The 57,671-nt window shown below is 40.7% G+C and carries 59 protein-coding genes, 1 other RNA gene and 1 other annotated feature (2 of these 61 only partly in view); of the genes, 43 read left to right on the forward strand and 17 right to left on the reverse strand.

The features are described 5' to 3' along the window. Nucleotides 1-28 carry the end of a DUF2935 domain-containing protein gene (locus tag ACNQGS_RS04980; protein WP_491486387.1) on the forward strand. It extends 410 nt beyond the left edge of the window, so the window shows 28 of its 438 coding nt (coding positions 411-438); the start codon falls outside the window, past its left edge; it ends in the stop codon at nt 26-28. Nucleotides 29-93: 65 nt separating this feature from the next. Here ACNQGS_RS04980 and ACNQGS_RS04985 read toward each other — a convergent pair whose 3' ends face one another. From ACNQGS_RS04985 to ACNQGS_RS04995, 3 genes are all read right to left on the reverse strand, one after another. Continuing rightward, entirely contained in the window at nt 94-1,464 is a 1,371-nt protein-coding gene (locus tag ACNQGS_RS04985) for an amino acid permease (RefSeq protein ID WP_491486388.1), read from the reverse strand. 113 nt (nt 1,465-1,577) lie between these two features. Continuing rightward, on the reverse strand, nt 1,578-2,111 hold the full coding sequence (locus tag ACNQGS_RS04990; RefSeq protein WP_491486389.1) for a hypothetical protein: 534 nt from the start codon (nt 2,109-2,111) through the stop codon (nt 1,578-1,580). Between the two features lie 141 nt (nt 2,112-2,252). Beyond that, nucleotides 2,253-2,474, reverse strand: a complete 222-nt coding sequence (locus ACNQGS_RS04995; RefSeq protein WP_173058944.1) for a DeoR family transcriptional regulator — start codon at nt 2,472-2,474, stop codon at nt 2,253-2,255. 544 nt (nt 2,475-3,018) lie between these two features. Between ACNQGS_RS04995 and dat the strand changes: the two genes are divergently transcribed. Beyond that, nucleotides 3,019-3,873, forward strand: coding sequence for a D-amino-acid transaminase (gene dat / locus ACNQGS_RS05000; RefSeq protein ID WP_491486390.1), 855 nt, complete (start codon nt 3,019-3,021; stop codon nt 3,871-3,873). A gap of 345 nt (nt 3,874-4,218) precedes the next feature. On the opposite strand, the gene cysK is transcribed toward dat, so the two are convergent. Next, nucleotides 4,219-5,148: a cysteine synthase A gene (gene cysK, locus ACNQGS_RS05005; RefSeq protein ID WP_491486391.1), complete on the reverse strand. Its 930-nt coding sequence runs from the start codon at nt 5,146-5,148 to the stop codon at nt 4,219-4,221. 147 nt (nt 5,149-5,295) lie between these two features. Between cysK and thpR the strand changes: the two genes are divergently transcribed. The 4 genes from thpR (at nt 5,296) to ACNQGS_RS05025 (ending at nt 9,950) form a co-directional block, all read left to right on the forward strand. Beyond that, nucleotides 5,296-5,865 (forward strand): RNA 2',3'-cyclic phosphodiesterase, encoded by a 570-nt coding sequence (gene thpR, locus ACNQGS_RS05010; RefSeq protein WP_491486392.1) that lies wholly within the window; start codon nt 5,296-5,298, stop codon nt 5,863-5,865. Nucleotides 5,866-5,879: 14 nt separating this feature from the next. Continuing rightward, nucleotides 5,880-6,863, forward strand: a complete 984-nt coding sequence (locus ACNQGS_RS05015; protein WP_491486393.1) for a diacylglycerol/lipid kinase family protein — start codon at nt 5,880-5,882, stop codon at nt 6,861-6,863. Then, nucleotides 6,850-8,985 (forward strand): type I pullulanase, encoded by a 2,136-nt coding sequence (gene pulA / locus ACNQGS_RS05020; protein WP_491486394.1) that lies wholly within the window; start codon nt 6,850-6,852, stop codon nt 8,983-8,985. The genes ACNQGS_RS05015 and pulA overlap by 14 nt, the downstream gene beginning before the upstream one ends. A gap of 191 nt (nt 8,986-9,176) precedes the next feature. Beyond that, entirely contained in the window at nt 9,177-9,950 is a 774-nt protein-coding gene (locus tag ACNQGS_RS05025; protein ID WP_491486395.1) for a phosphotransferase, read from the forward strand. On the opposite strand, the gene ACNQGS_RS05030 is transcribed toward ACNQGS_RS05025, so the two are convergent. Continuing rightward, on the reverse strand, nt 9,947-10,225 hold the full coding sequence (locus ACNQGS_RS05030) for a YtzH-like family protein (RefSeq protein WP_491486396.1): 279 nt from the start codon (nt 10,223-10,225) through the stop codon (nt 9,947-9,949). The two genes, ACNQGS_RS05025 and ACNQGS_RS05030, sit on opposite strands and share 4 nt — an antisense overlap. Nucleotides 10,226-10,383: 158 nt before the next feature. Here ACNQGS_RS05030 and trmB point away from each other — a divergent pair, with 158 nt between their 5' ends. Further along, nucleotides 10,384-11,043, forward strand: a complete 660-nt coding sequence (trmB, locus tag ACNQGS_RS05035; RefSeq protein WP_491486397.1) for a tRNA (guanosine(46)-N7)-methyltransferase TrmB — start codon at nt 10,384-10,386, stop codon at nt 11,041-11,043. A 182-nt stretch (nt 11,044-11,225) separates the two neighbouring features. Further along, nucleotides 11,226-12,065 carry a YtnP family quorum-quenching lactonase gene (locus tag ACNQGS_RS05040; RefSeq protein ID WP_491486398.1) on the forward strand — a complete coding sequence of 280 codons (840 nt, stop codon included), beginning with the start codon at nt 11,226-11,228 and terminating at the stop codon, nt 12,063-12,065. Nucleotides 12,066-12,111: 46 nt separating this feature from the next. On the opposite strand, the gene ACNQGS_RS05045 is transcribed toward ACNQGS_RS05040, so the two are convergent. Further along, the gene (locus tag ACNQGS_RS05045) at nt 12,112-12,441 is read right to left on the reverse strand and encodes a PepSY domain-containing protein (protein WP_491486399.1); all 330 of its coding nucleotides are present in this window, start codon (nt 12,439-12,441) and stop codon (nt 12,112-12,114) included. A 182-nt stretch (nt 12,442-12,623) separates the two neighbouring features. Here ACNQGS_RS05045 and ACNQGS_RS05050 point away from each other — a divergent pair, with 182 nt between their 5' ends. The 12 genes from ACNQGS_RS05050 to ccpA all read left to right on the forward strand — a co-directional run bounded on the left by ACNQGS_RS05050 (nt 12,624) and on the right by ccpA (nt 24,846). Then, nucleotides 12,624-13,697 (forward strand): M42 family metallopeptidase, encoded by a 1,074-nt coding sequence (locus ACNQGS_RS05050; RefSeq protein WP_491486400.1) that lies wholly within the window; start codon nt 12,624-12,626, stop codon nt 13,695-13,697. 64 nt (nt 13,698-13,761) lie between these two features. Then, entirely contained in the window at nt 13,762-14,283 is a 522-nt protein-coding gene (locus ACNQGS_RS05055) for a DUF84 family protein (RefSeq protein ID WP_491486401.1), read from the forward strand. A 206-nt stretch (nt 14,284-14,489) separates the two neighbouring features. After that, on the forward strand, nt 14,490-14,894 hold the full coding sequence (locus ACNQGS_RS05060; RefSeq protein ID WP_491486402.1) for a hypothetical protein: 405 nt from the start codon (nt 14,490-14,492) through the stop codon (nt 14,892-14,894). A 143-nt stretch (nt 14,895-15,037) separates the two neighbouring features. Continuing rightward, nucleotides 15,038-15,352, forward strand: a complete 315-nt coding sequence (locus ACNQGS_RS05065) for a thioredoxin family protein (protein ID WP_213119873.1) — start codon at nt 15,038-15,040, stop codon at nt 15,350-15,352. A 93-nt stretch (nt 15,353-15,445) separates the two neighbouring features. Beyond that, nucleotides 15,446-16,234 (forward strand): DUF1444 domain-containing protein, encoded by a 789-nt coding sequence (locus ACNQGS_RS05070; RefSeq protein WP_491486469.1) that lies wholly within the window; start codon nt 15,446-15,448, stop codon nt 16,232-16,234. A gap of 279 nt (nt 16,235-16,513) precedes the next feature. Then, nucleotides 16,514-19,039 carry a DNA translocase FtsK gene (locus ACNQGS_RS05075; RefSeq protein WP_491486403.1) on the forward strand — a complete coding sequence of 842 codons (2,526 nt, stop codon included), beginning with the start codon at nt 16,514-16,516 and terminating at the stop codon, nt 19,037-19,039. 386 nt (nt 19,040-19,425) lie between these two features. After that, a complete protein-coding gene (murC, locus tag ACNQGS_RS05080; protein ID WP_213144581.1) occupies nt 19,426-20,727 on the forward strand; it encodes a UDP-N-acetylmuramate--L-alanine ligase in 1,302 nt (433 codons plus the stop codon). A gap of 177 nt (nt 20,728-20,904) precedes the next feature. Continuing rightward, nucleotides 20,905-21,366 carry a DUF948 domain-containing protein gene (locus tag ACNQGS_RS05085; RefSeq protein ID WP_491486404.1) on the forward strand — a complete coding sequence of 154 codons (462 nt, stop codon included), beginning with the start codon at nt 20,905-20,907 and terminating at the stop codon, nt 21,364-21,366. Nucleotides 21,367-21,386: 20 nt separating this feature from the next. Then, nucleotides 21,387-21,851: a YtxH domain-containing protein gene (locus tag ACNQGS_RS05090; RefSeq protein WP_491486405.1), complete on the forward strand. Its 465-nt coding sequence runs from the start codon at nt 21,387-21,389 to the stop codon at nt 21,849-21,851. An 86-nt stretch (nt 21,852-21,937) separates the two neighbouring features. Next, the gene (gene ytxJ, locus ACNQGS_RS05095) at nt 21,938-22,270 is read left to right on the forward strand and encodes a bacillithiol system redox-active protein YtxJ (protein ID WP_213144583.1); all 333 of its coding nucleotides are present in this window, start codon (nt 21,938-21,940) and stop codon (nt 22,268-22,270) included. A gap of 286 nt (nt 22,271-22,556) precedes the next feature. Further along, a complete protein-coding gene (locus tag ACNQGS_RS05100; protein ID WP_213144584.1) occupies nt 22,557-23,633 on the forward strand; it encodes a bifunctional 3-deoxy-7-phosphoheptulonate synthase/chorismate mutase in 1,077 nt (358 codons plus the stop codon). A 208-nt stretch (nt 23,634-23,841) separates the two neighbouring features. Then, nucleotides 23,842-24,846, forward strand: a complete 1,005-nt coding sequence (gene ccpA / locus ACNQGS_RS05105; protein ID WP_213144585.1) for a catabolite control protein A — start codon at nt 23,842-23,844, stop codon at nt 24,844-24,846. Between the two features lie 649 nt (nt 24,847-25,495). Here the strand turns inward: ccpA and ACNQGS_RS05110 are convergent. Genes ACNQGS_RS05110 through ACNQGS_RS05120 form a run of 3 tightly spaced genes read right to left on the reverse strand, consistent with a single transcriptional unit; the run spans nt 25,496 to nt 27,980 of the window. Further along, nucleotides 25,496-26,668 carry an acetoin utilization protein AcuC gene (locus ACNQGS_RS05110; RefSeq protein WP_491486406.1) on the reverse strand — a complete coding sequence of 391 codons (1,173 nt, stop codon included), beginning with the start codon at nt 26,666-26,668 and terminating at the stop codon, nt 25,496-25,498. Then, nucleotides 26,665-27,312 carry an acetoin utilization AcuB family protein gene (locus ACNQGS_RS05115; RefSeq protein WP_213119882.1) on the reverse strand — a complete coding sequence of 216 codons (648 nt, stop codon included), beginning with the start codon at nt 27,310-27,312 and terminating at the stop codon, nt 26,665-26,667. The genes ACNQGS_RS05110 and ACNQGS_RS05115 overlap by 4 nt, the downstream gene beginning before the upstream one ends. A 35-nt stretch (nt 27,313-27,347) precedes the next feature. After that, the gene (locus ACNQGS_RS05120) at nt 27,348-27,980 is read right to left on the reverse strand and encodes a GNAT family N-acetyltransferase (protein ID WP_423799322.1); all 633 of its coding nucleotides are present in this window, start codon (nt 27,978-27,980) and stop codon (nt 27,348-27,350) included. A 190-nt stretch (nt 27,981-28,170) separates the two neighbouring features. Between ACNQGS_RS05120 and acsA the strand changes: the two genes are divergently transcribed. After that, the gene (gene acsA, locus ACNQGS_RS05125) at nt 28,171-29,889 is read left to right on the forward strand and encodes an acetate--CoA ligase (protein WP_491486407.1); all 1,719 of its coding nucleotides are present in this window, start codon (nt 28,171-28,173) and stop codon (nt 29,887-29,889) included. A 182-nt stretch (nt 29,890-30,071) separates the two neighbouring features. Here the strand turns inward: acsA and ACNQGS_RS05130 are convergent, their stop codons facing one another. Continuing rightward, a complete protein-coding gene (locus ACNQGS_RS05130) occupies nt 30,072-30,266 on the reverse strand; it encodes a DUF6954 family protein (RefSeq protein ID WP_491486408.1) in 195 nt (64 codons plus the stop codon). 105 nt (nt 30,267-30,371) lie between these two features. Beyond that, nucleotides 30,372-31,631 (reverse strand): tyrosine--tRNA ligase, encoded by a 1,260-nt coding sequence (tyrS, locus tag ACNQGS_RS05135; RefSeq protein WP_491486409.1) that lies wholly within the window; start codon nt 31,629-31,631, stop codon nt 30,372-30,374. 43 nt (nt 31,632-31,674) lie between these two features. Further along, nucleotides 31,675-31,888 (reverse strand) — a binding site (T-box leader). A 146-nt stretch (nt 31,889-32,034) separates the two neighbouring features. Between tyrS and ACNQGS_RS05140 the strand changes: the two genes are divergently transcribed. Continuing rightward, complete coding sequence (locus ACNQGS_RS05140; protein ID WP_491486410.1) at nt 32,035-34,782, forward strand: transglycosylase domain-containing protein; 2,748 nt, start codon at nt 32,035-32,037, stop codon at nt 34,780-34,782. A gap of 124 nt (nt 34,783-34,906) precedes the next feature. On the opposite strand, the gene rpsD is transcribed toward ACNQGS_RS05140, so the two are convergent. Continuing rightward, nucleotides 34,907-35,509, reverse strand: coding sequence for a 30S ribosomal protein S4 (gene rpsD, locus ACNQGS_RS05145; protein WP_423802675.1), 603 nt, complete (start codon nt 35,507-35,509; stop codon nt 34,907-34,909). A 350-nt stretch (nt 35,510-35,859) separates the two neighbouring features. On the opposite strand from rpsD, the gene megL reads away from it, so the two are divergent. Beyond that, complete coding sequence (megL, locus tag ACNQGS_RS05150) at nt 35,860-37,038, forward strand: methionine gamma-lyase (RefSeq protein WP_491486470.1); 1,179 nt, start codon at nt 35,860-35,862, stop codon at nt 37,036-37,038. A 24-nt stretch (nt 37,039-37,062) separates the two neighbouring features. On the opposite strand, the gene ACNQGS_RS05155 is transcribed toward megL, so the two are convergent. Continuing rightward, nucleotides 37,063-37,542, reverse strand: a complete 480-nt coding sequence (locus tag ACNQGS_RS05155) for a GAF domain-containing protein (RefSeq protein WP_491486411.1) — start codon at nt 37,540-37,542, stop codon at nt 37,063-37,065. A 153-nt stretch (nt 37,543-37,695) separates the two neighbouring features. Between ACNQGS_RS05155 and refZ the strand changes: the two genes are divergently transcribed. The 7 genes from refZ to rarD all read left to right on the forward strand — a co-directional run bounded on the left by refZ (nt 37,696) and on the right by rarD (nt 45,897). Beyond that, on the forward strand, nt 37,696-38,328 hold the full coding sequence (gene refZ, locus ACNQGS_RS05160) for a forespore capture DNA-binding protein RefZ (protein ID WP_491486412.1): 633 nt from the start codon (nt 37,696-37,698) through the stop codon (nt 38,326-38,328). A 248-nt stretch (nt 38,329-38,576) separates the two neighbouring features. Then, complete coding sequence (gene ezrA / locus ACNQGS_RS05165) at nt 38,577-40,265, forward strand: septation ring formation regulator EzrA (RefSeq protein ID WP_491486413.1); 1,689 nt, start codon at nt 38,577-38,579, stop codon at nt 40,263-40,265. Nucleotides 40,266-40,445: 180 nt separating this feature from the next. Beyond that, on the forward strand, nt 40,446-41,591 hold the full coding sequence (locus ACNQGS_RS05170) for a cysteine desulfurase family protein (protein ID WP_491486414.1): 1,146 nt from the start codon (nt 40,446-40,448) through the stop codon (nt 41,589-41,591). Further along, complete coding sequence (gene thiI / locus ACNQGS_RS05175) at nt 41,588-42,796, forward strand: tRNA uracil 4-sulfurtransferase ThiI (RefSeq protein WP_491486415.1); 1,209 nt, start codon at nt 41,588-41,590, stop codon at nt 42,794-42,796. The genes ACNQGS_RS05170 and thiI overlap by 4 nt, the downstream gene beginning before the upstream one ends. Before the next feature lie 97 nt (nt 42,797-42,893). Then, nucleotides 42,894-43,097: an alpha/beta-type small acid-soluble spore protein gene (locus ACNQGS_RS05180; RefSeq protein WP_491486416.1), complete on the forward strand. Its 204-nt coding sequence runs from the start codon at nt 42,894-42,896 to the stop codon at nt 43,095-43,097. Nucleotides 43,098-43,234: 137 nt separating this feature from the next. Further along, a complete protein-coding gene (gene mbcS, locus ACNQGS_RS05185) occupies nt 43,235-44,821 on the forward strand; it encodes an acyl-CoA synthetase MbcS (protein WP_491486417.1) in 1,587 nt (528 codons plus the stop codon). Nucleotides 44,822-44,967: 146 nt separating this feature from the next. Next, on the forward strand, nt 44,968-45,897 hold the full coding sequence (gene rarD, locus ACNQGS_RS05190; RefSeq protein WP_491486418.1) for an EamA family transporter RarD: 930 nt from the start codon (nt 44,968-44,970) through the stop codon (nt 45,895-45,897). A gap of 192 nt (nt 45,898-46,089) precedes the next feature. Here rarD and ACNQGS_RS05195 read toward each other — a convergent pair whose 3' ends face one another. Then, the gene (locus ACNQGS_RS05195) at nt 46,090-46,890 is read right to left on the reverse strand and encodes an NAD kinase (RefSeq protein WP_491486419.1); all 801 of its coding nucleotides are present in this window, start codon (nt 46,888-46,890) and stop codon (nt 46,090-46,092) included. Nucleotides 46,891-47,046: 156 nt separating this feature from the next. Between ACNQGS_RS05195 and sppA the strand changes: the two genes are divergently transcribed. The 9 genes from sppA (at nt 47,047) to ACNQGS_RS05240 (ending at nt 54,466) form a co-directional block, all read left to right on the forward strand. Next, nucleotides 47,047-48,057, forward strand: coding sequence for a signal peptide peptidase SppA (gene sppA / locus ACNQGS_RS05200; RefSeq protein ID WP_491486420.1), 1,011 nt, complete (start codon nt 47,047-47,049; stop codon nt 48,055-48,057). Between the two features lie 11 nt (nt 48,058-48,068). Next, a complete protein-coding gene (locus ACNQGS_RS05205) occupies nt 48,069-48,506 on the forward strand; it encodes an RDD family protein (protein ID WP_378584307.1) in 438 nt (145 codons plus the stop codon). Nucleotides 48,507-48,576: 70 nt separating this feature from the next. Beyond that, a complete protein-coding gene (locus ACNQGS_RS05210) occupies nt 48,577-49,272 on the forward strand; it encodes a DUF2953 domain-containing protein (RefSeq protein WP_491486421.1) in 696 nt (231 codons plus the stop codon). A gap of 17 nt (nt 49,273-49,289) precedes the next feature. Beyond that, a complete protein-coding gene (gene ytfJ, locus ACNQGS_RS05215) occupies nt 49,290-49,769 on the forward strand; it encodes a GerW family sporulation protein (RefSeq protein WP_213144604.1) in 480 nt (159 codons plus the stop codon). 194 nt (nt 49,770-49,963) lie between these two features. Beyond that, nucleotides 49,964-50,464: a thiol peroxidase gene (gene tpx, locus ACNQGS_RS05220; protein ID WP_213119901.1), complete on the forward strand. Its 501-nt coding sequence runs from the start codon at nt 49,964-49,966 to the stop codon at nt 50,462-50,464. A gap of 163 nt (nt 50,465-50,627) precedes the next feature. Further along, the gene (locus ACNQGS_RS05225) at nt 50,628-51,611 is read left to right on the forward strand and encodes a class I SAM-dependent methyltransferase (protein WP_491486422.1); all 984 of its coding nucleotides are present in this window, start codon (nt 50,628-50,630) and stop codon (nt 51,609-51,611) included. 203 nt (nt 51,612-51,814) lie between these two features. Further along, nucleotides 51,815-53,008 (forward strand): acetate kinase, encoded by a 1,194-nt coding sequence (locus ACNQGS_RS05230; protein WP_491486423.1) that lies wholly within the window; start codon nt 51,815-51,817, stop codon nt 53,006-53,008. Between the two features lie 106 nt (nt 53,009-53,114). Then, entirely contained in the window at nt 53,115-53,957 is an 843-nt protein-coding gene (locus tag ACNQGS_RS05235) for an EcsC family protein (RefSeq protein ID WP_491486424.1), read from the forward strand. After that, a complete protein-coding gene (locus ACNQGS_RS05240; protein WP_491486425.1) occupies nt 53,954-54,466 on the forward strand; it encodes a MogA/MoaB family molybdenum cofactor biosynthesis protein in 513 nt (170 codons plus the stop codon). Before ACNQGS_RS05235 ends, ACNQGS_RS05240 begins: the two co-directional genes overlap by 4 nt. 69 nt (nt 54,467-54,535) lie before the next feature. On the opposite strand, the gene ACNQGS_RS05245 is transcribed toward ACNQGS_RS05240, so the two are convergent. Continuing rightward, nucleotides 54,536-54,850 carry a hypothetical protein gene (locus ACNQGS_RS05245; RefSeq protein WP_491486426.1) on the reverse strand — a complete coding sequence of 105 codons (315 nt, stop codon included), beginning with the start codon at nt 54,848-54,850 and terminating at the stop codon, nt 54,536-54,538. 117 nt (nt 54,851-54,967) lie between these two features. Further along, the gene (locus tag ACNQGS_RS05250) at nt 54,968-55,420 is read right to left on the reverse strand and encodes a universal stress protein (protein ID WP_491486427.1); all 453 of its coding nucleotides are present in this window, start codon (nt 55,418-55,420) and stop codon (nt 54,968-54,970) included. 103 nt (nt 55,421-55,523) lie between these two features. Between ACNQGS_RS05250 and ACNQGS_RS05255 the strand changes: the two genes are divergently transcribed. The 4 genes from ACNQGS_RS05255 to ald all read left to right on the forward strand — a co-directional run bounded on the left by ACNQGS_RS05255 (nt 55,524) and on the right by ald (nt 57,507). After that, the gene (locus ACNQGS_RS05255; RefSeq protein ID WP_491486428.1) at nt 55,524-55,682 is read left to right on the forward strand and encodes a hypothetical protein; all 159 of its coding nucleotides are present in this window, start codon (nt 55,524-55,526) and stop codon (nt 55,680-55,682) included. A 145-nt stretch (nt 55,683-55,827) separates the two neighbouring features. After that, nucleotides 55,828-56,025 (forward strand): hypothetical protein, encoded by a 198-nt coding sequence (locus ACNQGS_RS05260; RefSeq protein WP_491486429.1) that lies wholly within the window; start codon nt 55,828-55,830, stop codon nt 56,023-56,025. A gap of 54 nt (nt 56,026-56,079) precedes the next feature. Continuing rightward, nucleotides 56,080-56,325, forward strand: a complete 246-nt coding sequence (gene ymaG / locus ACNQGS_RS05265) for an inner spore coat protein YmaG (protein WP_491486471.1) — start codon at nt 56,080-56,082, stop codon at nt 56,323-56,325. A gap of 63 nt (nt 56,326-56,388) precedes the next feature. Beyond that, a complete protein-coding gene (ald, locus tag ACNQGS_RS05270) occupies nt 56,389-57,507 on the forward strand; it encodes an alanine dehydrogenase (protein WP_491486430.1) in 1,119 nt (372 codons plus the stop codon). A gap of 98 nt (nt 57,508-57,605) precedes the next feature. Here the strand turns inward: ald and ssrS are convergent. Further along, nucleotides 57,606-57,671, reverse strand: a non-coding RNA gene (gene ssrS, locus ACNQGS_RS05275) — 6S RNA (it continues 131 nt past the right edge of the window).

Genomic DNA, 57,671 nt, shown 5'->3' on the forward strand with positions numbered 1-57,671 from the left:
GCTCTATAATACACAAACCACAACTTAATAATTATATAAAGAAAAAGGCAGCCCCAATTGAGTCGTTATTCATCGACCTTTTGGGGCTGCCTTTTAAAATGGACTTGATGGATTTATGTTTAGTTTTGTCCCTCTGTTTTGTGTAAAAAATGAAAGGATAACCAATACTCCAACAGTAATTACGCAAACACTTGAGCCAATTAAATTATTTGGGTTAAGCAAAAACATAATAAAGATGGTGCTTAAGGAAATAACAGCAAAAATGGTAGTGTACGGGAACCATTTTACTAGAAATCTCGGTTTGTCGTTATAATATGGGCGGAGCTTTAATTGCGCAAGACAAATACTAATCCAAATTAACATGATTGTAAATCCGGGTATGGTCATTAGATAACTGATGACCTGGCTGGGTGTTAAATAGGCAAGATAAACCCCCGCTGCAATAAAAACACTTGTAATGGAGATCCCTGCAATAGGAATTCCGTTTGCAGATGTCTTGGCTAGCCCTTTCGGTGCTACACCACTTTGGGCCATTGAAAACAGTGTCCTTGAAGTTGCATAAATGCCAGAATTGGCAGCAGACAAAACAGCTGTTAACAATACAAAATTCATGATGTGGGCCGCACCCGGGAGTCCGGCGCTGCTGAATACCTGAACGAAGGGGCTATCCTCGCCAGTTACCTTATTCCAAGGCATAATTCCGCAAATAATAAGGATTGGAAAAATGTAAAAAATGATTACACGGAAAATGGCACCTTTAATAATTTGCGGCAGAACACGTTCACTGTCTTTCGTTTCTGTAACGGCAACTCCAATTAGCTCTGCGCCTCCATATGAAAACATAACAACCAAAAAGGCACTCATGATCCCGCCAATACCATTAGGGAAAAATCCACCGTTTCCTGTATAATTTGATACCGGGTCATGTACGGTGCTTGGAATAAATCCAAATATCAGTAACGCTCCTAATATAATAAAAGCAACTAAGGCAAGGATTTTGATTCCGGCAAACCAAAATTCAAGTTCACCATAATATTTTACTTGAAAAAGATTGATCCCGACTATTACCGCTGCGCATATAAAACTTAGCAGCCATAGCGGGGCAGTCGGAAACCAAAATTGCAAGAAGCTTCCTGCGGCCAGGAGTTCTACGATAGTGACGAGAATCCAGTTAATCCAATAAAGCCAACCGACGATAAAGGAAAAGCGGAATCCAAAGGCTTTATGGACAAGATGTTGGACATTGTAATTGGGGTTTGCTAGCGCCATCTCTCCCAATGCCGCCATAACGATAAACAATAACAGTCCGCCGATTAAATAGGTGATAATGACACTCGGACCGGCAATATGCAACGTATCAGAGCTTCCTTTAAAAATACCCGTTCCAATCATTCCTGCTAATGCCATAAACTGTACATGTCTCGGCAATAGCCCTTTTTTTAAATCCTGTTGACTTTTTTTCACCATAATCCGACCTACTTTTCCTCTTTTGCTTAAACGCTTTTAAGCACTAAAGTATTTTATACTAATATACCATTTTTTCTCCGTTTGTCAAAGAAAATATTATACTAGTAATATTAATGTGTAACGATTCTAAGCCGATTATGTTCATTTACTCTAATATCCCAAGAGGAATGTGGGAGATGAAATTTTTCATTAATAGACTTCCGGCTTTTTCTCATCCACCTGACGGCAAATTGGTTTGCGTCTTTTTCAACCCATTGCTGGCTGTAGGATCTTGAATTTATTGAATATGAGTGAAACTGCTGTTTGTTTAGGGATAACTGATGATGGTGACGGATTTCATGAAATAAACAATAGGCGCCATGGAGTTTGACTAAATGCTTATCTTTATAAGGTAAATTAAAAAGGTAAATGAATATTATATTATGTTTAAAGTTAAAAGTTGAAAAAACACCTTTTTGAATAATAGATTTTAATAGACTGTAGCGTTCAAAAAGGCTGGCGTGAGCACATATTAATGAGGCTACAGATTGGCAATCTTCAAAAAGATAAATATCAGGAAGAGGTTCTAAATTATTTGGCAATAGATTAAGAAGGAATTTCACATCTCCTTCAGAAAGAATTGAGGAATAGCTGTAAATTGTCATGTAAAACCCGTCCTTTGGATTTTTTTCCTATTAATAATATTCTGTCAAAACACGAGATTCCCCTTTCTGAAAGCAACAAAACAGCACGGGTAATATTTCCCAGTGCTGTTTCTATGTTTAAATGAAATTTTAGTTGATAATTTAAGATGACATCTTCACTTTCTTTTCTGTTGTTGTCCATTTTCCGCGGCTTGGGCTGATTACCAAGTCATTGTAGGCTAAGACATTTAAATCTCGTTGTATGGTGCGAGGAGTGATACCAAATTCCTCTACAAGTTCCTGCGTTGTGACAGTGCCGTTATTGCGGATAAACATGTAGATACATTTGATGCGGTTTAACATCCGGTTAGTTGAAGGTTTCAAAGAACCACTCCCTATCCTTTTTTCAAACCTATGGCTAAATCCCTCTACCGACAGCCTCTTTGAAGAAGATTCTTCAACATATGTAGTTTTCTTTTCCGCGCAGACATCTCCTTTTTTGGAATCAATGAAGTGGTACTTAGATGTCATACATCTAACCATATTGTACCCATAATTTCAGAAAATTTCTACCACAATAGTAAAGTTTACGTAAAAATGCATACAAGGTTTCAAATTTTTGAGATTTTCTGCCTCCTTTTTTAGCTAATAGGAAAGCATAAATTTTTCAAATTAATACTTTCCTAACGCATAAATTCAACTACGCCTCTGACTTCGTCCTATCGGACTCGTCAATCGACGAGTTTTCATTTATTTTTATACTATAAGGTATGGGGATACATGTTTGGATTATGATATTTTTTTGAATTTTTAGTAAAAATTACTCTGTTTAAACTTTGAATAAAGGTAAACAGGATGTCCGTGACTACGTTTTTTACGAAAATATTGGTAAAATAGTATAAAAAGCCGACAAAAAGGAGTATTGAATATGAATTTTGTCATTTTAAACGGTACACTGATAGACCGATCAGAAGCCAAGGTCGACATTGAAGACCGCGGCTATCAATTTGGTGATGGAGTGTATGAGGTCATTCGCATCTATAACGGAAAAATGTTTACCATTAAGGAGCATTTGGATCGCTTTGTAAAAAGTTCAGAAAGTATTGGCATAACGCTCCCATACTCTACAGAACAATTATCAGAAATGCTGGAGGAATTGGTTGGTAAGAATAAGCTTTATACCGGCATCGTTTATATGCAGGTTACTAGGGGTGTTGCGCCTCGTAATCATTCTTTTCCGGCAAAAGAAGTGGTACCGGCCCTGACGGCCTATACGAAGGAGCTTCCAAGGCCGGCTGAGAATTTGAAAAATGGTGTGAAAACGATACTTACAGAGGATATCCGCTGGCTTCGCTGTGACATAAAAAGCTTAAATTTGCTTGGCAGTATCCTTGCCAAACAACAGGCCGCTGAGAAGGGCTGCTTTGAAGCAATCCTGCATCGCGGACAGGATGTGACTGAAGGAAGCTCTACTAATATTTTTATTGTGAAAAATGGCGTGGTCATCACGCATCAATCGAATAACTTGATTTTAAAAGGGATTACCAAGGACGTTGTTTTGCAGGTCTGTGCTGCCAACAATATCCTTGTTGAGGAGCGGACCTTTACGCTGGATGAATTGGCTGCTGCTGATGAAGTGTTCTTATCAAGTACAACAGGTGAGGTTATGCCAATCATTGAAGTTGCGGGCAAAAAGGTTGGAAACGGGGTTCCCGGCCCGTTAACAAGCAGATTACAGGATTTATTCACTCAAGAGATTGAAAAACAATGCGGTGAATTATAAGGAAAAAGACGTGGATTAGGGTCCACGTCTTTTTAAAGTTAGAGAAAAATGGGCTTTCGAGAGTAAATTTGATTTATCCGAGAGTAAACCAGCCTTATGCGAGAGTAAAATCGGCTTATCCGAGAGTAAACCAGACTTATCCGAGAGTAAAATCGGCTTTCGAGAGTAAACCAGCCTTATGCGAGAGTAAAATTGGCTTATCCGAGAGTAAACCAGCCTTATGCGAGAGTAAAATCGGCTTTCGAGAGTAAACCAGACTTATGCGAGAGTAAAATCGGCTTATCCGAGAGTAAACCTGTCATATCCGAGAATAAACCAGGTTGTCCAATCATGAGGCCCTATGGATTAAAACTGAAACAAATCACTCGATAAATACCGTTCTCCTGTATCACAGGCGATGCAGATAACGATTTCATCAGGAGATAAACGCTTGGCAACCTGTAGAGCGGCAAAGCAGGCTCCGCCTGATGACGGGCCGACGAGTATTCCTTCCTCCGTCGCTAATCTCCGCGCAGTATCGTAGGCATCTTCATCGCTAATTTGATGAATTTCATCATAAACATCTTGATTCAGAATCTCCGGAATAAATCCCGGACTTGTTCCGACAAGCTTGTGCTTTCCGGGTTTGCCCCCTGATAAAACAGGCGATCCCTTTGGTTCGACAACGTGGACGGTTATATTCGCAAAATGCTCCTTTAACACTTCACCAGTCCCGGTAATCGTACCACCTGTTCCCGCTGTTGCAACAAACGCTCCAAGCGGCTTGCCAATTTCTTTAACAGCCTCGACAATCTCCAAAGCCGTGGAAGTCCGATGGGCATTGGGATTTGCTTCATTTTCAAACTGCATTGGAATAAAACTGTTTGGTATTTCAGCGGCAAGTTCCTGCGCCTTCCTAATGGCACCTGGCATTTTTTCATCTCCTGGGGTAAGCACAACCTCAGCCCCGTAAGCTTTTAAGATATTAATGCGTTCCTGGGTCATTGTATCAGGCATGATAATAATAGCTTTATATCCGCGTGCCGCTGCATTCATAGCCAGCCCGATTCCTGTGTTGCCGCTGGTCGGTTCAATGATTGTTGCACCCGGAGTTAACTTTCCTGCCTTTTCTGCTTCTACAATCATATTGAAAGCAGCTCGGTCCTTTACACTTTTACTTGGATTAAAATACTCCAGCTTCAAATAAACTGAGGCCCCGTCTTTAGGAACAATCTGATTGAGTTTGACTAAAGGTGTTTCTCCAATTAAATCTGCAATATTACTGACAACTTTCACTATAGGGAACATCCTTTCCTTTACTTCTAATTTCTATAATAAATAAAAATAATTTCAATGTAAAAAATATCGGATAATCTTTGTTGCAAAATAAAGATAATGAGAAGAAAAAATACTAAAATGAAAGTAAAGGAATGAAAAAAGCCGGTGGAACATCAAACTCATTTTTTCTATGCTATAAGAATTCCTGAAGAAACGAAAGGAATTATGAAAAATCATATCGAACAATTAAGGACAGCGCTTCCTTTCCAGCGCTGGGTGCACCATCTGGACCTGCACATCACATTGGCGTTCCTTGGGTCTGCTCCAGCCGAAAAGCTTGAAGCTTCCGTAAACAATGTCAAATCAGCGATAAAATCTGAACAAGCATTTACACTTAAAATTAATAACCTGGGGATATTCGGTGCGAAAGATTCCCCGCGAGTGTTTTGGGCGGACACAGAAGAAAGCCCCGAGCTGCAAGCCCTTCGAAAAAAGATATTCCAAGCATGTGAGGGAGCAGGATTTGCGCTCGAAAAGAGGCCGTTTCGCCCACATATTACAATGGCAAGAAAATGGCGTGGGGACGTTCCCTTCCAAAAGGAGCAGCTTACAATTTGGAAAGAGCTTCAGCCCGAACCGCTCCCTTTTCTAGCTGGGGAAGTGGTGTTATATCAAACACATCTTAACCAAACACCGAAATATGAAGCCATTAAACTTTTTCCTTTACAAACATAAAAAAGGTTGGTTATATGAAAGAATTATACTTTGTGATAAATCCTAAAGCCGGCAATGGCCATTGTTATAAAATTTGGAGAAAAATTGAGCTGAAGTTGAAGTCAGAGGAAATTTCTTATTTGGCTTTTTTTACGGAGTATTCTGGACATGCTAGAAAACTGGCTGCGCAAATTGCGGTCCAGAATAACCATTCTAAAATCGTCGTTGCCGTTGGAGGTGACGGGACACTTCATGAAGTGGTGAATGGAATCATTAACCATCCGACTATTACGTTAGGATTTATACCGGGTGGTTCGGGAAATGATTTTTCTAGAGGATTTCAAATTCCAGCGGACCCAGCTGCCGCCCTAAAAGTGATGCTCCGTCTGATGAAAAGTGATGCTCCATCGATGGATGCTGGGAAAATTACGATGCAGGACAAGTCCGAACAATATTTTATTAATAATATGGGTGCCGGATTCGACGCATTGATTGCATATCAGGTCAATCATTCGCGGGTAAAAGCCCTGTTAAACAAATTCTCTTTGGGCCGTCTGGTTTATATTTACTTTCTTCTGAAAGAACTATTTTGTTATAAAACTTCTACAATTGATTTATCAATTGACGGTAAAGAGCATAAATTTAAACAAACATGGTTTGTGACTGTCTCCAACCAGCCCTACTATGGGGGCGGAATGAAAATTGCACCTGCAGCTGAACCGCAGGATGGTTTACTTGATATTACAGTGGTTCATGAGTTATCAAGATTGAAGCTTTTAATTGTTTTTATCAGTGTTTTTTGGGGGAAGCATATTTATTTCAAAGAGGTAAAATCATTTCAAGGAAGAGCAATAACAATTCGTTCAGATGTTAAGCTCTATGTTCATGGAGACGGGGAGCATGTTGGACATATTCCATTAAAGGCAGAGATTATTCCAAAAGCATTACAAGTGTTAACGCGAATGCGCTATAAGGACGAAGTTGATTTGAAAGAGAGGGACTCGAATGGAATCAACTAAAAGGATCTTTCAGGCCTATTTGGATGAAATGACCATTATTACGATACTTCTTCCCCTTTCCTACCACAATGGCCAGTCGTCTTCATTTTCTTTAATCTGCGGTGCGGAAAAGAGTCCTTTGAACATCATCGATAAAATCCCTATTGAAAATTATCTGAAATATACTTGCCGGTTAGCTGATGAGATATGCTTTGGCAAAGAATATGTGATTGCTGATGACCATGGCGGCAGGACGGACCTTCAAATAGGGGCAGTTATTCGGACAGAAGCATTTGATAATAAGTTTTTTTATGAAGGAAATGACTTGGGGGTAACGTATCAACGTGATAGGTCCCAAATTAAATTATGGGCTCCGACTGCCACGCAAGTGAAATTTAAATTGCGCCACCCTGCCACCCAGTATGCGGAAATCATAAAAATGAAGCTTGGGGATCGAGGCGTTTGGTGTTTAGATATTAATCGCGACTTGGAATTGTATCAATATAGCTTCCTGGTACAGGTTAACAAAACATGGCGGGAAGCAGTGGATCCGTATGCCAAGGCGGTATCAGCCAATGGGGAGCATGGAGTTATTGTTAGTTTAGAGAAAACAGCACGGCCAAAGGTAGAACTGCCGCCGATGACCAGTCCAGTAGAGGCAATCATTTATGAAGCTCATGTCCGCGACTTTACGATTCATCCTGAAAGCGGTGTGAAAAATAAAGGACTATATCTTGGTGCTGGTGAACTAAATACCAAAGGGGTGGATGGAGAACCCACAGGCCTATCCTATGTAAAGGAATTGGGCATTACCCATCTTGAACTCCTTCCTTTCCACGATTTTGCAGGAGTCGATGAATGGAATCCAGACAAAGAGTATAACTGGGGTTATAACCCGCTCCATTTTAATGCTCCGGAAGGCAGCTATTCCACCAATCCCTCTGACCCGTATTCCCGGATATCCGAATTAAAAGATCTAATTGACCAAATTCACCGAGTCGGCCTCAGGGTCATTATGGATGTTGTTTATAATCATGTCTATATCCGTGAAGAATCCTCTTTTGAAAAAATTGTTCCCGGTTACTACTTCCGGCATAACGAAATAGGCCTTCCTGCCAATGGAACAGGCGTGGGAAATGACATTGCCTCAGAGAGGAAAATGGTCCGAAAATTTATTGTTGACTCCATCCGCTACTGGCTGGAGGAATATCATGTTGACGGTTTTCGCTTTGATTTAATGGGAATCCTGGATATTGAAACAATGAACGCGGTCAGAAAGGTATGTGATAGACAGGAAAAGGGTATTATCATCCTCGGTGAGGGCTGGAACTTAAATACACCGCTTCCTTTTCAGAAAAAGGCAATTATCGCCAATCAGGCAAAGCTGCCCGATATTGCCCAGTTTAATGACCAGTTTCGCGATACCATCAAAGGGAGTACCTTTAATATATTGGATAAAGGATATGCTTTAGGGAATAAACAATATCTCGAGGCGGCCTTTGAAATGATTACTGGAAGTATTGGGTTTAGGGCCAAAGGGGCAGGAATCTTTAATGAACCAGTCCAATCCATCAATTATGTGGAATGCCATGATAATCATACCCTATGGGATAAGCTGCAATCTTGTCTGCCGGATGTAGATGATGCTGTAAGAATGAGGTATCATCGTCTTGCAACAGGGATTGTTCTTCTCGCGCAGGGAATTCCTTTCCTTCACAGCGGGCAGGAATTTTTCCGAACAAAACAAGGTGAAGGTAACAGCTACCGATCTCCAGATTCCATAAACCAACTGGATTGGAATCGCAAAAGTCAATTTATAGAAAATGTAGATTATATAAAAGGGCTTATTCAAATCAGAAAAGAATACCATTGTTTCCGGTTAAGAACCGCAGCAGAAATTCGCAATCAAGTAAGCAGGTTGCCACTTCCATCGCCAATTTTGGGATGCTCTTTTCAACAGGGAGATTCTGTTGTTATTCTAATCACTAATCCTTCGTTAACTTCTCATAAGGTTAGTATTCCAAACGGGGAATGGAGCGTTTTAGCCGACAGAGATTCTGCCTGTATTATTGAAAAAAAAGTTTTTAAAGGAACAGAAATTCAGGTAGAACCTATATCGTTAAATGTTTTAGTAAAAAAATAGTTTCCCAGGATTACTTGACGAAAAATAGCAATAGGAGATAAAATTTATTAAGATGGCTATTGTATGCTATTATTCAATAGCTTTTTTTTATTAATAAAACAATTCGTAAAACCTTCGCACGTCTTGGTTTTACTTCTGATTTAGATGAGGGCCCCATCCTCAAGAACGGCATAAGTTGAAGGTGAACAGTTTTGGAACATATATTAGGACAAGAGTGGGAAATTATTCCTGCCGGCGGGGCCACCGGAGAGGCCTTTTATGCGAGGCATGAAGACCAACGGCTTTTTTTGAAGCGAAATTCTTCTCCATTCCTTGCAGTACTTTCGGCAGAGGGAATTGTCCCAAAGCTTGTTTGGACAAAACGATTGGAAAATGGAGATGTCATTACAGCCCAGCAATGGCTTGAAGGCAGGGAACTGAAATCGACGGAAATGAATCAAGAGGTTGTGGCGAAACTTCTAAAGAAAATTCATCGTTCTGAGCCCATGCTTGGCATGCTGAGCAGATTGGAAAAATCACCATTGCAGCCTGAAACAATCTTTCAATCGGTGGTCTCTGGAATGGATGAAGAGCTATTTTTCCTTCCGGAAGTTCAAGAAACACTAAGCTTTTTAAAAAAAGAAGCGAAAAACGTTTATTGTGAGGAAAAGGTCGTTTGCCACGGTGACGTCAATCATAATAACTGGCTTTGGACTGATGACAATCAGTTGTACCTCATTGATTGGGATGGAGCGATGATTGCGGACCCTGCCATTGACTTAGGAATGCTCCTTTATTGGTACATTCCTGAAGAAAATTGGCAGGATTGGCTGAAAATGTACGGGGAAAACTTAACCGACGATTTGAAACTTAGAATGCAATGGTATGTAGCATTGCAGACCCTATCTTCGATCCAATTTTATAAAAATAAACATCGTATGGATGAGATGAATAAGTGGATTCAATTCTTAAGGGATATACTTTAAGAAAATTGCCCAATATCATCTACCCATTGTGACAGGTTTTCTTGATGGGCTGTAATATGCCCGTCTAAATCTGCGGTTTGCGCTCCTGTCTGGCTGTAATGGTAAACTTCCTGTAGGATAGGTTTGACATTTTGATCAACCTGATTGTTTACCATCAAGGATTTGATTAATCGTTCTAATTGTTCACATTCGGCAACGGACCCGCAGCAATCTGTCTGATGATTGCTTAATATATCTTTGAGCAAGGTTACTTGGTCATGATGACTTAATGGCATAAAAAGCACACCCTTTCAAGTGGGAATGAAAAAAGAATTCACAGTTAGGTTGTGAATTCTTTTTTTATTTATTCACACCAGCATCACGGTTTTACTTGCAAGACAAAAATGAGCATGCTATGTATTAAACGATAATATTTTTTAGGAGTGGCAAATAAATGAGACTCAGAAATAAACCTTGGGCAAAGGATAAAATAGAGGAGTATCCGCAATATGCAGTCCCAAATCCGGAATTAAACAAAGGAAAATGGGATGAAGTGTTTGGAAATAACAACCCGCTTCATATAGAGGTTGGCACTGGCAAAGGGCGGTTCATAACTGAAATGGCCAAGGCCCATCCAGACATTAATTATATGGGAATTGAGCTATATGACAGTGTGATTGTGGCGGCTTTGGATCGCTTGATTGAAGCGGAATTGCCTAATGTAAAGCTTCTTAATGTCAATGCCGCAGAATTAGAAAAATACTTCGCCAAGAATGATGTGGATCGGGTTTATTTGAATTTCTCCGACCCATGGCCAAAGACCCGTCATGAAAAAAGAAGATTAACCTACAAGGATTTTCTTAAATCCTATGAGAATATCCTCGTCGATGGCGGAGAGATTCATTTCAAAACGGATAATCAAGGTCTGTTTGAGTATTCCTTAATGAGTTTTTCTGAATATGGTTTGTTATTAAAGTTCCTTAGCCTAGATCTTCACAAAAGTGATTTTGAAGGAAATATCATGACCGAGTATGAACAGAAATTTTCCGAAAAAGGCAATCGGATTTACCGTTGTGAAGTGAAATATAATAACGATTCCAAGGGGCAGTCTTAAAAAGACTGTCCTTTTTTACGCTAATAGGAAAGAATAAATTTTTTCAAATTTATACTTTCCTAACGCATAAATTCAACTACGCCTCTGTCTTCGTCCTAACGGACTCGCCAATCGGCGAGTTTTCATTTATTTTCATACAATTCCGGTAATGGTAAACTATAGAAAAGGGAAGGAGAGGAAACATGCAATCATTAAAAATTGGTACTGTTACTTTGACTTGGGTTTCAGGCGGGGTTACGAATTTGGATGGCGGGGCCATGTTTGGTGTGGTACCAAAACCGTTGTGGTCAAGAAAATACCCGGCGAATGAGAACAACCAAATTGAATTACCAACAGATCCAATCTTAATTCAATTTGATGGAAAAAATCTGCTTCTAGAGTCAGGACTTGGCAGCGGCAAGTTGACTGAAAAGCAATTAAGGAACTTTGGCGTCACAAAGGAATCCGAACTTGATGCCTCTTTAGAAAAAATAGGCCTAACTCCGAAAGACATCGATTATGTGTTAATGACCCATCTTCACTTTGATCATGCTGGCGGATTGACTAAGCTTGTCAACGGGGAGTACGTATCAACATTCCCAAATGCCCAGATTATAGCATCGAAAATAGAATGGGATGAAATGAGACAACCCAATATTCGTTCAAAAAATACATACTGGAAGGAAAATTGGGAGGCGGTGCAAACGCAGGTTGTTACCTTTGAGGAGACGTGGAGCTTTGGGCCGATTCAAATGTTTCACACCGGAGGGCATAGTAACGGGCATTCAATCCTTATAATTGAGGATGGAGGCGAAACAGCCATTCACATGGCTGACTTAATGGCTACCCACGCCCATCAAAATACTCTGTGGGTAATGGCCTATGATGATTATCCAATGGACTCCATCCGGGCGAAGGAAAAATGGCTTCCATATGCACTCGAGAAAAATGCCTGGTTTACCTTTTACCATGATGCCTTTTACCGGGCTGTTAAGTGGGGGCCGGATCATAAAATAGCGGAAAGCATTAAAAGGGAAGTTTAAAGCTTAATGAAAAATAGCCGTATCATTAAGATGCGGCTATTTTTCATTAAGACACCAAGTTCTCAGATAGCTTGCGGATATCCAAAATCGTTCCGGTTAAGGCATCGGCAATAAATTCATATTGTTCGTTGATTCCATCATTGTTTTTTGAAATACCGCCCTTATAAACTTGATATTGCACCTGATGCTGTTCATAAGGCTCCACTTTCATATGTATCCACGACCCATTGATTGGTCCGTTTTGTTTAAATTGTTCCTTCACATGCTCTAACACCTTTTCAGGTGAGACCTTGGTTTTTTGAGAAATAATCTGTTTCGCCGCATATCCCCCAACCATACCAACCGATACTCCGATAAAAAAAGACTTCCAGTTCATCACAAAGCCCCCTTTTCTTCAAAAAAATCCCATAATTTTTTCTCCTTTCAGTATATCGTATTTTAAAATAAGAAGATAATAATACCTATAGAAAAATGAAATATTGGAAAGCTGTTTATAACTTCTGTAAAATAAAAATGATACATAGTATGAGATAAAAAGACTAAAGGAGTTTTCTACATATGAATGAACAAACCTTGAAGCTTTTTCAAACCTTAACCGAGCTGCCTGGGGCTCCCGGCAATGAACATTTAGTCCGCAAATTTATGAAAGAACAGCTTTCGCAATATGCCGATGAAATAGTTCAGGATAAGCTTGGCAGTGTTTTCGGCGTGAAAAGAGGGAATGAAGCCGGCCCGACAATTATGGTCGCAGGGCATATGGATGAAGTTGGTTTTATGGTTACGGCCATCACCGAGAATGGAATGATCCGTTTCCAGACGCTTGGCGGTTGGTGGAGCCAGGTACTTCTCGCACAGCGCGTCCAAGTCATGACAAAAAACGGCCCGGTCATCGGTGTGGTAGGATCCATCCCGCCGCATCTGTTGGATGAATCAAAGAAAAACAAACCGATGGAAATTAAGAATATGCTGATTGATATTGGGGCGGATAACCGTGAAGATGCTGAAAGAATCGGCATTAAGCCAGGGCAGGCCATCCTGCCGATTTGCCCGTTCACTCCAATGGCAAATGAAAAGAAAATTTTAGCGAAGGCATGGGACAACCGCTATGGCTGCGGTTTGGCGATTGAACTGCTTCAGGAGCTAAAAGATGAAACATTGCCTAATATTCTTTATTCGGGGGCAACGGTCCAAGAGGAAGTAGGCCTGCGCGGTGCTCAGACTGCCTCTAACATGATTAACCCGGATCTCTTCTTTGCGCTTGATGCCAGCCCGGCCAATGATATGACTGGCGATAAAAATGAATTTGGTCAATTGGGCAAGGGAACATTATTGCGTATCCTTGATAAGTCAATGGTAACACACCGCGGGATGAGGGAATTTGTTCTCGATATGGCCGAGACGCACAAGATTCCGTATCAATACTTTGTTTCACAAGGTGGAACAGATGCCGGCCGTGTTCACCTATCAAATGAAGGGGTACCAAGCGCTGTTATCGGAATTTGCTCCCGTTACATCCATACCCACGCTTCCATCGTCCATGTCGATGACTACGCAGCGGCTAAGGAGTTATTGGTTAAGCTAGTAAAGGCATGTGACGAAACAACTGTAGAAACAATTAAATCAAACAGCTAATTTAGCGGGGGCGTGATGTTACATCATGCCTCCTTTGCTGTATTTCTAAAAAGGAGCAACGAGCATGAAAATTATTATTGGATCAAAAAATCCTACCAAAATTACGGCGGTCAAAAATAGCTTCCGACACCTGGAGGCTGAATTTATATCTTTAGACGTACAATCAGGGGTTAGCGAGCAGCCCTTCTCCGATGAAGAAACAATAAAAGGGGCGATCAACAGGGCAAAAGGCGCGCTTGAACAAGGAAATGGCGATATCGGCATCGGCCTTGAGGGAGGCGTCCATGAAACTAGTCACGGACTGTTGCTTTGCAATTGGGGAGCGCTTGCCACCCTCGATATGGAGCCGATTGTAGCTGGCGGCGCAAGATTTTTACTGCCTGAGGAAGTGTCGGTAAGATTAAGGGCTGGTGAAGAGCTTGGCCCAGTTATGGAGGATTACGCGAAAAAGAAAAACGTCAGCAAGCAGGAAGGTGCTGTCGGGGTATTTACGAATGGAATGGTTGATAGGGCTGAGATGTTTACCCATGTCATGAAGCTTTTAGTAGGGCAATTTACCTATCAGCAAAAATTGAAAGTAAAATAAGGTATATTTTTCGACACTATTTTTCGACAAAGTCTTGTCATTTGAATATTCTGGCAGTTATTATGGAGATAGAATATTGTTTTTATAAGGGGGAGAGCAGTCTGAGACTCTTTAAAATCATAACGATCTTCATAATATCGCTGGGATTATTAACTGCATGTGGAAATGCATCATATAAAGAGGAAAGTAAAGCAACTATTAAAACTGTGAATACAACGTTTCATGAAAAGGCAAAAAAGCCTTCGAAGAAAAGTGAAAAAATTCATTTTTACCTTCCGTTCGGATATGAAATTGATGACACCACACCGAATAATATCATTTTAAAAAATGGCTCGAAAACTTATATTTTGTTTGTGAATCCCCAAGAAGGCCCTTCAAGTGAAGTGGTGTATAAAACGACAGTTGAACAGTATAAAAAACTAGATACAAATGAGAAATTTACAAACGATAAAATGTTCGGTTATTTGACCATAAAAAAGCTAAAAGATGATATGAATGAAATGACCGTTGGTGCAGGCGGTGTGAAAATAACCACTCAGGCGAAAACTTCAAGCCTTGAAGAAGAAGCGAAAGCAATGACGCAAATAGTCCATTCGGTTACATACAAATAAAAAAACGAAGGTAATCCCTTCGTTTTTTGTTTGGCATGGTTGGTTAAGATAATAGGGGATGTCCGATTGCATATTATTGGACTGACAAGCGGATGGATTGTTATGATTGAAAAAACATTCTTTCAATACGGGGGTCGTTAATAATGAAACATTTAGAATCCATGGAGCAATTTGAGCAATTGCGTGACCAGGGAAAAACGATTTTTATGTTCTCAGCTAATTGGTGCGGGGACTGCCGGTTTATTGAACCAGTCTTGCCAGAGATTGAGTCCAAATTCACGGAATATACCTTTATCCATGTAGACCGTGATCAATATATCGATTTATGCCAGCAGCTCGATGTTTTCGGGATCCCAAGTTTTATTGCCTTCGAAAACGGTAAAGAACTGGGCCGCTTTGTTAGTAAAGACCGTAAAACACAAGAGGAAATTGAAAAATTTATTACAGGTCTAAAATAATTCAGCACAAGGCTCCATCTCCTTTTGGAGAAGGAGCTTTTTTATCTAAAAAAGAAAACTACTCCTTTTAATATCGGAGGGATATATATGAAAATGGACAGTAAAAAGATGAGGCGAGAACTAGAATCGCGTTTAGATAATGAAGATAGAGTAGTAACCTATGATCGTGATAAGGATCAGCTGCGTATTGAAAGCAAACGAACTGGAAAAGGGATTACGGTTGCTCTAGCAGGGATTGTGGCTAAATGGTACGATGAGAAGGATAAAGCGATCGACGAGGTTGTTTATTATGTGGAAGAAGGGCTTCGGGCCATGGAGGAAACAGTCCAGTTAACCGACCATGAGAAAAAAATCTTTCCGGTTATCCGCTCTACCTCTTTTCCGAAGGAAGCTGAAGAAGGGGTTCCTTTCCTGACTGACGACCATACTGCGGAAACAAAAATCTATTATGCCTATGATATGGGGAAAACCTACCGCTTAATTGATTCTCGGATTATGCAAAAAGAGGGATGGAACCCTTCAAGAATTAAGGAGATTGCCCTGTTTAATGCGAGATCGCTTTCTACAAATGTGAAGGAAGATCAAGTGGCGGGAAACATCTTTTATTTTCTAAATACCAATGATGGCTACGATGCCAGCAGGATATTAAATAAGGGATTCCTGTCCGATATGGAGAAGCGGATTACCGGGACAATGGTAGTGGCCGTTCCCCATCAGGATGTCTTAATTATCGCGGATATCCGAAATGACAGAGGCTATGATGTGATGGCACAAATGGCGATGAGCTTTTTCGCAAGCGGCCGCGTACCTATCACCGCCTTGTCGTTTTTATATGAAAATGGAGAATTAGAGCCGATATTTATTTTAGGAAAAAATAAATAAAAGACTGGGATCACTTGATGAAGGTGATCCTGTTTGTCTAGCTCCAGCGCCTAGGGGCTCGGGGTCATAAGCCAATCCGTCAAGAAGGCTAAAAAGCAGCCTTCTCGCAGGCTCGTCTTATGCCTGTCGCCCCTGTTCAAGGCGCTTCCGCTTTTCTTTTTTCTGTGTCTCAAGAACGAAATTTCATATATTTTAGCTGTTTCTAAAGAATAGTGTCGAAAAAATAAAAAATGCTGATAAAATAGAGTGACAAGAAGTGAAATAGAAAGAGTGATAGTTTTGAGCTGGATCCAAAACTTTTTTCAAAAATTAAAAAAAGATGAGGAAGGGGAATTTGACAAGCACCCCTTACATAATGATAAATCGGAAGTTCCTACATTTGCTTTTCAAAGTGAGAGCACTAAGGATTTGGATGCAAGAGTTTCTTATCAATACCCAAAAAACAAATTAAAGGCACCCTTACCGTTGGAATCAATAAAACCCCTAGAAGGAAAGCGGAAGAAAAAGAAAATTGGAAGAGAGAAAGAGAATCTGCCACATTCGGTTAAAGAACGGCAAAAAGTAATTCAAAAAGAACCAATTAAGGCGAAAATAGAACCGTTAAAAAAAGCCCGGGGGCCGTTTCACCCAACCGAAATTCCTTCCCCAGTATTTGGGTTCAATCGGCCGAGAAAAACAGACTCGGTAGTTGAACATGAATTATGTCATTTTTTCGAGGAAGAAAAATTAAGCCCGCCCGCTCCGCTGCTGACGGAAGAAAATCCCACAATGACAATATCAAATTTTGTCCATAAGAGTTTGGAGACAGAAACTGAAATTAAAGAGAATGTGGCCCTTGATGAAATCACTCCAGTGGACAATACATACTCCGAAGAGACAGATAACAGCTCTGTTCTGATTGAAGATGTTCAAGAACCTGAAGGCAAGGTTGGTGAACTGCTACTTCGTATCGAGGAATCCACGATACCACTAGGTGTTGAAGATAACCAGAGCGATGAATCCAAACTACCACTTCGTATTGAAGATAACCAAAACGAGGAATCCGAATTACCACTTCGTATCGAAGAGGACCAATTCGAGGAATCTGAACCTCCTAAGCCTAAGCGTTCTCATCTTCCTTTCAACGTCATGATGTTAAAGCAGGATCGGGAAAAATGGGAAGTAAAGAAAAGAAGACTCGACGAAGAACGGCAAAAGCAGGCTTTAATTGCCGCTTCTCAACAAGCGCAAGTCGTGGAAAACAACAGCCTGCTTAAAGTGAAAGAGAAACCGCAACAGCAGGAATCAATTAATACACAGCAAAAAGAAATAATCGTTGAAACCAATAGCCGTCATGAAGAGCAAAATGACCACCATATCCAAGAGATTGCCGCAGCAGGCGAATATCAATTCCCAATGGCGGATTTGCTCAATCCCCCGGTTTCTGAAATCATCGATACAAAATGGATGCTTTATCAAGAGGAATTGCTAAACCAAACCTTGCAAAACTTTAATGTTGGCGCAAATGTGGTAAATGTAACGCAAGGTCCGTCTGTTACCCGTTTTGAAGTACAGCCTGAACCTGGTGTCAAAGTGAACAAGATTACCAATCTAAGTGATGATATCAAATTAAGCCTTGCTGCCAGGGATATCCGGATCGAAGCACCAATTCCGGGGAAACACACGATTGGAATTGAAGTGCCGAACCAACAATCAAGGCCGGTGAGAATCAGCGAAATTATCGGCAGCGGTGTTTTCAGTGATACAGCATCCCCGTTAACGGTGGTGCTTGGCCTCGATATTGCCGGCAAGCCGATTGTGACAGATTTAAAGAAAATGCCCCACGGTCTGATTGCTGGGGCAACAGGATCCGGAAAAAGCGTCTGCATTAATTCAATTTTAGTTAGCTTATTATATAAAGCCAGTCCTGAAGATGTTAAGCTCATGCTAATTGACCCGAAAATGGTGGAGCTTGCACCATATAATCGGATTCCTCACCTAGTCAGCCCGGTTATTACCGATGTTAAGGCAGCAACCGCTGCGTTAAAATGGGCTGTCGATGAAATGGAAAGACGCTATGAGCTATTTGCCCATACCGGCGTCCGCGATATCAGCCGCTTTAATGAACTGGCTATGGAGCATAAAAGATATTCCGACAAGCTTCCATATATTGTAATTATTATTGATGAGCTGGCCGATTTAATGATGATGTCACCGGCGGATGTAGAGGAAGCCATTTGCCGGATCGCCCAAAAGGCAAGAGCGTGCGGTATCCATTTAATTATCGCAACGCAACGGCCGTCTGTGGATGTCATCACTGGTTTAATAAAAGCAAACGTCCCGACAAGAATTGCCTTTTCGGTCTCATCCCAAGTGGATTCGCGTACAATCATTGATATCAGCGGTGCTGAAAAATTGCTTGGCCGCGGCGATATGCTCTTTTTGGAAAATGGCTCATCAAAGCCGGTCCGCTTGCAGGGCACATTTGTAACCGATGAAGAAATTGATGTGGTTGTCGCCCATGTTAGAGAACAGCGCGAGCCGGAATATTTATTTGTGCAGGAAGAACTTTTAAAAAAGGCCCAAATAACGGAGGAGGAGGACGAGTTGTTTTATGATGCCTGTGAATTTATCATCGAACAAGGAGCAGCCTCAACCTCCAGCCTGCAGCGCCGCTTTAAAATTGGCTATAACCGGGCTGCACGCTTAATGGATATGCTGGAGCAGCAGGGTTATATTTCAGGTGCAAACGGAAGCAAGCCGCGGGAAGTGTTAATCAACGAAGCGGATTTGGAATCTATCCAGGATGCAAGTCTAAATATGTAAATATAGACAAATAATAAATGAAAACTCACCGATTGGCGAGTCCGAGAGGACGAAGACAGAGGTGTAGTTGAATTTATGCGTTCAGAATTTACGATAGTAAATTCTGATTAGCGAAATGAAAACTCACCGATTGGCGAGTCCGAGAGGACGAAGACAGAGGTGTAGTTGATTTATGCGTTCAAATTTACAACAGTAAATTCTGATTAGCGAATAGTACCATTGGAGCAATTCGGGTTCGAAAATAGTTTTTACGGATAAACAGTGATATAATAATGAAATATGTTCAGGAAAAGCAGGTGTGTAATTCTCCCTGCTTTTTCAGATTAGCAAATACAGACAGATGTCATATACTGTTCTACAGATAGACGTTGGTTGGAGGTTCTTCTATGACAATTTACCATTTTGTCGGTATAAAGGGGTCTGGTATGAGCGCACTTGCACAAGTGCTCCACGATATGAAATTTCAGGTCCAAGGCTCCGATGTCGAAAAGCGCTTTTTTACACAACTGGCCCTTGAACAATCGGGGATTAAAATACTCCCGTTCCAAAAAGAAAATATCGAGCCAGGGATGACAATCATTGCCGGGAACGCATTTCCTGATACGCATGAGGAAATTCAAGAGGCCATGAAACTAGGGCTTCCTATTATACGTTACCATCGCTTTTTAGGCGACTTTATGCAAAATTTCACCAGCATAGCCATCACAGGTGCCCATGGCAAAACATCCACCACGGGTCTGCTTTCGCATGTAATCGCAGGCGCGAAGCCTACTTCCTTTTTAATTGGTGACGGTACCGGTAAAGGAGAAGAAGGTGCGGAGTATTTTGTTTTTGAAGCATGTGAGTATAGACGGCATTTTCTTTCCTATTTCCCTGATTATGCCATAATGACCAATATTGACTTTGATCATCCTGATTATTTTGCCAATATCGATGATGTTTTTTCGGCTTTTCAGGAGTTGGCCTTCCAAGTGAAAAAAGGGATATTTGCTTATGGTGATGATGAGCAGCTTCAAAAAATTCAGGCTAAGGTTCCTGTCTTGTTTTATGGATTTGCGGAGGAAAATGATTATCAGGCCGCAAATATTGTGAAAACGACAGAAGGAACAAGCTTTGATGTATTTATTCGCAATACGTATTATGACACCTTTTCCATTCCAACATTCGGTGACCATAGTGTTCTAAATGCTCTAGCTGTCATTGGCGTTTGCCATTATGAAGATATTAATGTGGAAGTAGTGAAAGAACTTTTAACGACCTTCCAGGGAGTTAAGCGAAGATTTACGGAAAAAAGGATGGGCAGCCAAATTTTAATTGACGATTATGCCCACCATCCGACAGAAATCAAAGCAACCATCGATGCAGCCATGCAAAAATATCCTGATCGTGAAATTGTTGCCGTATTCCAGCCGCATACCTTTACAAGGACGCAGGCCTTTTTAGAAGATTTTGCTGAGAGCCTAAGGCTGGCGGATAAAACTTATTTGTGTGAAATTTTTGGGTCAGCTCGTGAAAAACAAGGAAAGCTTTCTATTCACGACCTTGAGGAAAAAATTCCTGGTGCTGAAATTCTCACTGAAGAGACCACATACTTATTAGGGAACCATGATAATAGTGTCATCCTCTTTATGGGGGCTGGAGACATTCAGAAATTCCAGGAATCTTATGAAAAACAAATTGCTAAATAAGAAAAGGATTCCGCCAAGTGCGGCATCCTTTTTTCATATCAATAATATAAGGAATTTTTTTTAACAAATTGCAGGAAAACAAGACAAATCACTGGAAGTAGTATAAGATATGAACGAGGTTTAAACCATAGTTTGAACGGTAATACATAATTAATAGGATATATCGGAGGTTTTATGATGATCTTGATTTTATACATAAGCGTAGCCTTGATTGCAGTAGCTTTTTTAGTGCTGGTTTTCTTTTTATCAGCGACACTTAAATCCCTGAAAATTACCCTTACGAGTGTTTCGGACACTTTAAAGGGACTGGAAAAACAAGTTGAAGGTGTCACAAGTGAAACAACACAGCTCTTACAAAAAACAAATGCCCTTGCCGAAGATTTGAAAGATAAATCAGTGCGCTTAAATAGTGTCGTCGATTCTGTTAAAGAGGTTGGAACCTCAGTCAGGAAATTTAATGGAACCTTAAAGAATATTACGAACACGATTGATGAGCAAGTCGAAGAGAGCAAGGAAAAAGTTTCGCAAATTATTCAGTGGAGCAATGTATTTTTTGAATTAAAAGACATGTGGCAGGCTCGTAAGGAAGCCAAAAATGAAGAAACCATTTATGAAAGGCAAAAGGAACGTTCACATTAAAAAAGAGGAGTGAAGGGATTATGACAAAAAGAGAGTATGAATCACGTGAAACCAATCAAGTTCGAAGCGACGAATCTGGCAGCAGCAGTTTTCTGCTGGGCGTTATCGTTGGCGGTCTGGCGGGTGCTGCAGCGGCGCTGCTCTTAGGTACAAAAAAAGGCCAGGAATTTCGCCACACACTTTCTGACCAAACGGGATCTCTTCTCGAAAAATCTTCACCGCTAAGGGAAAATGTAAAATCCAAAACTATCTCACTTACCCAGGGGCTTGCCCAGCAATCCTCTAATCTAATGAATAAAGTGAAAGGGAAAACAGATACCACTTTTGAGCAGCATGAGGATTCCGAAACCACCTATATTTCGATTCAAGGTTCAAACGAAAAAACGGCATCAACAAAAGCTTCAGCAAACAGCGATGAAATTCGAAAAAAATTAGAGGAAGCTCAAAAAGCACTAGAGGAAGAAGAAAGCAAGGTTAGGATTTAAAAGGAATATAAGTCATACAGTTTGTGAAACATTACGGTGAAGTGTTAAAATTACTTCACCGTTTATTATTATCTGGAGGTAAAATTATGCTAAAAAAAATTGATTCAATTGAAGAGTTTACGGAATTACTAAATAACGAAAATTCATTTTATCTATTAAAGCACAGCTTAACTTGCCCAATCAGCCAAGCAGCCTACAAAGAATACGAAAAATTTTCGAATGAACATGAAAATATCCCAACTTACTACTTGGCAGTTCAAGATTCCCGCCCATTATCAAACGAAATCGCTGAACAATTTCAAATTAAGCACGAATCTCCACAAGCCATTCTTTTTGCTGATGGGAAACCATCGTGGAATGCTTCACACTGGAAAATAACGAATCGTTCTTTGGCACAAGCTATTCCCGTTCAGGAGTAAAAATAGTTACATATTGCCACATAACAGTCACCTTTTTTCAAAAAACACATATATTACTTTAATATATATCAAAAAACACTTTAACACTTAAAAGCTTAAAAGCGTTTAATCATTAAAGAAAAAAGTGATGACAAAGAAATTTATTTCGGCTATAATAACCCTAATTATAAAAAAGTTTATAATTTTTAAAAATCTTTGATTGTGAGGCAGTAAACTTAATCCTATTTAAAAAAGATAACTTTACTTAGGAATAAATGCCGACAAAAGAAAGGACGGGGACGATAAGATGGGCAATAATGAATTAGATCAGTTAAGAGACCGTGTAGATGAGTTAAACTTGGAATTGTTGAGGTTAATAAATGAAAGAGCTCGACTCGTCCAAGAGATCGGGCAGGTAAAAGGAAGTCAAGGCGTTTTCCGCTTCGATCCAGTCCGTGAAAGAATGATGCTTGATAAAATTAAAGAGAATAATGATGGTCCATTTGAAAATTCTACAATTGATCACCTGTTTAAGGAAATTTTCAAAGCGGGGCTTGACCTCCAAAAGGACGACCATAAGAAAGCTTTGTTAGTTTCCAGAAAGAAACAGCCGGAAAATACAATCGTAGACTTAAAAGGCGAAAAAATTGGCGATGGCAAGCAGCATTTTGTCTTCGGTCCATGTGCGGTTGAATCCTATGAGCAGGTGGCAACTGTTGCTAAAGCTATGAAGGAAAAAGGCTTAAAGCTTTTGCGCGGTGGTGCTTACAAGCCAAGAACGTCTCCATATGATTTCCAAGGATTAGGTGTAGAAGGACTGAAAATATTAAAACGTGTTGCAAATGAATTTGATATGGCCGTCATTAGTGAAATTGTCAGTCCTGCCGATATTGAAATGGCTATTGATTACATCGATGTCATCCAAATTGGTGCACGTAATATGCAAAACTTCGAATTATTAAAGGCTGCTGGTGCAGTGAATAAACCTGTTCTATTAAAGAGAGGGTTAGCTGCAACCATCGAGGAATTCATCAATGCTGCCGAATATATCATGGCGCAAGGAAATGGACAAATTATCCTTTGCGAGCGTGGAATTCGGACCTATGAGAAGGCAACTAGAAATACCTTAGACATTTCCGCTGTTCCTATCTTAAAGCAAGAAACACATTTACCGGTTATGGTAGATGTTACTCACTCAACTGGAAGAAGAGATTTACTGCTTCCATGCGCCAAAGCTGCAATTGCAATTGGGGCAGACGGCGTTATGGCTGAAGTACACCCAGACCCTGCTGTAGCACTTTCTGATGCACAGCAGCAAATGAACCTTGAGCAATTTGATCACTTCTACAATGAACTCCTTGCATCCAACTTTGTAAGAGTATAATAAACAAGAACCTTCTGCCATGATAGCAGGAGGTTTTTTCCTGCTTTAAAAAAAATATTGACAATATAATTGCGGCTTTTTTCTTCTTGTCGTATCATAAGTACATACTTAAAGATTGTTTACTTTATCACATAAGCAATAATGACTAGATTTTAGCTAAATGCTATAAAATAAAGAAAACAATGTACGTTTTAGGAGAGTGTTACAAGTGAATAATATTACAATTTATGACGTAGCTCGTGAAGCGAATGTTTCCATGGCCACAGTATCCCGCGTTGTTAACGGGAATCCTAATGTAAAGCCGGTTACACGGAAAAAGGTCCAAGAGGTAATCGAAAGATTGGGATACCGTCCAAATGCGGTTGCCAGAGGATTGGCAAGTAAGAAAACAACTACAGTAGGAGTTATCATCCCTGATATCTCCAATATCTTCTTTGCAGAGCTTGCACGCGGGATTGAAGATATTGCCACCATGTATAAGTACAATATTATCTTAAGTAATTCAGATCAAAACAAAGAAAAGGAACTACATTTATTTAACACAATGTTAGGTAAACAGGTAGACGGGATTGTCTTCATGGGAGGACATATTACTCCTGAGCATGTCGATGAGTTTGAAAGGTCTCCAGTTCCAGTTGTGCTAGCGGGGTCTATCGAAGAATCTGAAAAAATTCCTTCTGTTAACATTGATTATGAACAGGCTGCCTACGATTCTGTAAAAGAGTTTATCGGTAGAGGGCATAAACATATTGCTTTTGTTATTGGACCGCTTTATGAACCGGATATCACTGTTAAAAAGCTAAATGGCTATAAGAGAGCCTTAGAAGATGCGAATATTCCTTTTAATGAAGAGTTAATTATTGAAGGAGATTATACGTACGATTCCGGAATTGAAGCATTTGAAAAAATGCTGGAACTATCTGAAAAACCAACGGCCATTTTGGTTGGTGCGGATGAAATGGCACTTGGCGTCGTCCATGGTGCTGAGGATAAGGGCTACAGTATTCCAGAGGATTTTGAGGTTATTACTTCTGACAATACGAGACTGTCGCTGATGGTCCGTCCGCAGCTTACGACGATTGTTCAACCTCTTTATGATATTGGGGCTGTTGCAATGCGCTTGTTAACTAAATTAATGAACAAAGAAAAAGTAAGTGAACAAAAAGTGGTTCTTCCACATCGAATTGAACATCGTCAATCCACAAGGGAATAATAAAAAGGCGGTTAAATATCCGCCTTTTTTATTTTGTCTAAACCCTGCTAACAGGCCTGTTGATTTCCGCTCCAGGCACTCGCTTTCCGCCGGGAGTCCTTGGAGCCTCCTCGGCGCTACGGCGCCTGCGGGGTCTCCAGTGACCTCTAAATCCCGCAGGAGTCGATTGCCCTCCGCTCCAATCAACAGGGAGGCAACTAACCTAAAGTATTGCAACACACATTTTCTACCCCTGCTAAAGTGTGCCGCTTTATAAGGACATTTCCATTGGAAGTGTCCGAACCAGTGCAACCTTCGGACAAAATCGCTTGAAAAAGAGGTGGAAGTGTCCGAACCAGTGCAACCTTCGGACAAAATTGCTTGAAAAAGAGGCGGAAGTGTCCGAACCTGCGCAACCTTCGGACAAAATCGCTTGAAAAAGAGGTGGAAGTGTCCGAACCAGTGCAACCTTCGGACAAAATTGCTTGAAAAAGAGGCGGAAATGTCCGAACCCTGCGAAAAATCGAATCGGCCTGGGTGCAAATTGACAAAACATGTTAAAAGGGCTTTATTATTCATATTTTTTAAATAAATTAACGTGGTGAATCGATTAAGATAATGAGGTAAAATAAATGGCTATCGAAAGTTTTTCGATAGCCGCCTTTTCCTATTATCTTGATTCGCTTTTTTGATGATTACGAATTGGATATAGTGCTTTTTCAAGTGTGATTAAGTTCTTTTCTGTTATTTCTGCTTTTCTTGGGATTGGAGGATAAATATCCTCTGAATCATCCCACTCCCTTGGCAGTGTCACCGGGGACTCCTTTTGCCACTGCTCTATCCAGTCTTCAGGCAAACTGCCATAACAATTGGGATTTTCTGTCATCTCCATCCAAATAAATGCCCAAGCCCTTGGGACAACACGCCAAATGTCATATCCGCCGCCGCCCACGGCAATCCATTTGCCGCCGCAATATTGATGCGCAATTTCATGGGCAAGCTTTGGGATTTCCCGATATATTTTCATCGTAGCCGACAAATGGGTTAATGGGTCATAATAATGCGAGTCTGCTCCGTTTTGCGTCAAGATCACATCAGGCTTAAAAAATTCGGCAACATCCCTGATTGCATTTTTATAGGCATGCAGCCACGAATCATCTTCTGTAAAGGCATCAACAGGGATGTTGAATGAATAGCCGTATCCCGCTCCCTGTCCTCTTTCGTTAATATTGCCTGTACCCGGAAATAGATATCGGCCTGTCTCATGAATCGATAGTGTACAGACATTCGGGTCATCGTAAAAGGACCATTGAACTCCGTCACCATGATGGGCGTCTGTATCAACGTATAAAACGCGGGCATTATATTTTTGCTGGATATATTTAATCGCAACAGAACTATCATTGTAAATACAAAATCCGGAGGCTTTGCCCCGAAATCCGTGATGCAGACCGCCGCCAAGGTGCAGGGCATGAAGTGTTTTTCCAGTCATTACCTCATCGACAGCCGTTAAGGTACCCCCCACCATCAAAGAACTAGCCTCATGCATATTAGGAAAAATAGGGGTATCTTCAGTACCTAAACCATAGTTTTCAGCTACTTCTTTCGGAAGTAGCCCCTGGCCGGCCTTTTTTACTGCTTCTACGTAGCTTGGGTCATGGATTAAGGTTAACTCCTCTTCAGTCGCCATTCTTGGCTTAACAATCTGATTGGGGTTTAAGGCATTTATTCTATTTAATAAATCTACTGTGAGTTTAAGCCGGAATTGATTGAAAGGATGATGACTGTTGAATCGATAATTCAGAAGGTCTTCTGAGTAAATAAAGGAACAGCGATCATTCATATAGACATCCCCGGCAAATTTGGCCATAACACCTGGTGGCCAGCTTCTTTAAGGTCTTGAATCAATCCGGTAGGGTTCATTAATTGAACTCTGATAACAAGTATTTTATATTGTTCATCCTGTTTATCTGGGTAAACCAGTACACTTAAGATGTTTGCCTTCCGTTTTCGGATAATTTCTGCGATTTCACTGAGAATTCCGGAGATATTTGGCACTTTTATTTCTATTTGCGAGCCAGGCTGATGAACACCTGTTAACTCAATCATTGTTCTTAATAAATCGGTTTCTGTCACAATTCCCACTAATTTTCGATTATTGATGACCGGAAGGCAGCTTATTTTATGTTCATAGAAAAGAGCGGCGGTCTCTTCAACAAAGTCCAGGGGATGGCTTGTGATGACGTTTTTTTCCATTATCGTATCTAGGGGTTTTTTCAAAATCTCCGGGTGTTCATTTGCATGAAAAATGGACGGTGTAGCCTCTCTTATTTTAGCAACGGTAACAAGACCAACCAGGTGCCCATCTTTATCAATGATTGGGATGTGGCGAATTTTCCTTAATTCCATTAATGCCATGGCGTCTGCAATGGTATCAGTGGGAGAGAGGGCAGCTACATCCGATTGCATAATTTCTTCCACGATCATAGGATTTCCCCCAATTCTCTAAAGTTCAATCATGTTTAGTACATAAACCGATTCATAAAACGCAGCCGGTCAAATCGTTGGACGGATTCATTATCGATTCGTTTGCCCATTTTGGCCATCAAACAGTTGGCTGGGTGGGAGCAGATTTCCGGGTCATCAGTCGCATACCATTCCAATCCGCCGGCATTCATCATTTTCTCCATGATCTTTCGATATTCCCAAACATTGAGTTTGGTTCCTTTTAAATCCCAATGCCAATAATACTCGGTGGTGATGATAATATAGTCTTCCATGGCATCATCCATCATCGAAACAATCAGGAGGTTTTTACCGACGGCACAGCCTCTAAATTGAGGGATCACCTCGATAGCGCCCAATTCTATTAAATTATCCATCTTTCCTTCCGACCAGCGTTCGAGAGGGTCTGGGTATAAATAGGTAACATAACCGACGATTGTATTTTGATGCCTCGCAATAATAATTCTTCCTTCCGGTAAATCGGCGATCCCGATTAATGCCTCGTGCTGCTGGGCAGGGGGGCGAAACGCAACAAGGTCTTCATGAAAATCATAGCCTGCTAATTTTTCTGCAGTAACAGGGCCTTCAATAATTAATTTGCCTTGAGGAGTTTTTAATTCCTTAGCATTATAGGTTTTTTTGTGCTCCATTTGGTCACCCCTGGAAAAAATCTAGGTACTTCAATTCTATTATACATGAAATTTATATCTTTAAAGATTTTTCACTAAATTTTCGAAAAATTAAACACTAGGTTTATATTTTTTTAAAAAAGTGTTAAAATTGTGAATAGTTATTATTTGTACTATAATTATCTCAAATACTTCAGAGGGGGAGATAGGAATGAAAGTGGAAGCGCTGCCAGTAGTCCAAGGGGATTTCAATTTGCGAAACTATGAAGAAACATATAAGAATTTTGACTGGAAAGATACAGAAAAGGAATTCTCTTGGAGTGAGACAGGCCTTGTTAATATGGCCTACGAGGCGATTGACCGCCACGCGGGTACGTATAGAAAAAATAAGGTGGCATTATATTATCGTGATGCTTCGAGAAATGAAAAATATACTTTTAAGGAAATGAAGGAGCTTTCCAATAAAGCCGGGAATGTGCTGAAAAATTACGGCGATGTCGAAAAAGGCGACCGTGTCTTTATTTTCATGCCGCGTTCTCCAGAACTTTATTTTACTGTTTTAGGAGCAATTAAGCTTGGTGCGATTGTTGGCCCATTGTTTGAAGCCTTCATGGAAGGGGCTGTCAGGGATCGTCTACAAGACAGTGAAGCAAAAGTATTAGTAACTACACCAGAATTGTTAAGCCGTGTACCTATTCAGGATTTACCGGCATTAAAGCATATTTTCCTCGTTGGAAAAAATGTGGAGGAACAAGGGAATTGCATTAACTTTTTAGAAAAATTTGAGACTGCCAGCAAAGAGCTGAAGATTGAATGGGTTGAGCGGACAGATGGATTAATCCTCCATTACACATCTGGATCTACTGGAAAGCCAAAGGGCGTACTGCATGTGCATAATGCGATGATTCAGCATTATCAAACAGCTAAATGGGTTCTTGATTTAAAAGAGGATGATGTTTACTGGTGTACAGCAGACCCAGGCTGGGTGACAGGAACTTCGTACGGTATCTTTGGCCCATGGCTGACTGGTACTTCGAATGTTATTGTCGGCGGACGTTTCAGCCCAGAAGCCTGGTATCAAATGATTGAAGACTTCGGTGTTACGGTTTGGTATAGTGCACCAACAGCATTCCGGATGCTGATGGGAGCGGGGGACGAGCTGGTTAAGAAATTTAATTTAAGCAGCCTTCGCCATGTCTTGAGTGTTGGTGAGCCATTAAACCCAGAAGTGGTTAAATGGGGTGCTAAGGTATTCAATAAGAGAATTCATGATAACTGGTGGATGACTGAAACCGGTGCCCAGTTAATCAGTAACTATCCTTGCATGGAAATCAAGCCTGGTTCGATGGGTAAGCCGATCCCTGGCGTTGAGGCGGCGATTGTTGATAATCAAGGTAACGAGCTTCCGCCATACAGAATGGGGAACCTTGCAATTAAAAAAGGCTGGCCTTCGATGATGCATACGATCTGGAACAATCCTGAGAAATATGAATCATATTTCATGCCAGGTGACTGGTATGTCTCTGGAGACTCTGCGTACATGGATGAGGATGGCTACTTCTGGTTCCAAGGCCGTGTCGATGACGTCATCATGACATCTGGAGAGCGTGTAGGTCCATTTGAAGTGGAAAGCAAGCTTGTTGAACACCCAGCAGTTGCTGAAGCAGGGGTTATCGGAAAACCGGATCCTGTGCGAGGGGAAATTATTAAAGCCTTCATCGCGTTAAGGGATGGTTATGTGGCAACTGAAGAGCTTAAAGAGGAAATTAGACAGTTCGTCAAAAAAGGTCTGGCAGCACATGCCGCACCTCGTGAAATTGATTTCCGTGACAAGCTGCCAAAAACACGAAGCGGCAAGATCATGAGACGTGTTTTGAAAGCATGGGAGTTAAATTTGCCGACTGGTGATTTATCGACGATGGAAGATTAATTTTTAAAGATATAAAGATAGAGGCTGAATCCAATTCATGACTGGAGCAGCCTCTTTTTTTGTTGGTATTAGATCCTTTTTTGGAATTCGCTGATATATTTGAAAATCCGCTGATATTTATCAGGAATTCGCTGATATATTTAGAAATCCGCTGATAAATGGCAAAAATTCGCTGATATATGCTAATTCCGTTTGCGTTCGGCCCAGCCAATTCCCTTTCGATAGCCAAATCCTAAGATTAGATAGATTACCAAAACAATGACTCCCGTAACCAATCTTTCCTGAATGCTTCCATCTGCCATAAGAACCGGTCCAAGGCCAAAAAACGTAACCAAGCCAATGAGAAGGATAAAAACAGCGTGTACTAAAACTCTCACTACTTTCACCTCCAAATATCCTTTATAAATTTGACGTTTAAAAGAAAAAAGCTGTTACAAATAAAAAGGACTTTGGGTTGCAGTCCCAAAGCCCCTTTAAACCAATTAATATTTAATTAACGTATACTTCTTTTTCCCTCTTCGGACAATCGTAAACTGGCCTTCAATTTTGTCAGTTTCCTGAAGAGTATAAGAGGTATCAGTTACCTTTTCTCCATTAATGGCAATGGCACCATTTGAAATATCTTCACGAGCCTGGCGCTTGGAAGGAGAGATCTTTGCCGCTACTAATAGCTCAACCAAATTATTTTCCTCTTCATTTTGCAGCTCGTAAGACGGAACATCTTTAAAGCCCTGCTTGATTTCGGCAGCCGTTAAACTGCGAACGTCCCCACTAAATAATGCTTCGGAAATCTTGATGGCCTGCTTTAGTGCATCCTCTCCGTGAATCAGACGTGTCATCTCTTCCGCCAGTGCCTTTTGGGCTTTACGGAGATGCGGCTCTTCCTGTACACTGACTTCCAATTGTTCAATTTCCTCACGAGAAAGGTAGGTAAACAGCTTCAAGTATTTCACCACATCGGCATCGGCTGTGTTAATCCAAAACTGGTAGAACTCGTAAGGAGTGGTTTTTTCCGGATCGAGCCAGATAGCGCCGCCTTCTGATTTTCCAAACTTGGTACCGTCGGATTTGGTTACAAGCGGAATCGTCAGCCCAAAGGCTTTCGTCTCTTCGTCATGCATTTTCCGAATTAACTCAAGACCTGAGGTAATGTTCCCCCACTGGTCACTGCCGCCAACCTGTAATTTGCAGTTATAATGATCATATAAATGGTTGAAATCCATCGCCTGTAAAATCGTGTAGGTGAACTCGGTAAACGAGATCCCTGTTTCAAGCCTGGAGGCAATCGTATCCTTTGCCAGCAGGTAGTTGACACCGATATGCTTGCCGATATCACGCAGGAAGGCAATGACACTCATGGGCTCGGTCCAGTCGTAGTTGTTGACCATAACTGCGCCATTTTCTCCTTCAAACTCAAAAATGGCTGCTAATTGCTTTTTAATGCCTTCAACGTTTTTCTGAACCGCTTCAATTGTTTGCAGCTTTCGTTCTTCGCTTTTACCGCTCGGGTCGCCAATCAGCCCCGTTGCGCCCCCGACCAATACAAGCGGACGATGTCCATGCTGCTGGAATCTTCTTAGTGTTAAAAAGGGCACCAAATGGCCGATATGAAGACTGTCAGCGGTTGGGTCTGTCCCGCAATAGAGGGAAATTTTTTCGTTATCTAAAAGATTTTGCAACCCTTCTTCATCTGTTTGCTGATAAATAATGCCCCGCCATTTTAAATCCTCTAATAAGTTCATTACTCAAAACCTCCAATAAAAAATAAAAACGCCCCTGCAATTATGCAGGGACGTAAAATATACGCGGTACCACCCAGCTTGAGGAAATTCCTCCAACTTGAAAAAATAACGGTTTGAACCGTTCTCCGCTACTGTTTCTTCACAGAGAAAGCTCCAGGATGTAATTCACTCTTCTATATGTGGCAGCTTTCACCGGCCGCTGCCTCTCTATTTACAGGGATAGAAGAACTACAATTGATTCCCTTCAAAGCCTTAAATTATAAAAAAATGCTTATTGATTTTTTAACATATATTAAAGATAAAGTCAAACGGTAAAATGGAAATTTCAGAAAAATGTAGAAGCTTGTCAAATTTTATACCACCGATATGCTATAATGGATGTGATTTTAATAGAGGTGATGCTATGAAAGAAAAGTGGCAAATATGGAAGGAAAAAGCTGATTCCCTCCTAAATTTTATTACTCATAAAAAAACCGTCAAAGGTGCCAGGATTACGTATCAGGTTTTCTGGAACCTGTTTCTGATTTTATTAACGGTTATAATCCTTGGAGGGGCTTTTGCAACAGGTGTTGGCGCCGGTTATTTTGCTTCGCTCGTCAAGGATGAGCCCGTGCGTTCATACGAAGGTATGAAAAAAGATATTTACAACTATACGGAAACATCGGACTTATATTTTGCTGATAATGTTTATCTTGGGAAACTACGGTCGGACCTGGTCCGTGATGAGGTCAAATTGAATCAGGTCTCCGATAACGTAATCAATGCTGTAATCGCTACGGAGGACGAATATTTTTACGAGCACAAAGGGGTCGTCCCAAAGGCTGTTTTTCGAGCCCTTTTTCAGGAAGTGACCAATTCTCCTATCCAATCGGGCGGAAGCACGCTGACACAGCAATTAATTAAAAACCAAATTCTAACCAATGAGGTTTCCTTCCAAAGAAAAGCAAATGAAATTTTGCTGGCCCTTCGTTTGGAGAAGTTCTTCGATAAAAAGGAAATTCTTGAAGCGTACTTAAATGTGGCGACTCTTGGCAGAAATTCATCAGGGCAGAACATCGCCGGTGTCCAGGCCGCAGCAAAAGGGATCTTTGGAAAAAATGCTAGTGAGCTTACACTGCCGGAGGCTGCCTTTATTGCCGGACTGCCGCAAAGTCCGTTTGGTTATACCCCATTTACACGAGAAGGCACAGTGAAGAATAATCTGGAGCCGGGCATAACAAGAATGAAAACAGTTTTAAAAAGAATGTACGATGGCGGATACATTAATGAAAAGCAATACGCAGAAGCATCCGCCTATGACATTACAAAGGATTTTACTCCGTCAGTACCTAATCCGCTTGATAACTATCCTTGGCTGACATTTGAAATTGAGAAACGGGCCATTGATGTTCTGACAACGGTATTGGCTAAGAAAGATGGCCATACCGAAAAAGATTTAAAGCAAGATGAAAACCTTTATTACAAGTATAAGACGATGGCCAGCCATGACCTGCGGCAAGATGGCTATCAAATTCATACAACCATTAACAAAGATATATATGATGCAATGCAGGTGGTAAAAGATAACTACAAATATTACGGACCAGATAAACCGGAGGAAAAAGAAGACCCGGAAACCGGTGAAAAGAAAACCGTAATGGAACCTGTTGAGGTCGGTGCAGAACTGATTGAAAATAGTACCGGCAAAATCATCAGTTTTGTTGGCGGCAGAGATTATAATAAACAGCAGCTCAATCATGCTACCAGTGCAGTCCGCCAGAACGGTTCGACGATGAAGCCGCTGCTCGTCTACGGGCCGGCGATTGAACTCGGAAAAGCGGCGCCGGGAACCCCGCTGCCGGATGTCGAACTGAGACTGGATAAAAGCAAAAGTACACCATGGCCTCATAACTATGACAAAAGATATAGCGGGCTAGTATCAGCACGGTATGCTTTGGCCAAATCCTATAACGTGCCGGCTGTAAAGCTATACTCTGAAATCGTGGACCAGCGTCCAGCACAGTATCTGGAAAAGATGGGCTTTACCTCGCTAACAAAAGGGGATTACACGAATCTGGCTACCTCTATCGGGTCCTTGGATAACGGCGTAACTGTTGAAGAAAATACAAATGCCTTTAGTACCTTTGCCAATGGCGGGAAATTTATCGATGCTTACCTGATCGATAAAATTGTCGACAAGGACGGTAAAATTATCTATCAGCATGAAGTAAAACCTGTTGATGTCTTTAAACCGCAGACTGCATTCTTGACCATAGATATGATGCGGGATGTAATAAATATGGGAACAGCAGCAGGTGTAAAGAGCAAACTGAATTTCAGTGCTGATTGGGCAGGAAAAACCGGTACTGGTAACAATTATTTTGATTCGTGGTTTGTTGCCTTCAACCCGAATGTAACACTTGGAATTTGGACTGGATATGATACGCAGAAATCGTTAAAAACCAGCGGAATGTCTTACAGTCAGCGGACTAATAATCTTTGGGCTGAACTGATGAATGCGGCTTATAAAATTAAACCGGATTTAGTTGCTCCGAAAGAGAGCTTCCAAATGCCGGAAGGAATTGTCAAAACCTCCTATTGCGCAGTTTCGGGCATGCTTCCGTCAGCTGCTTGCTCAAAGGCAGGATTGGTTGAAAGTGATTATTTCAATGCCAAAGACGTTCCTACTAAAGTCGATGATAGTTTAATCGAAGGAAATTATGTAACGATCGGAGATAAAAAATATCTGGCTCTTGATTCCACACCAAAAGAGTTTACCCAGTATGGAACAATTCTAAACCCAGGCTTTATCACAAGAATTGTAGGTAATGACTTTAAAAATATCAGCCAGCTTATTCCAAATAGGGGCAGATGGGACAATGTGCTTGTCTCAAGCGCTAAAATGGCCGATAACGGAAAGAAACCGGATAGTGTCACCTTGACTGTATCCGGCAATACCATCACATGGAGCGCACCGGCAGACAATGATATCGTCGGCTACCGTGTCTATCAGGGTGGATTTTTTGGAGCGAAGATATCAAGCATCAATAGTGGTTCCTCACTATCTTATAATGTAGGAAACGGAAGCTTCTATGTAACGGCAGTTGATATTGCAGGAAATGAGTCCGCACCTTCAAATGTAGTGGAAGTAGGAGTTTTAACTCAACAATAACAATTAATGGGGGTCTCAAAATTAGATTTTGGGACTCCTGTTTTTTATTTCCAAAAGCATTTTCCAGAAACATAAAAAAGCCCCAGAATAGAAATTCTGGGGCTTTACAAATGCTAAATACAAATTAACGAGAGTAGAACTCGACGATAAGAGTTTCGTTAATTTCAGCAGGTAATTCAGAACGCTCTGGTAAGCGAGTGAAAGTACCTTCTAATTTGTCAGCATCGAAAGTTAAATAATCAGGAACGAAGTTAGTTGCTTCGATTGCTTCTTTGATTACATCAAGGTTGCGAGATTTTTCACGAACGCTGATAGTTTGGCCAGCAGCAACGCGGTATGATGGGATATCAACGCGAGCGCCATCAACTAAGATGTGGCCATGGTTAACTAATTGACGAGCAGCACGGCGAGTGCGTGCAAGACCTAAACGATAAACTACGTTATCAAGACGAGACTCAAGAAGAACCATGAAGTTTTCGCCATGAACGCCGCCTAATTTGCCAGCTCTGTCGAATAGGTTGCGGAATTGACGCTCATTAACACCGTACATATGACGAAGCTTTTGCTTCTCTTGTAACTGCAATCCATATTCAGAAAGCTTTTTGCGTTGGTTTGGACCATGTTGTCCAGGAGCGTAAGGACGCTTTTCTAATTCTTTACCTGTGCCGCTTAGAGAGATTCCAAGACGACGGGATAATTTCCAGCTTGGGCCGGTATATCGAGCCATGAATGACTCCTCCTTTAAGTTTTTATTTTGGTAAAATAAAAACCGTAACGAAACATCGATAACAGCCATTTTGTTTTCATGCACCATCGCCCTAGCAGCTAAGGGTTACGCGATGCACCTTCGCAAGAAGCTCTCGCGAGGAACAAAATGGAACAGCTAAAATCGTTTCATAGGCTGCAATATTTTACACAAAGAGTATTATATAATTTTTATTCGTGGTAAGTCAAGCTAATTTTTATTATAACACTGAAGTCATTCAGATAAGGTGATTTTAACAGACCAATCTTATTATTCATATACTACAGTGGATTGAAATCGGTTTCAGTCAGGAGGGGACTTGCATTTTGGAAATGAAGAAAGCCCGTTTTGAAACGGAAGTGATTCATGCCGGTTATTGTCCCGAGCAACACCAAGGAAGCTTAGTGCCACCGTTGTATCAAACGTCTACCTTTACATTTGCCGATGCGGCACAAGGAGAAAAGCGGTTTGCCGGTGTGGAAGAGGGTTTTGTTTATTCGCGGTTGGGGAATCCGACGGTAAAAGTTCTTGAGGAAAGGATTGCTGCACTCGAAGGCGGGGAGGCCGGATTGGCCTTTTCTTCAGGAATGGCCGCTGTCAGCGCTGTGTTGCTGGCGTTAACAAAGTCCGGCAGTCATATTCTATGCTCCAAAGGGTTGTATGGCTGCACATTTGGTTTACTGCAATTGATGAAGGAGAAATTCGACATTGATCATCATTTTTCCGAAATGGATTCGGCAGAAACCTTAGAATCCGAAATTCGCCCCAATACTTCCTGCATCTATATCGAAACCCCGATTAACCCGACTATGAAGCTCGTGAACCTGGAATTGGCGGCAGCAGTCGCAAAAGAGAAGGGGATTCCGGTGGTTGTTGATAATACCTTTAGTTCTCCCTATATCCAAACGCCGCTCACCCACGGCTGTAATATCGTCATTCATAGTGCAACAAAATATATATGCGGCCATGGTGACGTTATTGCTGGTTTAGTGGTCGGGAAACAGGAGTTTATTAAGCAGGTTTCCAAGACTGTTCATAAGGATTTTGGCGGAATCATGTCCCCGTTTGATGCCTGGCTTCTGCTAAGAGGCATCAAAACACTGCCGGTTCGAATGGATCGTCATTCTGAAAATGCCCTAAAGCTATTCGAATTTTTGAAAGGTCATCCAAAAGTAAAGGATATATATTATCCTGGTGACCCGGAACATCCTGATTATTCCATAATGAAAAAGCAGATGAAACAAGCTGGCGGGCTGCTTTCCTTTTCACTTCATGGGACAAAGGAAACAGCGCAGCATTTTATGAATCAATTGGAACTAATTAAAATTGCGGTAAGTTTGGGAGACACGGAAACATTGATCCAGCATCCGGCGACAATGACTCACGCGGTCGTACCAGAAGAAGAACGGCTAAAAATGGGGATTGACAATACATTACTTCGGCTTTCCGTTGGCCTTGAAGCTTGGGAGGACTTAAAAGAGGATTTGGAACAAGCGCTTGATAAAATATAAAACTCGCCGTATGGCGAGTTTTCTTTATACGTGTTCGATTAGGATGGAAACGAATTCCTCAAGCTTTTCTTGGTCCAACTCATCAAAACGGTTTTTTTCCGGCGAATCAATATCTAGGACACCTATAACCTGATTACCTTTTACAAGTGGAATGACAATCTCTGACTGGGATGCAGCATCACAGGCGATATGGCCCGGGAATTGATGCACGTCTGCGACCCGAAGCGTTTCTGCTTTCTGGACTGCTGTCCCGCATACACCTTTTCCAACCGGAATACGGACGCAGGCAGGCAGGCCTTGAAACGGTCCAAGCACTAACTCCCCGTCCTCCATCAAATAAAAGCCGACCCAATTAATCCGGTCTAAAAATTGGTTCAACAAGGAGGAAGCATTGCTCAAATTGGCAATTTGATTTTTTTCATCGTGGATGAGGGCATGCAATTGCTTCTTTACTAATTCATAATTTTCTTCACGAGTCCCTTTGTACATTTCGACGTTAAACATCCTTTTTCCCCCTACTTTTTAAAGTTTTATAGTCTATTTTAGCAGATTGAAAAGAAAAAGAGCAGACTTTGTCGATTTTTTCATAGAGGAATCCTTACCTAGAAAAAGAACAATTATATTAGGGGATTTTGTGTTCGAAAAGGGGGAAAAGGGATGAAGAAAAGTTCAAAGGATTCGGTCGTTGCAGCTGCTATTTTGTTGTTCAATTCCAAAGGCTACTCAGGTACGTCGATAAGGGATATCGCTGATGCCGCGAAAGTAAATACGGCCACCATTGCTTACTACTTTGGCAACAAAGAGGGGCTTTTGGAATATTGTTTTACCTATTTTTTTGAACAGTACATCAATAAAATGGAAGCGGCCTATGCAACCATTGAAAAAGGGGCAGCAATTTGTCTGAAGCGTGTGGTAGCGGATTTGCTCCATTATCAATGGGAAAACATTCAGCTTGCCAGCTTTGTGTACAGGGAAATGTCAATTGATTCGCAAATGGTAAGAGAAATCATGGCCACCTATTCCTTGAAGGAAAAGTACTATTTTCAAAAGATATTTGAAAGAGGTTTTGAGTGGAATGAATTTAGGCCGCATTCGATTCCTTATTTAATTATCCAGCTAAAGGGTCTTTTAATGATGCCGTTTATGAATACTCATTACATGAGAGAAGTGCTGTATGTTTTCCCAAATGAAAAGTTTTTCGAGCAAAAATATTTAAAGGACCTTTATCAATGGATTGACAAAACTCTTTGTTCCGATGTTCAAATAAAAAAAGAAGCGATTATAAAGTAGAGTCCAGGATTTGAATCAAAGCCCTCAGCTGAAAAGCTCCCTCAAAATGATCTAAAAAAAGGTAAAGCACTGGCTGTCATGATGAATTTATGCAGCTGAGTGCTTTTTTTGATTTTCTTTTACAAAAAAATTGAAATTACTAGTCAAAAATTGTCGTATACATGGTATCATTAAGGCATCGAATTTAATCATTAACGGATTTTTTAAATAGATGAGAATGACAGCTGTTCGGAACAGGAGGCTTGCAAGTGAAATATATAATAGGGTTATTCATCCTTATCCTTGCGATATTTGTATTAGGGTATCTAATAAAGAAAAAGCATTTTAAAGAAATGGACCATCTCGAGGCCTGGAAAATTGATTTGTTTAATAGACCAATCCCTGATGAAATGGCTAAAGTAAAACAGCTTAATATGACCGGACAAACAGAGGAGCTTTTTGAGCGCTGGCGGAATGAATGGGACGATATTGTGACTGTCAAGCTGCCGGATTTGGAAGAAATGCTGTTTGATGCAGAAGAATACATAGACCGCTATAGATTCAAAAAAGCCAAAGAGGCCCAAAGCAAAATCACGGGAAAATTACAAGAAACTGAAAATCAAGTTAACAAAATTATCGAAGAGCTTCATGAACTGGTCGGCAGTGAGGAAAAGAACCGTGTAGAAATTGAGGAATTAAAGGAACTGTATCGAGAAACAAAGAAAACCTTGCTCGCGCATCGCCATAGCTTTGGCAATTCCGAGAAACATCTGGAAGCGGCGCTTACTGAGGTCATGGGGAAATTTCATGAATTCGATGAAAAAACAGAGCAAGGAAATTACTTGGAGGCACGTGAAGTCGTACTATTCATTCACGATAAACTAAATGGTATAAAGAATAATATGGATTTAATTCCGCAACTTTTAATTGAATGTCAGTCACTGATTCCAAACCAGTTGGCCGAGGTAAGGTCTGGTTTACGGGAAATGATGGAACAGGGGTACTATTTAGAACATGTCCATGTGGAAACAGAAATAGAGCGTCTCGAGGAAAAAATCAGAGAAAATTTAGCTTTAGTTGAAAAAAGCGAAGTTGATCAGGCTCAGGATGGAAATAAAGAAATAAAACAGCGGGTCGATATTCTTTTGGACCTTTTAGAAAAAGAGGTACATGCCAAGCATTTTGTAAAGAAAAATGAACAGGCTGCCAGCAGTCTGCTTGCTGAGGCGGAAGAAGCGAATAATTATCTCGCATCGGAAGTCCTTCATGTACAGGCTACCTACCAATTGGCTGATCAGGATTTGGAAACACTGAACAATTTGGAAAGAGAGCTTGCGGCTGTTTATAAACGCTATGAAATATTATCAGAGAAAATAAAGCAAAACCAAACAGCTCAGTCCATCATGGGTGAAGAGTTAAATGAAATAAAGGAACACTTAGACCTTATACGCGAGGAGCAGCAAACATTTGCCTTTAAACTTCAAGCTCTTAGGAAGGACGAACTGGAAGCAAGAGACAAAGTCCAAGAATTGGCGAAAAAGGTTGGAGAAACCTTCCGCCTTGTTCAAAAACAAAATGTTCCAGGACTGCCTGAAGAATATCGGTATTTATTGGAGGATACGAACGAGAGCATCCAAAATGTGAGATACCAGCTCGAGGAAAAGCCTCTTAATATAGCGGCACTAAATCAGTATTTAGAGATTGCTGTTCTATCAGTTGATAAATTGGTAAATTCTACTTTGGAATTGATAGAAAATGTTATGCTTGCTGAGAAGGCCATCCAATACGGGAATCGATACCGGAGTCAGTATCCTTCTGTTGCAAATGGATTAAGAAATGCAGAAGAGGCTTTTCGCCGTTATGATTATCAAGAGGCATTAGAGCAGGCTGCTGCTACGATTGAGGGGATTGACCCGGATGCATTGAAAAAAATTAAGACACCTGTAACCATTGATTAGGAAAAACCGATTTGTCATATCGGTTTTTTTTCTTTGGCTAATATTAAAGTATAAATTCAACTACGCTTCTGTCTTCATCCTATCGGACTCGCCTATCAGCAATTTTTTATTTGCTTTTTCAAGATAATAATTTATGGTAAGATTTATTTCGGCAGAGGTGTTAAAGGAAGGTTGTAAACCATGATTTATTTTGATAATAGTGCAACAACTAAACCATATAAGGAAGTATTGAACTCATTTCTAACTGTTTCGAGTGAATATTTTGGGAATCCCTCTTCATTGCACGGTTTCGGGGGACAGGCAGAAAAGCTTCTTTCCCAGGCAAGAGAACAAACAGCCAAGCTCATTGGGGTTAAAACGAATGAATTATATTTTACCTCGGGTGGTACAGAGAGCAATAACCTTGCCATTAAAGGGGCAGCTTTAGGTAACCGAAACAGGGGGCGCCACCTGATTACATCAAGTGTGGAGCATCCATCTGTTCTAACTGTAATGGAGCAGCTTGAGCAGGAAGGCTTTGAAATAACCCGCCTCCCTGTTGATAAGGATGGGCGTGTATCTGCTGAAAATGTAAAAAGCTCGATTAGAAAAGACACTATTTTGGTTTCTATCATGAAGGTCAATAATGAGGTCGGTACAATTCAGCCCATTAAGGAAATAGGGGACATGTTAAAAAGCTACCCATCCGTTATATTCCACGTTGATGCGGTTCAGGGAATTGGCAAGGTTCCTATAAACATATACGAAAGCAGGGTAGATTTATTATCTATATCGGCTCATAAAATCCATGGACTAAAGGGGACAGGTGCCCTTTTTATTCGTGAAGGAATCAGGATAGCACCGCTTTTTTCCGGAGGGAATCAGGAACGGAAAATCCGAAGTGGTACGGAAAATGTCGCCGGTGCGGTTGCAATGGCCAAAGCACTCAGGATGACACTGGATAAAAGTGCTGAAGCAATGGAGAGCATGGTTAAGCTTAAAAACCTGTTAAGAAATAAGTTAAATGAAATGGAAGAGATTCAAATCAATACTCCGATAGAAAACTCAGCACCGCATATTTTAAATTTTTCTTTAAAAGGGATCAAATCAGAAGTGTTCATTCATGCACTTGAGCAGAAAAACATTTTTGTATCGACCACGAGTGCATGCTCTTCAAAAAAGAAGGCCCCTAGCAATACTTTGCTTCAAATGGGAGTGCCTGAAGACCTTGCTGAAAGTGCAATAAGAATCAGCCTTTCCTTTGAAAATACAGAAGAAGAAGCAAGGAAGGCGATCTTAGCGATAGAGGAAACAGTAAAACATTTAGGAAGGGTAATGAACAAATGAATTATGACCGTATATTAATCCGCTACGGGGAAATATCTACTAAGGGAAGAAATCGCAATAAGTTTGTTGATAAACTTAGAAAAAGTGTGAGAATTGCCCTGACCCCGTTTCCAAATATCAAAATTGAAGCTAGCCGCGATCGGATGTATGTCCTATTAAATGGAGAAAATGGGATAGAAATCATCAAAAAATTAAAGAATATATTTGGGATTCAGTCCTTCAGCCCGGCCATAAAGGTCGAGAGGGAAATGGAGTCCATTAAAGAAGTGTCTTTAACATTAGTAAAGTCTCTCTTTAAAGAGGGGAAAACCTTTAAGGTAACAGCCAAAAGATCAGATAAAACCTTTGATCTGAATACAGATGAAATTAATAATGCTATAGGCGGCCATTTATTAACAAACATACCCGGGATTAAGGTGGATGTTCGAAATCCCGATATTAATTTACGGGTAGAGGTACGTAAAGAGGCCGTTTATTTGTCCTGCGAAACGATAAAAGGAGCGGGCGGACTTCCTTCAGAATCAAGCGGTAAAGCCATGTTGATGCTTTCCGGAGGAATTGACAGCCCGGTAGCGGGATATATGGCAATGAAGCGTGGCCTGGAAATTGAAGCAGTTCATTTTTTCAGTCCGCCTTTTACTAGTGAACGTGCGAAAGAAAAAGTTATTGACCTTTCAAAAAAACTGGCCGAGATGGCAGGCGGCTCATTAAAGCTTCATATTGTACCATTTACCGATGTTCAGCAGGCCATCCGCGAACAGGTGCCTGAAAATTATACCATGACTTCAACAAGAAGAATGATGCTCCGCATTACGGATGAAATCCGCATAAAACAAGAGGGGTTGGCCATTGTTACCGGCGAAAGCCTTGGCCAGGTTGCCAGCCAAACACTTGAGAGCATGTATGCGATTAATGAAGTGACAAATACACCGATTTTACGTCCCTTGATTTCAATGGACAAAACGGATATTATTAAAATCGCGAGTGAAATTGATACACTTGAAATTTCCAATCGGCCGTATGAAGATTGCTGTACTATTTTTGTGCCAGCATCACCGAAAACAAAGCCAAAAAGAGAAAAAGTGAATCAATACGAAAGTTATTTCGATTTTGACCCATTAATTCAAGAGGCTGTACAGGAAGTTGAAACGCTTTTAATAAAACCTGACAGTGAACCTCATTCGAAATTCAGTGAATTATTTTAAACGTATTTAAGTATATTTTGTGAACATTTACCAATTCTGATTTTGCATGAAGCTTTAGTGTTCTACACATTCTATACTCACAAGGAGGTGAGTATAGATGGCTAACAACAACTCTAACCAATTACTAGTAAATGGTGCTCAGCAAGCTCTTGATGCAATGAAATTTGAAATTGCTCAAGAATTTGGCGTAAACCTTGGTGCAGACACTACTTCACGCGCTAACGGATCTGTTGGTGGTGAAATCACTAAACGTCTAGTAGCTATGGCTGAATCACAATTAGGCGGCGGATTTGCTCGTTAATTAAAAAAGAATATGATGGCTACAGAGAGCGGGATTTTTTCTCGCTCTCTCTTTTTATTTTTCAGAAAAGGGCGTATAATTGGGACTAGGTAATAACATCAAATATAATACATTGTTACCAAGTGGAGGGGATATTAATGAAGCGGGAAGATTTAATTGCACCGGAAAAATACAATCTTGTTGCCGAGGTTGAGCAGTTTGCGAAGGACCCACACAAATTAGCCCTTAAATGGGAGAATGAATCATGTGAAACAAAAGAAATTACATATGAAAATTTAATGAAGCAAGTTAATCAAGCCTGCAATGTCTTTGCCCAGAATGGGTTACAAAAAGGCGATGTAGTTCTTGTCATAGTCCCGCGGTTGATTGAGGCATACGTTGTCTATCTGGCTGCATTAAAAGCAGGTATGGTTGTAATCCCAAGCTCGGAAATGCTAAGGGAGAAGGACCTTCAGTACCGTATTACCCATGGTGATGTAAAAGCACTCATTAGCTATTATCCATATGTCGACCAATTTAAAGACATTGCAGAAGTACAAAAACTAGTCAAGTTTACAATCGGGGCCGACGTGGAAGGTTGGAAACGATTGGATGCTGAAATGAAAGAAGCATCAGATATATTTCTTCTTGCGGAAACCAACCGTGATGACATGGCTTTCTTATCCTATACATCGGGTACAACAGGCAACCCTAAAGGGGTTGTTCACACGCATGGGTGGGCTTTTGCACACTTACGGACAGCAGCAGCCAAGTGGCTTTGCATTGAAGAAAGCGATACGGTTTGGGCGACTGCCGGCCCTGGGTGGCAAAAGTGGATTTGGAGTCCGTTCCTGTCGGTGTTAGGGTCAGGGGCAACAGGATTCGTTTACAACGGCAAATTTGAGCCGCAAAAATATTTAAGCCTTCTTCAGAAATATGACGTTAATGTATTATGCTGTACACCAACCGAATATCGTTTAATGGCTAAGGTCGATAATTTAGCTGACTATCAGCTGCCAAATCTTCATAGTGCTGTATCGGCTGGCGAACCACTAAATCGTGAGGTTATTGATACATTCCGTAAATATTTCCATTTGGATGTTCGAGATGGCTATGGTCAAACAGAAAATACATTGCTTGTTGGAGTTACAAAAGGTATGGAGTTGAAACCAGGTTCCATGGGCAAACCAACGCCTGGCAATCGCGTTGAAATCATTAATGAAGAAGGTCAAGTTTGCGGCGTTGGTGAAGTAGGCGATATTGCTGTACACGTCGAAACCCCTGCCCTGTTTAAAAACTACTATAAAGATCCTGAAAGAACAGCCATGCAATTCCGCGGTGATTATTATGTCACCGGAGATAAAGCGAAAATGGATGAAGACGGCTATTTCTGGTTTGAAGGACGAGGCGATGATATCATTATCAGCTCCGGCTATACGATTGGACCATTCGAAGTGGAGGATGCCCTTGTTAAGCACCCGTTTGTCAAAGAATGTGCGGTTGTGGCAAGTCCAGATGAAGTCCGTGGAAATATCGTTAAAGCCTTTGTTGTTCTAACAGAGAATGTGAACCAAGCTGACCCTGAATTGACGAAAACCCTTCAGGAGCATGTCAAAACGCTGACAGCGCCATATAAGTATCCAAGAAAAATAGAGTATATCCCAGAACTACCAAAGACCACTTCCGGAAAAATACGAAGAATTGAGCTGCGTCAAAAGGAATTGGAATCAGCCAAAAATCTATAAAATGTTTTCTTAAAGGCACACGGTAAACCGTGTGCCTTTAAAAATAGAATGAAAAATTTGTCAGGCAGAAAAATCCCCAATCATTGCTGTTTCAAGTTATAATAAGGAGTATTTCGAGAATAGAAAGAATTGGGGATGCGGAATTAATGAATAAGAATGAAACGCAGCAAGGGGTTATTTATGCCGCTGTTTCCTATTTACTTTGGGGATTGCTGCCAATATATTGGAAACTTTTAGGGGATGTGCAAGCGGAAGAAATCCTTGCCAGCCGTGTTGTTTGGTCGTTTGTTTTAATGCTTTTTATACTTATTTTCACGAGGAAAATGGGACTATTTACAGAGACTTTAAGAGGCTTCGCGAAAAATAAAAAACAAATGTACGCATTAATATTGGCGTCCTTATTAATAAGTGTAAACTGGTTTACTTACATTTGGGCGGTCAATAATGGCCATATGATTGAAACAAGCCTTGGATATTATATAAATCCACTGGTCAGTATTTTATTAGGAATGATTGTCCTGAAAGAAAAGCTATCATTTTATCAATATATATCCTTTGGGCTGGCAGCCATTGGCGTATTAATAATCAGCATCTCCCATGGCACATTCCCGTGGGTTGCCATTGTTTTGGCGCTGACGTTTGGATTATACGGGCTTGTAAAAAAGCTTGTTAACGTTGAATCATCCGTCGGATTGACTTTAGAGACACTAGTGGTTACACCGCTTGCAGTTATTTATATAGGATATTTGTTTATCAACGGGTCCATGGCGTTTTTGCATAAAGGAATTGGCACGGATTTGCTCTTAATAGGGGCAGGTGTCGCAACAGCAGTACCTCTTTTATATTTTGCAAAGGGAGCGCAAAAAATTCCATTATCATTACTTGGCTTTTTGCAATATATTGCACCGACACTGACCTTACTTTTAGGGATTTTTGTATATAATGAACATTTTTCAAAAGTGCAATTGCTATCCTTCATCTTTATTTGGTCAGCATTAACCATCTACTCCCTATCCAAAACAAAGCTACTACCGGGAAAACAGTTCAAATGGAGAAAAGAAAAAAGAGCAATATAATAAAAGGCTGTCGAGAACTATCGACAGCCTTTTATTATACTCATTTTCGAACAACAGCGTTAATTCGTTATAATATTATTAATATAAGACTTTTCAACAAGTCTGTTGATTGGCACTCCAGGGACCTCCCCGCGGAAAGCGAGTGCTCGGAGCGGAAATCAACAGGCCTCTTTAGTAGGGACAATCAAAAAATTATAAAAACGTCCTTTTTACCTTTTCAAAGAAGGAGTTGTCCTTTAATTTCAGCGTTTTTAACTTTTTATCAGTTAACTGAATTTTAATTTTATCAACATGGCGAATGCTAAGTGCTTCATTATCCATTCCCATGGTCGGGTAATCATTTTCCTCTGAAACAACTTTAAGTGTAAGCGCCCTTTCTCCGCTCAAAATAAACGATGCGCCAAGTGTCCGGTAATTGTTGTTGTTAATTGAAGCAACCTCGCTTACCTGCATGCAGGAGAGAAGCGGATCAACGACCGCACCCCGCACTGACTTATTATAGGCAGTGCTTCCCGTTGGTGTCGCAACAATCAGCCCATCCCCACGGAAGGTTTCGAAATGCACATCATCCACAAAAACATCAATGACAAGAGTTTTAATAATGGACGAGCGGATGCTGAATTCGTTGAGACACGTAAAAGTTCCTATCCCATCTACAGAAACGTCGATAAGCGGATAGCGGCGGACCTCCAACTGTTCTTTCAGCATGGCATTAATCATATTTGAGGTTTCGCCAATACGAAAATCACAATACATATTTAAATTGTTTTTTGTGGATATCCCCATATAAAGGCAATCTTCCCGAAAACCGGTTTTTCTGACGGCCTGAAGAAAAGACCCGTCATCCCCGATACTAGCAATGATATTTGCTTTACGATAATCATCGACAATCGTAAAACCATAGCGTTCAGTGGCTTCAAAAAGAGGGGCGGCTTTAATGAGGGTATCGTTATCGTGTTTATAATCATAATAAATCATTTGCCTTTCTGGCATATATTAGACCTCCTGGAAAAAATTAATGTATTATAGTCCTGTTAAAATCCAAATTTTGATAAAATAATAGTAATCTCAAATTAGTTTAGCATTTTTTTGAAACAATATGAGAACAGCCAGGGAAATTTAACAGAATCGTTAAAAAGGGGGATATTTATGAGTGGTAAACGCTGGGCCGCACTTGGAATTGCTGCGGCATTATTTATTTTTTCAATTCTAATAAACTTTTTATCAGCATTTGCTTTTAAAGGTATCAAAACAGATTTTAGTGAATTGATGGCCGCAGGGGAAGAACCCTTTACGGAAGAAGTTGTGGATGATGGAAGCGAATTAAAAAAAATAGTCATTCTCGATGTAGATGGGGTCATTCAGGACACAGGAGAAACGGGCTCGCTCTTGCAAAACTCTGGCTATAATCATCAGGGCTTTATGAAAAAACTGAACCATATTAAAGAGGATGATTCCGTCAAGGGGGTCATTATCAGGGTTAACTCCCCAGGTGGTGGGGTCGTTGAAAGTGCGGAAATTCACGATAAGCTGAAGGAAATTCAGAAACAAACGAAAAAGCCGGTATATATTTCAATGGGCTCCATGGCCGCTTCAGGAGGCTATTATATTTCAACCGCTGCTAAGAAGATCTATGCGAGTCCTGAGACTTTGACAGGGAGCCTTGGGGTAATCATGGAGGGAATCAATTATAAAGGGCTGGCAGATAAATACGGCGTTGATTTTGTCACGATAAAAAGCGGTAAGTATAAGGATATTATGAGTCCGACAAGAGAAATGACCGAGGAAGAGCGGCAAATCCTACAAAAGATGATTGATAACTCTTATGACGGATTTGTTAAAGTCATTTCAGATGGCAGGGGGATGACGATCGACCAGGTTAAACAGATTGCTGATGGCCGTGTTTACGACGGACATCAGGCTAAGGAATTGAAGCTGATTGATGGGTTTGGATACCTAGATGATGTTATTTCGAAAATGAAGAAAAATGAAAAGCTAAAAGGTGCAAAAGTAGTCCGTTATACGGATGACCTTGGCTTTGCCTCCATGTTTCAATTTCAAGCACAAAAATGGCTAGGCGACAGTGCGGAAATGGCCGGTTTGATGAAAATCCTTTCCAAACCAAATTCACCGCGTCTCATGTATCTATATGCGGAATAGGGGGAAAGCAGATGGACACGAATGAAGTAAGGCCTGTTCGATACGCAGGTTTTTGGATGCGCTTTTGGGCATTTCTGCTCGACTTGATCGTTGTAGGCAGTATAGAGCGAATATTAATTAATCCTCTTTTCCGCTTATTGGATATATCTTTATCTGAATTTAATATGTTTTCACCTGTTTCTATCTCATCAGCCGTGATCTTTTACTTATATTTTGTATTGATGACCAAGTTTTTTAACCAAACGCTCGGAAAAATGGTATTTGGACTTAAGGTCATAAACCTTGATCAGGAAAGGCTTACATGGGGGACAGTTTTGTTTAGGGAATGGATTGGCCGCTTTATTTCTGCCACGATCGTTATCGGCTATATAATCGTCGCCTTTTTACCTAAAAAACAAGGTTTGCATGACCTTTTTACTGATACGACCGTTATTCATACTGAATCATAATACAGCCTGCCGATTCAATTCGGCAGGTTTATTTTTTTTTCTATGGGAAATAATAGCAGGTTGAAAGGTTGTGAAAACGTTGATCTGGCTGTTGGCATCCCTGATAATTCTTTTGCTCTTATTTATTCTCATCCTTTTCACTAAACTGACGATTCTGCTGACTTATTTCCATCACAATGATAATGATGACTTAAAGGTAGAGTTTAGGATCTGGTTTGGACTTATTAGGTATAAGAAAAGCATCCCATTAATTAAGGTAGATGAAGATTCCCCGAGCATTGTTGTTAAAAGCAGCACAGAAACAGGAAAGGCCGAAAGTTCCAAACCGAACTGGACCCAAATTACAGATAAAGACGTAAAGTCCTACTGGAAACGTACCCAGGATCTCTTAAAAAAAGTAAAGGGACTCCAAATTATCATCAGGAAATTTTTACGAAAAATAAGTATTAAAGAATTTGAATGGCAGACTATGATTGGTATAGGTGATGCAGCACATACAGCTATTTTGACAGGAGCTCTTTGGACATTGAAAGGGTCGGTTATCGGGGTTCTCAGTCAATATTTAAAACTAAAAACAACGCCAAAATTAAGCATAACTCCCCAGTTTCAAGGAAGCGTAGTCCAAACTTATTTTCAATGTATTTTTCAGTTTCGAATCGGGTATGCTATTTTGGCAGGATTAAAACTGATTAAATTTTGGAAGGGGGGAAAACCGCCTTTCAAAAACAAATCTAATTTTACAAATGATAGAACCAATTCAATTTGAAAGAGGAGGAGACTGCTATGTCTGATCATCCAATTCAAGGTTTAATGACGACAGCGATGGAAAGCTTAAAGGAAATGATTGATGTAAACACCATCATCGGAGATCCTGTGGAAACTCCGGATGGAAGTGTCATCCTGACTGTTTCCAGGGTAGGCTTTGGATTTGCAGCGGGAGGCAGCGAGTTCAAAATGGATACATCACAAGGCCAAGGACAAGGCGGTCAAGGGGGCCAAAGCCAGGGCGGGATAAAGCTTCCGTTTGGCGGCGGTAGTGGTGCCGGTGTATCGATTACCCCAATTGCCTTTTTAATTGTCAATTCACAAGGGGTTAAGATGCTTCATTTAGACGAAAGCACACACTTATATGAGAAAATCCTTGAGCTTGCCCCTCAGGCAGTTGACAAGATTCAGCAGATGTTCGCGAAAAAGGATGAAGCAAAACAGCAGAGCAGCCCGCAATATCAAAACAACCAGGCAAAACATGATTTTGATATATAAGTTGAAAGGTTAATCTTCCAAACCACTTTAGGAAGGTTAACTTTTTTCATGATGGAGGCTCTAAAAATGTGTTCTTTCTAAAAGTCTTAATAATTGCAAAAATAGTATTGAAAGGATATATTTACTCTGTACATATTCCAAGTGAGCAGGTTTTAGTGCCTGGTTTACTTGAACTGACAAAGGAGGATGTAAAGATGGCAAATGTTACATTTAAGGGAAATCCGGTTACTCTATTAGGCAATGAGGTAAAAGTAGGAGACAAAGCTCCTAATTTCACAGTACTTGCCAATGACTTATCAGAAGTTACTTTAGACAACACCAAGGGGCAGGTTCGTTTAATTACTTCCGTTCCATCATTGGATACTGGGGTTTGTGATGCAGAAACACGCCGCTTTAACGAAGAAGCAAACAGTTTAGGTAATGTTAAAATTTTAACTGTAAGCGTGGACCTTCCATTTGCTCAAAAACGCTGGTGTGCAGCAGCTGGCATCGAAAATGTCCAAACCTTATCTGACCACCGTGACCTTTCTTTTGGAGAAGCTTATGGAGTAGCAATCGAAGGCTTAAGATTATTAACTCGTGCTGTATTTGTGGTAGATTCAAGCGATACTGTAACATATGTTGAGTATGTAAGCGAAGCTACGAATCATCCAAATTACGAAGCCGCTCTTGAAGCAGCAAAAAGCGCGAAGTAATAATTAAATGAAGGCCTCCGCCGCGGCGGGGTCTTTTTTGCTAATAGGAAAGTATAAATTTTAACAAATTTATACATTCCTAACGCATAAATTCAACTACGCCTCTGTCTTCGTCCTATCGGACTCGCCAGTCGGCAAGTTTACATTTATAGTGAGGTGTAATATGAATATTTCTTCAACTGAAAAATTGTTTACAATGTTTAATGAAACAGCTTTAGTCTTACAGGAAGAATTGGATTGTTCTTTTTTGGAAGCTTTAGCTGAGACCGGCGAGAATCTTTTCCAAGCGTCTATCCTTCAGGAAGAACTAAGTGAATTAACGCTAAAAAGATTGAAAAAGCAATATGAAGAGATAGATTTGGAGAAATACTCAAATGAGGATATTCGTAAGGCATTTCAGCTGGTTATTTTAAAAGGTATGAAAGAAAATGTTCAGCCCAACCATCAAATGACTCCTGATTCCGTTGGGATGCTCATTGCGTATTTGGTTGAGCGTTTTATTAAAAAACCATCCTTCCGTTTGCTTGACCCTGCAGTTGGTACCGGGAATTTATTAATGACGATACTAAACCATGTTCATAAAGAAATTGCGGCTGTTGGGGTAGAGATTGATGATCTTTTAATAAAGCTTGCTTATGTAAATGCAAATTTACAAGAAAATCCAGTCCAGTTCTTTAATCAGGATAGCCTTGAACCATTATTTATTGAATCAGTTGATGCAGTAGCGGCGGATTTGCCGATTGGATTTTATCCAAATGATATTCGAGCAGCAGATTACCAGCTACAAGCGAAAGAGGGTCATTCCTATTCGCATCATTTGTTTATTGAGCAAAGCGTCCGCCATACGAAACCGGGGGGCTATTTATTCTTCCTTATCCCTAATGGTCTTTTTGAGAGCCCCCAAGCTGGACAACTCCATGAGTATTTAAAGGAAGAGGTAATCATTCAAGGGCTTATGCAGCTGCCGAACAGCATGTTCCGTGATAAAAATTCCGCGAAAAGCATTTTGATTTTGCAGAAAAAAGGCGAGGAGATAAAGCCGCCAAAGCAGGCGTTGCTTGTCAACCTTCCAAGTCTATCCAACCGTCAGGAAATGGATAAAATTTTAGTGAATATTGAAAAATGGTTCCAGGAAAACAAAGGGTGACGTTAAAAGTCACCTTTTTTTATTTTAAGAAAAATGGGAATATAATTATTATTTGCCGAAAACGCTGCCACTCGAAATTGACCTTGAAATGTATGTTCTTCAGTGTTTAAATGTGAAATTGAGGGAGATAAACAAGAACGGTTTGCACAAAATAAAAGTGGGTATATGTATATAGATCGGTTTAAAAAAGGAGCGTTTAGCAAATGGCAAAAATAATCGCAATTAATGCAGGTAGTTCCTCTTTAAAATTTCAATTATTTGAAATGCCGGAAGAGGAAGTCATTACAAAAGGGTTAATTGAAAGAATCGGATTGAATGATTCCATTTTCAATATCACTGCTAACGGTGAAAAAATTCAAGAGACACTTGATATCCCCAATCATGAAGTAGCCGTTAAAATGCTGTTAGATAAACTGACATCACTTGGTATTATCAAATCCTTAAACGAAATCGAGGGAATTGGCCATCGTGTCGTCCATGGAGGAGAAGAATTTAACGATTCTGTTATCATTACAGACGAGATATTAAATAAAATAGAAGCATTATCGGAGCTCGCTCCGTTACACAATCCGGCCAATGTTACCGGAATTAAGGCATTCAAACAGGCGCTTCCAAATGTTCCGGCAGTGGCGGTGTTCGATACCGCATTTCACCAAACCATGCCTGCGAGCTCTTACCTTTATAGTCTGCCATATGAATATTACAAAAAATATGGCATCCGTAAGTATGGGTTCCATGGAACCAGCCATAAATATGTTTCACAGCGGGCTGCTGAATTATTAGGCCGTCCGATTGAACAACTGCGGTTAATTTCCTGCCACTTGGGAAATGGGGCAAGTATTACAGCCATTCAAGGAGGTAAGTCGATTGATACCTCCATGGGTTTTACACCACTTGCCGGTGTTACGATGGGGACCCGCTCAGGAAATATTGACCCTGCTCTTATTCCATATATCATGGAGAAAACAGGGAAAACGGCTGAAGAAGTATTGGATGTTTTAAATAAAAAGAGTGGAATGCTGGCCGTGTCCGGTTTTTCAAGTGACCTCCGCGATATAGAAATCGAGGCAAAGCAAGGAAATGAACGGGCGAAGCTTGCGTTAAACGTGTTTTCAAATCGAATTCATAAATACCTAGGCTCCTATGCAGCCCGTATGTACGGTGTCGATGCGATTATTTTTACAGCGGGTATCGGAGAAAATAGCGATGTAATTCGTGAAAATGTTTTAAAAGGTCTGGAGTTTATGGGAGTTTACTGGGACCCTGCTCTTAACAAGGTAAGAGGTAAAGAAGCGTTTATCAACTATCCGCATTCACCGGTTAAAGTATTGGTCATCCCAACTAACGAAGAAGTAATGATAGCTAGGGACGTGCAGCGCTTAGCAGCATCTCATTAATTCATAAAAAGGCAAAGGCTAAAATAATGCGGCTTTTGCCTTTTTATCATTGAATTTTAATATGATATACTGAATAAAAAAGGCTTTCAAAGGGTGGGATGGAAGCATGCCATTAACAGACCAGGAAAGAAAAAAATTAGCAGAAATCCGGCAATGGGAAAAAAACTTATTAAGCTATGAAGCAAACGACTTTCAACTAACCTATGAAAAATATTTGGAACGGTCCTTCTCCATGATGCCAGAGAATCTTCAAAGGCAGTTTTTTTCAGGTCTAGACAGCTGGCTGTTTCATTTGCACGGAATTATCCAAGGCTCACAGCTTCAAATGGATGCAAAGGACAGAATCATCACCTCTGCGAGAATTTTTAACAAGGACACAGAAAAAATAGAAGACCTAAGGCAATTGGATTTCGATCAATTGCAATACATAGCTGAACAGCAAATTGCCAAACACCGGCTATATTCGTTTATCCAGGGTGGTTTGGCAGGGACCGGCGGGAAACTTTTGCTTGGGACGGATATTCCAGCCATTGCAGTAATTAATTTAAGAGTCGTTCAATTAATTGCCATGTCCTATGGTTTTGAAGTCAACACTCCCTATGAATTGATGACTTCTTTAAAGGTATTTCATACAGCAACGCTGCCGCCAAGAATGAAAAAAGATGGCTGGGCCACTATAATGGCTGAATTGGAGCAGAATGAAAATCCTTATTTTTATGAAGGAACAGAAGAGATAACAGATATCACATGGCTTGAGCAGCCACTTCAGCAGCTGTTTAAAGCAGTGGTCATTACATTATTCAGAAAAAAACTTGTTCAAGGGGTTCCGCTAATCAGTATGGCAATTGGAGCAGGCGCCAATTATCAACTGACGAGGAAGGTGACGGAACTAGCTCAGAAATATTATCAGCTTCGTTATTTAAAAGAAAAAGAGGAGTTTGGCGAATGAGTATTCAAGAACATAGAAAATCGGCCCAGATTCAAGTGAATTGTAAAGTGATGACAGTTAGTGATACACGTAACAAAGAGACGGATAAAAGCGGCAGATTGATGATTGATTTGCTCGAGGAAGCAGGCCACAAGGTTGTTGAATACTGTATTGTAAAGGATGAGGCTCTGCCCATTCAGGAGGAAATACTGAAAGGCTGTGAGCGTGAGGATATTGATGTGATCCTGACAAATGGCGGAACAGGAATTGCCAAACGGGATGTAACAATTGAAACGGTTCAAAGTCTGCTTGAAAAGGAAATGACCGGATTCGGTGAAATCTTTCGCATCCTGAGCTATCAAGAGGATATTGGTTCTGCGGCTATACTTTCAAGGGCAGTTGCAGGCGTTATTAAAAATAAAGCTGTTTTCTCAACACCAGGCTCCTCCGGCGCTGTAAAACTTGCTATGAACAAACTGATTTTGCCCGAAATCGGCCATGTCGTAAAAGAAATTAAAAAAGATTTATAGGATGATAAGGGGCCATTACCTAGCACTGCTCTAATACTCCGTAGCAGTGAGGTTATGGCCCTTATCTTTTTATAGATGAACTTTTCCTGAAACTCTTTGGTCTGCACGGTACCAGAGCCATAAATCATTGATGATGGAAGCCAATTCGGAGATTTCTGTGTTTAATTGACAAGAGCGGGGGAAGTCATTTTCATCGTAAAGCTGTGCTTGTTTATGATTGATTTCCTGTTCCAGGTCCGCAATTCGGTCGGGAATCGAACCTCGTATCCGTTCCCAACAATAGAGAATAGCTTCTTGATTTGCTTTGCTGTACTGATTCCAATCCGCCCGTAAATCAGGTATATAAATGCCAAGACGTGAGTCGAATGTAAAGTCCTCTTTCATAGAAGCCTCCAAAGATCAATTATAGGTTGATTTTATTTTACTACACATCTATGGTGCATTCACGCAAAAAAGTTCAAAATAAAGCACGAAGCCTATCTAGCTTCGTGCAGTATGTCTTTATTCTATATCTTTTGAGGTACGGACGATGAGAACATCACATGGCGCGTAGCGGGTAATATGCTCAGAAACGCTGCCAATAAAGAATCTTTCCACCATATTCATTCCGGTTGCACCGCAAATAATTAAATCCACATTATGCTTCTTAGCCAAATCCCTAGGAATCCTTACTTTAGGAGAACCGAAATCAATTTCATACTGAACATTTGAGAGACCGGCATCCTCTGCCTGTTTTTTGTAGTTTTCAAGCATATCCTTGGCTAGTTTCTCTGCTCTTTCTCCAACAACCGTGTCATAGGCTTCAATTAAGGCAAATGATCTAGTATCAATGACATGAACTAATAGAAGGCTGGAATTGTTCCTTTTTGCGACTTCAATCCCCTTTTTAAAAGCCCAATCCGCTTCCTTTGATCCATCTATCGCGACTAAAATATGTTGATATTTAAGTCCCATGATTATCATCTCCTCACCTTGATTATACAATATTTAACAACGAATAACTGTTGCAATTTTTCGAACAATAATGAAGTAACTAACATAAAAAGGGGTGGGGTAAATGACTAAATTTGATCCTAATAAGCAATATTCATTTGAGTTTGATGAAAATGGGGCAATTGAGGTAAGTGAACAAATTATGAATTCTTATAACAGCGGTTTTATTGGCGAAGGAACGGCAATAGCGACAAGTGGAGATTTTTCAGTAATTGAGGAATAGTTAATGGGGGAGGGGGCTGTTCAATGAACAGCCCTTATTATTTGTGCATTAGTCTATGAAATTATTCTGGAAAGGGCATCTACCCAAGAATTTACCTCCGCGTACGCATATTCTTTAGTGAATTATGAAAAAGAGGAGGTAAACCATGTATCACAATATGTATATGACTCCAGGCTCAATACCTTATGACCCTAATGTTAATCGTGCAAACCATGATTCACGGCTTTTTTGGGGAGGCTTCGGCTTTAGACCATGGGGATGGGGGTTTGGAATGCCATTTTTCCCACCGTTTGGCTTTGGCTTCGGTTTTCCTTTCTTCGGAGGATTTCCATTTTTTGTTTAAAAGAGAAAATAAAAAAACGAGGAGAGAAATAAATTGAACCACGTCATGAATATTATGCCCAGTCATACCATAGTAGATATAAACCATCATATAACAGACCCAAGTGACCCGAGAATCCACCATGGGTTTGGGCACGGAGGATTTCATCATGGTGGCTATGGCCATTATGGCGGCTATGGCCATTACGGCGGTTTTGGAGCCCCGTTCTTAACAGGGTTGGCCGCAGGAGCCTTGTTATCCCCGTATGGATACGGTTATGGATACCCATACTATGGATATCCGTCTGGCTATTACTATTAAAATATGAATGCCTTGCCGAATATGGCAGGGCATCTTTAACAAATAGATTTGGAGGTAAGGAAAATGCGAATTGGAGTACCTAAAGAAGTGAAAAACAATGAAAATCGTGTGGCCATGACTCCAGCAGGAGTAAGCAATTTGGTCAACTACGGCCATGAGGTTTACATTGAAAAAGGAGCCGGAATGGGGTCTGGATTCATCGATGATGATTATTTGGCGGCTGGGGCTAAATTAACTGAATCTGCGGACAAAGCCTGGTCAATGGACATGGTTATGAAGGTGAAAGAACCAATTCCAAGTGAATATAAATATTTTCGGGAAGGTCTGATCCTATTTACATATTTGCATCTAGCGCCTGAACCCGAATTAACAAAGGCTTTAATCGAAAACAAAGTGGTTGGTATCGCGTATGAAACAGTCCAGCTTCCAAACGGAAGCCTTCCATTGTTAACCCCAATGAGTGAGGTTGCAGGAAGAATGGCGGCCCAAGTTGGTGCGCAATTTTTGGAAAAGGTTTATGGAGGCAAGGGAATCCTCCTCTCAGGTGTACCTGGTGTGCAAAGAGGAACGGTGACAATTATTGGCGGCGGTGTCGCTGGGACAAATGCAACCAAAATGGCGATTGGTTTGGGAGCAAAAGTGACAATCATTGATTTGAATCCAGACCGCCTTCGCCAATTAGATGATATTTTTGGCTCAGAAGTCACAACGTTAATGTCAAACCCTTATAATATTGCTGAAGCAGTAAAGGAATCGGATTTAGTAATTGGGGCGGTATTAATACCCGGTGCGAGAGCCCCAAGGCTGGTAACGGAAGAAATGATTAAGACAATGAGACCTGGGAGTGTTGTGGTGGATATCGCGATTGACCAAGGCGGGATTTTTGAAACAACCGACAAAATCACCACCCACGATAACCCGACCTTTATTAAACATGGTGTTGTCCATTATGCTGTTGCCAACATGCCGGGAGCTGTTCCAAGAACTTCGACCATCGCTTTAACAAATGTAACCGTTCCTTATGCCGTTCAGATTGCCAATAAAGGCTACCGGCAGGCCTGTTTAGAAAATGAAGCATTATTAAAAGGTATCAATACACTAGACGGCTATGTAACCTATAAGGCGGTTGCGGAGGCTCAAGGACTGGAATACAGAGAAGCAAAAGGCTTACTTGGTCAGTAAGGAACAGGAAAAAAGGGAGGCCGCCAAAGCGGTTCTCCCTTTTGTATTAAAAACATAAAAACCAGCTTCATATGAAAGCTGGTGAGAAAGACCCAAATTAAAAAGCCGCATTTGCCGTACCTCATATAAGAAAGTTTTAAACCACCACTCCTCAAAGTGGGTGT

It is taken from the genome of Neobacillus sp. PVCKKU3, from assembly GCF_058323225.1.

Bases quoted from the DNA above. Each gene is read 5' to 3' on its own strand.
- ytfJ (WP_213144604.1), top strand. From the start codon at position 49,290: ATGTCTGATCATCCAATTCAAGGTTTAATGACGACAGCGATGGAAAGC.
- ACNQGS_RS05090 (WP_491486405.1), top strand. From the start codon at position 21,387: ATGACAAAAAGAGAGTATGAATCACGTGAAACCAATCAAGTTCGAAGC.
- ACNQGS_RS05120 (WP_423799322.1), bottom strand. From the start codon at position 27,980: ATGGAGCACAAAAAAACCTATAATGCTAAGGAATTAAAAACTCCTCAA.
- ACNQGS_RS05065 (WP_213119873.1), top strand. From the start codon at position 15,038: ATGAAACATTTAGAATCCATGGAGCAATTTGAGCAATTGCGTGACCAG.
- ald (WP_491486430.1), top strand. From the start codon at position 56,389: ATGCGAATTGGAGTACCTAAAGAAGTGAAAAACAATGAAAATCGTGTG.
- ACNQGS_RS05255 (WP_491486428.1), top strand. From the start codon at position 55,524: ATGACTAAATTTGATCCTAATAAGCAATATTCATTTGAGTTTGATGAA.
- ytxJ (WP_213144583.1), top strand. From the start codon at position 21,938: ATGCTAAAAAAAATTGATTCAATTGAAGAGTTTACGGAATTACTAAAT.
- ACNQGS_RS05205 (WP_378584307.1), top strand. From the start codon at position 48,069: ATGGACACGAATGAAGTAAGGCCTGTTCGATACGCAGGTTTTTGGATG.
- murC (WP_213144581.1), top strand. From the start codon at position 19,426: ATGACAATTTACCATTTTGTCGGTATAAAGGGGTCTGGTATGAGCGCA.
- mbcS (WP_491486417.1), top strand. From the start codon at position 43,235: ATGAAGCGGGAAGATTTAATTGCACCGGAAAAATACAATCTTGTTGCC.
- ACNQGS_RS05235 (WP_491486424.1), top strand. From the start codon at position 53,115: ATGCCATTAACAGACCAGGAAAGAAAAAAATTAGCAGAAATCCGGCAA.
- refZ (WP_491486412.1), top strand. From the start codon at position 37,696: ATGAAGAAAAGTTCAAAGGATTCGGTCGTTGCAGCTGCTATTTTGTTG.
- dat (WP_491486390.1), top strand. From the start codon at position 3,019: ATGAATTTTGTCATTTTAAACGGTACACTGATAGACCGATCAGAAGCC.
- acsA (WP_491486407.1), top strand. From the start codon at position 28,171: ATGAAAGTGGAAGCGCTGCCAGTAGTCCAAGGGGATTTCAATTTGCGA.
- thiI (WP_491486415.1), top strand. From the start codon at position 41,588: ATGAATTATGACCGTATATTAATCCGCTACGGGGAAATATCTACTAAG.
- ymaG (WP_491486471.1), top strand. From the start codon at position 56,080: ATGCCCAGTCATACCATAGTAGATATAAACCATCATATAACAGACCCA.
- ACNQGS_RS05240 (WP_491486425.1), top strand. From the start codon at position 53,954: ATGAGTATTCAAGAACATAGAAAATCGGCCCAGATTCAAGTGAATTGT.
- ACNQGS_RS05170 (WP_491486414.1), top strand. From the start codon at position 40,446: ATGATTTATTTTGATAATAGTGCAACAACTAAACCATATAAGGAAGTA.
- ACNQGS_RS05115 (WP_213119882.1), bottom strand. From the start codon at position 27,312: ATGATCGTGGAAGAAATTATGCAATCGGATGTAGCTGCCCTCTCTCCC.
- ACNQGS_RS05015 (WP_491486393.1), top strand. From the start codon at position 5,880: ATGAAAGAATTATACTTTGTGATAAATCCTAAAGCCGGCAATGGCCAT.
- ACNQGS_RS05100 (WP_213144584.1), top strand. From the start codon at position 22,557: ATGGGCAATAATGAATTAGATCAGTTAAGAGACCGTGTAGATGAGTTA.
- sppA (WP_491486420.1), top strand. From the start codon at position 47,047: ATGAGTGGTAAACGCTGGGCCGCACTTGGAATTGCTGCGGCATTATTT.
- rpsD (WP_423802675.1), bottom strand. From the start codon at position 35,509: ATGGCTCGATATACCGGCCCAAGCTGGAAATTATCCCGTCGTCTTGGA.
- ACNQGS_RS05055 (WP_491486401.1), top strand. From the start codon at position 13,762: ATGAAAATTATTATTGGATCAAAAAATCCTACCAAAATTACGGCGGTC.
- tyrS (WP_491486409.1), bottom strand. From the start codon at position 31,631: ATGAACTTATTAGAGGATTTAAAATGGCGGGGCATTATTTATCAGCAA.
- ACNQGS_RS05140 (WP_491486410.1), top strand. From the start codon at position 32,035: ATGAAAGAAAAGTGGCAAATATGGAAGGAAAAAGCTGATTCCCTCCTA.
- ACNQGS_RS05155 (WP_491486411.1), bottom strand. From the start codon at position 37,542: ATGTTTAACGTCGAAATGTACAAAGGGACTCGTGAAGAAAATTATGAA.
- ACNQGS_RS05040 (WP_491486398.1), top strand. From the start codon at position 11,226: ATGCAATCATTAAAAATTGGTACTGTTACTTTGACTTGGGTTTCAGGC.
- ACNQGS_RS04990 (WP_491486389.1), bottom strand. From the start codon at position 2,111: ATGACAATTTACAGCTATTCCTCAATTCTTTCTGAAGGAGATGTGAAA.
- ACNQGS_RS05030 (WP_491486396.1), bottom strand. From the start codon at position 10,225: ATGCCATTAAGTCATCATGACCAAGTAACCTTGCTCAAAGATATATTA.
- ACNQGS_RS05050 (WP_491486400.1), top strand. From the start codon at position 12,624: ATGAATGAACAAACCTTGAAGCTTTTTCAAACCTTAACCGAGCTGCCT.
- ACNQGS_RS05230 (WP_491486423.1), top strand. From the start codon at position 51,815: ATGGCAAAAATAATCGCAATTAATGCAGGTAGTTCCTCTTTAAAATTT.
- trmB (WP_491486397.1), top strand. From the start codon at position 10,384: ATGAGACTCAGAAATAAACCTTGGGCAAAGGATAAAATAGAGGAGTAT.
- ACNQGS_RS05245 (WP_491486426.1), bottom strand. From the start codon at position 54,850: ATGAAAGAGGACTTTACATTCGACTCACGTCTTGGCATTTATATACCT.
- ACNQGS_RS05250 (WP_491486427.1), bottom strand. From the start codon at position 55,420: ATGGGACTTAAATATCAACATATTTTAGTCGCGATAGATGGATCAAAG.
- rarD (WP_491486418.1), top strand. From the start codon at position 44,968: ATGAATAAGAATGAAACGCAGCAAGGGGTTATTTATGCCGCTGTTTCC.
- ACNQGS_RS05085 (WP_491486404.1), top strand. From the start codon at position 20,905: ATGATCTTGATTTTATACATAAGCGTAGCCTTGATTGCAGTAGCTTTT.
- tpx (WP_213119901.1), top strand. From the start codon at position 49,964: ATGGCAAATGTTACATTTAAGGGAAATCCGGTTACTCTATTAGGCAAT.
- ACNQGS_RS05045 (WP_491486399.1), bottom strand. From the start codon at position 12,441: ATGAACTGGAAGTCTTTTTTTATCGGAGTATCGGTTGGTATGGTTGGG.
- ACNQGS_RS05110 (WP_491486406.1), bottom strand. From the start codon at position 26,668: ATGAATGATCGCTGTTCCTTTATTTACTCAGAAGACCTTCTGAATTAT.
- ACNQGS_RS05180 (WP_491486416.1), top strand. From the start codon at position 42,894: ATGGCTAACAACAACTCTAACCAATTACTAGTAAATGGTGCTCAGCAA.
- ACNQGS_RS05070 (WP_491486469.1), top strand. From the start codon at position 15,446: ATGGACAGTAAAAAGATGAGGCGAGAACTAGAATCGCGTTTAGATAAT.
- ACNQGS_RS05260 (WP_491486429.1), top strand. From the start codon at position 55,828: ATGTATCACAATATGTATATGACTCCAGGCTCAATACCTTATGACCCT.
- ACNQGS_RS05195 (WP_491486419.1), bottom strand. From the start codon at position 46,890: ATGCCAGAAAGGCAAATGATTTATTATGATTATAAACACGATAACGAT.
- megL (WP_491486470.1), top strand. From the start codon at position 35,860: ATGAAGAAAGCCCGTTTTGAAACGGAAGTGATTCATGCCGGTTATTGT.
- pulA (WP_491486394.1), top strand. From the start codon at position 6,850: ATGGAATCAACTAAAAGGATCTTTCAGGCCTATTTGGATGAAATGACC.
- ACNQGS_RS05225 (WP_491486422.1), top strand. From the start codon at position 50,628: ATGAATATTTCTTCAACTGAAAAATTGTTTACAATGTTTAATGAAACA.